General features: G+C 68.5%; 48 protein-coding genes and 2 rRNA genes (2 of these 50 cut by a window edge). 27 read left to right on the top strand and 23 right to left on the bottom strand.

Features of this window, described 5'->3' with window-relative positions; all coding sequences use genetic code 11:
* Nucleotides 1-2,173, top strand: a 23S ribosomal RNA gene (locus tag VT85_RS19350) (it extends 630 nt beyond the left edge of the window).
* Between the two features lie 227 nt (nt 2,174-2,400).
* A 5S ribosomal RNA gene (gene rrf / locus VT85_RS19345) occupies nt 2,401-2,508 on the top strand.
* Between the two features lie 144 nt (nt 2,509-2,652).
* Here the strand turns inward: rrf and VT85_RS30075 are convergent.
* A complete protein-coding gene (locus VT85_RS30075) occupies nt 2,653-3,210 on the bottom strand; it encodes a DUF429 domain-containing protein (protein ID WP_409999952.1) in 558 nt (185 codons plus the stop codon).
* A 602-nt stretch (nt 3,211-3,812) separates the two neighbouring features.
* On the opposite strand from VT85_RS30075, the gene VT85_RS19335 reads away from it, so the two are divergent.
* The 7 genes from VT85_RS19335 (at nt 3,813) to VT85_RS19305 (ending at nt 11,743) form a co-directional block, all read left to right on the top strand.
* Nucleotides 3,813-5,285, top strand: a complete 1,473-nt coding sequence (locus VT85_RS19335) for an FAD-binding oxidoreductase (RefSeq protein ID WP_068419078.1) — start codon at nt 3,813-3,815, stop codon at nt 5,283-5,285.
* A gap of 106 nt (nt 5,286-5,391) precedes the next feature.
* Nucleotides 5,392-6,315 (top strand): hypothetical protein, encoded by a 924-nt coding sequence (locus VT85_RS19330; protein ID WP_068419075.1) that lies wholly within the window; start codon nt 5,392-5,394, stop codon nt 6,313-6,315.
* Complete coding sequence (locus VT85_RS19325; RefSeq protein WP_068419074.1) at nt 6,312-7,589, top strand: FAD-binding oxidoreductase; 1,278 nt, start codon at nt 6,312-6,314, stop codon at nt 7,587-7,589. The genes VT85_RS19330 and VT85_RS19325 overlap by 4 nt, the downstream gene beginning before the upstream one ends.
* A gap of 4 nt (nt 7,590-7,593) precedes the next feature.
* A complete protein-coding gene (locus VT85_RS19320; RefSeq protein WP_082858737.1) occupies nt 7,594-8,940 on the top strand; it encodes a (Fe-S)-binding protein in 1,347 nt (448 codons plus the stop codon).
* Between the two features lies 1 nt (nt 8,941).
* Nucleotides 8,942-9,940, top strand: a complete 999-nt coding sequence (locus tag VT85_RS19315; RefSeq protein WP_068419071.1) for an NAD(P)H-dependent glycerol-3-phosphate dehydrogenase — start codon at nt 8,942-8,944, stop codon at nt 9,938-9,940.
* Nucleotides 9,937-10,506, top strand: a complete 570-nt coding sequence (locus VT85_RS19310) for a DUF1802 family protein (RefSeq protein ID WP_156512958.1) — start codon at nt 9,937-9,939, stop codon at nt 10,504-10,506. The genes VT85_RS19315 and VT85_RS19310 overlap by 4 nt, the downstream gene beginning before the upstream one ends.
* A gap of 88 nt (nt 10,507-10,594) precedes the next feature.
* Nucleotides 10,595-11,743: a rhomboid family intramembrane serine protease gene (locus VT85_RS19305; RefSeq protein ID WP_068419064.1), complete on the top strand. Its 1,149-nt coding sequence runs from the start codon at nt 10,595-10,597 to the stop codon at nt 11,741-11,743.
* Here VT85_RS19305 and VT85_RS19300 read toward each other — a convergent pair.
* Genes VT85_RS19300 through VT85_RS19290 form a run of 3 tightly spaced genes read right to left on the bottom strand, consistent with a single transcriptional unit; the run spans nt 11,724 to nt 14,104 of the window.
* Entirely contained in the window at nt 11,724-12,356 is a 633-nt protein-coding gene (locus VT85_RS19300) for a PHP-associated domain-containing protein (RefSeq protein ID WP_231871533.1), read from the bottom strand. The two genes, VT85_RS19305 and VT85_RS19300, sit on opposite strands and share 20 nt — an antisense overlap.
* 2 nt (nt 12,357-12,358) lie before the next feature.
* A complete protein-coding gene (locus tag VT85_RS19295; RefSeq protein WP_082858736.1) occupies nt 12,359-13,120 on the bottom strand; it encodes a UDP-2,3-diacylglucosamine diphosphatase in 762 nt (253 codons plus the stop codon).
* 30 nt (nt 13,121-13,150) lie between these two features.
* Complete coding sequence (locus VT85_RS19290) at nt 13,151-14,104, bottom strand: MBL fold metallo-hydrolase (protein WP_068419062.1); 954 nt, start codon at nt 14,102-14,104, stop codon at nt 13,151-13,153.
* A 189-nt stretch (nt 14,105-14,293) separates the two neighbouring features.
* Here VT85_RS19290 and VT85_RS19285 point away from each other — a divergent pair, with 189 nt between their 5' ends.
* Nucleotides 14,294-15,100 carry a DUF5131 family protein gene (locus VT85_RS19285; protein WP_068419060.1) on the top strand — a complete coding sequence of 269 codons (807 nt, stop codon included), beginning with the start codon at nt 14,294-14,296 and terminating at the stop codon, nt 15,098-15,100.
* A 169-nt stretch (nt 15,101-15,269) separates the two neighbouring features.
* Nucleotides 15,270-16,676, top strand: a complete 1,407-nt coding sequence (locus VT85_RS19280) for an arylsulfatase B (protein WP_068422326.1) — start codon at nt 15,270-15,272, stop codon at nt 16,674-16,676.
* Between the two features lie 34 nt (nt 16,677-16,710).
* On the opposite strand, the gene VT85_RS19275 is transcribed toward VT85_RS19280, so the two are convergent.
* The gene (locus VT85_RS19275; protein WP_197490886.1) at nt 16,711-18,465 is read right to left on the bottom strand and encodes a DUF4091 domain-containing protein; all 1,755 of its coding nucleotides are present in this window, start codon (nt 18,463-18,465) and stop codon (nt 16,711-16,713) included.
* A 318-nt stretch (nt 18,466-18,783) separates the two neighbouring features.
* On the opposite strand from VT85_RS19275, the gene upp reads away from it, so the two are divergent.
* The 4 genes from upp to VT85_RS19255 are packed head-to-tail and all read left to right on the top strand — an operon-like array spanning nt 18,784 to nt 23,195.
* Nucleotides 18,784-19,437, top strand: a complete 654-nt coding sequence (gene upp, locus VT85_RS19270) for a uracil phosphoribosyltransferase (protein WP_068419054.1) — start codon at nt 18,784-18,786, stop codon at nt 19,435-19,437.
* A gap of 25 nt (nt 19,438-19,462) precedes the next feature.
* On the top strand, nt 19,463-20,782 hold the full coding sequence (locus tag VT85_RS19265; protein WP_068419046.1) for a thymidine phosphorylase: 1,320 nt from the start codon (nt 19,463-19,465) through the stop codon (nt 20,780-20,782).
* 44 nt (nt 20,783-20,826) lie between these two features.
* Nucleotides 20,827-22,293: a NupC/NupG family nucleoside CNT transporter gene (locus VT85_RS19260; protein ID WP_082858734.1), complete on the top strand. Its 1,467-nt coding sequence runs from the start codon at nt 20,827-20,829 to the stop codon at nt 22,291-22,293.
* Complete coding sequence (locus VT85_RS19255; RefSeq protein WP_082858733.1) at nt 22,290-23,195, top strand: purine-nucleoside phosphorylase; 906 nt, start codon at nt 22,290-22,292, stop codon at nt 23,193-23,195. The genes VT85_RS19260 and VT85_RS19255 overlap by 4 nt, the downstream gene beginning before the upstream one ends.
* Before the next feature lie 45 nt (nt 23,196-23,240).
* Here VT85_RS19255 and VT85_RS19250 read toward each other — a convergent pair whose 3' ends face one another.
* From VT85_RS19250 to VT85_RS19235, 4 genes are all read right to left on the bottom strand, one after another.
* Nucleotides 23,241-23,825, bottom strand: coding sequence for a transcription termination/antitermination protein NusG (locus VT85_RS19250; RefSeq protein ID WP_068419042.1), 585 nt, complete (start codon nt 23,823-23,825; stop codon nt 23,241-23,243).
* A 204-nt stretch (nt 23,826-24,029) separates the two neighbouring features.
* A complete protein-coding gene (locus VT85_RS19245) occupies nt 24,030-24,728 on the bottom strand; it encodes an HAD family hydrolase (RefSeq protein ID WP_068419038.1) in 699 nt (232 codons plus the stop codon).
* A 57-nt stretch (nt 24,729-24,785) separates the two neighbouring features.
* The gene (locus VT85_RS26945; protein WP_156512957.1) at nt 24,786-26,174 is read right to left on the bottom strand and encodes a protein kinase domain-containing protein; all 1,389 of its coding nucleotides are present in this window, start codon (nt 26,172-26,174) and stop codon (nt 24,786-24,788) included.
* Between the two features lie 156 nt (nt 26,175-26,330).
* Nucleotides 26,331-26,819: an L-2-amino-thiazoline-4-carboxylic acid hydrolase gene (locus tag VT85_RS19235; RefSeq protein WP_197490885.1), complete on the bottom strand. Its 489-nt coding sequence runs from the start codon at nt 26,817-26,819 to the stop codon at nt 26,331-26,333.
* 60 nt (nt 26,820-26,879) lie between these two features.
* Between VT85_RS19235 and VT85_RS19230 the strand changes: the two genes are divergently transcribed.
* The 5 genes from VT85_RS19230 to VT85_RS19210 all read left to right on the top strand — a co-directional run bounded on the left by VT85_RS19230 (nt 26,880) and on the right by VT85_RS19210 (nt 32,347).
* On the top strand, nt 26,880-27,782 hold the full coding sequence (locus VT85_RS19230) for an alpha/beta hydrolase (RefSeq protein WP_197490884.1): 903 nt from the start codon (nt 26,880-26,882) through the stop codon (nt 27,780-27,782).
* Between the two features lie 195 nt (nt 27,783-27,977).
* Nucleotides 27,978-29,249 (top strand): M24 family metallopeptidase, encoded by a 1,272-nt coding sequence (locus VT85_RS19225; RefSeq protein ID WP_068419031.1) that lies wholly within the window; start codon nt 27,978-27,980, stop codon nt 29,247-29,249.
* Between the two features lie 196 nt (nt 29,250-29,445).
* Nucleotides 29,446-31,239, top strand: a complete 1,794-nt coding sequence (locus VT85_RS19220) for an L-fucose isomerase (RefSeq protein ID WP_068419028.1) — start codon at nt 29,446-29,448, stop codon at nt 31,237-31,239.
* Between the two features lie 107 nt (nt 31,240-31,346).
* Nucleotides 31,347-32,126, top strand: coding sequence for a site-2 protease family protein (locus VT85_RS19215; RefSeq protein WP_068419022.1), 780 nt, complete (start codon nt 31,347-31,349; stop codon nt 32,124-32,126).
* Nucleotides 32,117-32,347, top strand: a complete 231-nt coding sequence (locus tag VT85_RS19210) for a hypothetical protein (protein ID WP_068419019.1) — start codon at nt 32,117-32,119, stop codon at nt 32,345-32,347. Before VT85_RS19215 ends, VT85_RS19210 begins: the two co-directional genes overlap by 10 nt.
* On the opposite strand, the gene VT85_RS19205 is transcribed toward VT85_RS19210, so the two are convergent.
* From VT85_RS19205 to VT85_RS19195, 3 genes are all read right to left on the bottom strand, one after another.
* Nucleotides 32,344-32,958: a DUF1080 domain-containing protein gene (locus tag VT85_RS19205; RefSeq protein WP_068419018.1), complete on the bottom strand. Its 615-nt coding sequence runs from the start codon at nt 32,956-32,958 to the stop codon at nt 32,344-32,346. The two genes, VT85_RS19210 and VT85_RS19205, sit on opposite strands and share 4 nt — an antisense overlap.
* 178 nt (nt 32,959-33,136) lie before the next feature.
* On the bottom strand, nt 33,137-34,357 hold the full coding sequence (locus tag VT85_RS19200; protein ID WP_068419014.1) for a hypothetical protein: 1,221 nt from the start codon (nt 34,355-34,357) through the stop codon (nt 33,137-33,139).
* A gap of 35 nt (nt 34,358-34,392) precedes the next feature.
* The gene (locus VT85_RS19195) at nt 34,393-35,241 is read right to left on the bottom strand and encodes a TIGR00730 family Rossman fold protein (protein ID WP_068422318.1); all 849 of its coding nucleotides are present in this window, start codon (nt 35,239-35,241) and stop codon (nt 34,393-34,395) included.
* A 304-nt stretch (nt 35,242-35,545) separates the two neighbouring features.
* Here VT85_RS19195 and hemE point away from each other — a divergent pair, with 304 nt between their 5' ends.
* Both hemE and hemG read left to right on the top strand, forming a co-directional pair.
* Nucleotides 35,546-36,619 (top strand): uroporphyrinogen decarboxylase, encoded by a 1,074-nt coding sequence (hemE, locus tag VT85_RS19190; RefSeq protein WP_068419011.1) that lies wholly within the window; start codon nt 35,546-35,548, stop codon nt 36,617-36,619.
* Between the two features lie 88 nt (nt 36,620-36,707).
* A complete protein-coding gene (hemG, locus tag VT85_RS19185; RefSeq protein ID WP_082858730.1) occupies nt 36,708-38,192 on the top strand; it encodes a protoporphyrinogen oxidase in 1,485 nt (494 codons plus the stop codon).
* A gap of 26 nt (nt 38,193-38,218) precedes the next feature.
* On the opposite strand, the gene VT85_RS19180 is transcribed toward hemG, so the two are convergent.
* The 9 genes from VT85_RS19180 to VT85_RS19140 are packed head-to-tail and all read right to left on the bottom strand — an operon-like array spanning nt 38,219 to nt 50,764.
* Entirely contained in the window at nt 38,219-40,027 is a 1,809-nt protein-coding gene (locus VT85_RS19180) for an ABC transporter permease (protein WP_197490883.1), read from the bottom strand.
* 34 nt (nt 40,028-40,061) lie between these two features.
* Nucleotides 40,062-41,882, bottom strand: a complete 1,821-nt coding sequence (locus VT85_RS27810; RefSeq protein ID WP_156512956.1) for an ABC transporter permease subunit — start codon at nt 41,880-41,882, stop codon at nt 40,062-40,064.
* Between the two features lie 57 nt (nt 41,883-41,939).
* Complete coding sequence (locus VT85_RS19170; protein ID WP_197490882.1) at nt 41,940-43,610, bottom strand: ABC transporter permease; 1,671 nt, start codon at nt 43,608-43,610, stop codon at nt 41,940-41,942.
* A complete protein-coding gene (locus VT85_RS19165) occupies nt 43,607-44,431 on the bottom strand; it encodes a sugar phosphate isomerase/epimerase family protein (protein WP_068419000.1) in 825 nt (274 codons plus the stop codon). Before VT85_RS19165 ends, VT85_RS19170 begins: the two co-directional genes overlap by 4 nt.
* The gene (locus VT85_RS19160; protein ID WP_068418995.1) at nt 44,428-46,053 is read right to left on the bottom strand and encodes an ATP-binding protein; all 1,626 of its coding nucleotides are present in this window, start codon (nt 46,051-46,053) and stop codon (nt 44,428-44,430) included. The genes VT85_RS19165 and VT85_RS19160 overlap by 4 nt, the downstream gene beginning before the upstream one ends.
* Nucleotides 46,054-46,110: 57 nt before the next feature.
* Nucleotides 46,111-47,217, bottom strand: coding sequence for a Gfo/Idh/MocA family protein (locus VT85_RS19155; RefSeq protein ID WP_068418992.1), 1,107 nt, complete (start codon nt 47,215-47,217; stop codon nt 46,111-46,113).
* 42 nt (nt 47,218-47,259) lie between these two features.
* Entirely contained in the window at nt 47,260-48,168 is a 909-nt protein-coding gene (locus VT85_RS19150) for a CDP-alcohol phosphatidyltransferase family protein (protein ID WP_156512955.1), read from the bottom strand.
* Entirely contained in the window at nt 48,165-50,009 is a 1,845-nt protein-coding gene (locus VT85_RS19145) for a phospholipid carrier-dependent glycosyltransferase (RefSeq protein ID WP_068418989.1), read from the bottom strand. The genes VT85_RS19150 and VT85_RS19145 overlap by 4 nt, the downstream gene beginning before the upstream one ends.
* 38 nt (nt 50,010-50,047) lie before the next feature.
* Entirely contained in the window at nt 50,048-50,764 is a 717-nt protein-coding gene (locus VT85_RS19140; RefSeq protein WP_068418986.1) for a class I SAM-dependent methyltransferase, read from the bottom strand.
* 302 nt (nt 50,765-51,066) lie between these two features.
* Here VT85_RS19140 and VT85_RS19135 point away from each other — a divergent pair, with 302 nt between their 5' ends.
* From VT85_RS19135 to VT85_RS19120, 4 genes are all read left to right on the top strand, one after another.
* Nucleotides 51,067-51,621 carry a DUF2617 family protein gene (locus tag VT85_RS19135; protein ID WP_068418983.1) on the top strand — a complete coding sequence of 185 codons (555 nt, stop codon included), beginning with the start codon at nt 51,067-51,069 and terminating at the stop codon, nt 51,619-51,621.
* 358 nt (nt 51,622-51,979) lie between these two features.
* Nucleotides 51,980-52,267, top strand: coding sequence for a hypothetical protein (locus VT85_RS19130; protein ID WP_156512954.1), 288 nt, complete (start codon nt 51,980-51,982; stop codon nt 52,265-52,267).
* Nucleotides 52,268-52,778: 511 nt separating this feature from the next.
* Entirely contained in the window at nt 52,779-53,966 is a 1,188-nt protein-coding gene (locus VT85_RS19125) for an ADP-ribosylglycohydrolase family protein (RefSeq protein ID WP_068418976.1), read from the top strand.
* A 201-nt stretch (nt 53,967-54,167) separates the two neighbouring features.
* Nucleotides 54,168-54,692: a TPR end-of-group domain-containing protein gene (locus tag VT85_RS19120; protein ID WP_068418972.1), complete on the top strand. Its 525-nt coding sequence runs from the start codon at nt 54,168-54,170 to the stop codon at nt 54,690-54,692.
* A gap of 133 nt (nt 54,693-54,825) precedes the next feature.
* Here VT85_RS19120 and VT85_RS19115 read toward each other — a convergent pair whose 3' ends face one another.
* The gene (locus VT85_RS19115) at nt 54,826-55,143 is read right to left on the bottom strand and encodes a hypothetical protein (RefSeq protein WP_068418970.1); all 318 of its coding nucleotides are present in this window, start codon (nt 55,141-55,143) and stop codon (nt 54,826-54,828) included.
* 168 nt (nt 55,144-55,311) lie between these two features.
* Between VT85_RS19115 and VT85_RS19110 the strand changes: the two genes are divergently transcribed.
* Nucleotides 55,312-56,955, top strand: a complete 1,644-nt coding sequence (locus VT85_RS19110) for an ABC1 kinase family protein (protein ID WP_068418966.1) — start codon at nt 55,312-55,314, stop codon at nt 56,953-56,955.
* Between the two features lie 10 nt (nt 56,956-56,965).
* Here the strand turns inward: VT85_RS19110 and VT85_RS19105 are convergent, their stop codons facing one another.
* Nucleotides 56,966-57,671, bottom strand: partial view of an LptF/LptG family permease gene (locus tag VT85_RS19105; protein ID WP_068418963.1) — the 3' portion only. Its footprint extends 467 nt past the window's final position; 706 of the gene's 1,173 nt are visible here — the last part of the coding sequence; its start codon lies beyond the right edge, outside the window; it ends in the stop codon at nt 56,966-56,968.

Here is a 57,671-nt window from a genome sequence, read left to right as displayed (position 1 = left end):
AGGGCGACTCAGTCGGGCGCGATAGACGCGAAACCAGGTGAACTACCCATGGGCAGGTTGAAGCGGCCCTAACCGGCCGTGGAGGACCGAACCCACCAGTGTTGAAAAACTGGGGGAGGACCCGTGGGGAGGAGTGAAAGTCTAATCAAACCTGGAGATAGCTCGTTCTCTCCGAAATGGCTTTAGGGCCAGCCTCGGGAAGTAACGCACGGGGGTAGAGCGACGGAATCCGTTTGGGGGCCTCCCCGGCTACCCATCGGAACCCAACTCCGAATACCGTGCGTCGGACCCCGGGAGTCAGAGCGTGGGGGATAAGCTTCATGCTCGAGAGGGAAACAACCCAGACCGCCGACCAAGGCCCCTAAAGCGACGCTCAGTGGCAAAGGAAGTGGGATCGCCGTGACAGCCGGGATGTTGGCTTAGAAGCAGCCACCATTTCAAAAGTGCGTAACAGCTTACCGGTCGAGCCATCCCGCGCCGAAAATGACGGGGACTAAGCGTCGTGCCGCAGTCGCGGATTCGCAAGAATGGTAGGAGAGCGTCGACGCCAGCGTCGAAGCGGCACCGGTGAGGAGCCGTGGAGCGGCGTCGAGTGCGCATGCCGGAACGAGTAACGACAAGACGGGTGGGAAGCCCGTCCGCCGAAAGCACAAGGTTTCCTGGGGAAGGTCAATCCGCCCAGGGTCAGTCGGGTCCTAAGACGAGGCCCAAGGGCGTAGTCGATGGGCAGACGGTTAATATTCCGTCACCCGGCGGGGAGGTTGAACGAGGGAGGACGCCGGAGGATTCTCGAGTCGGGGTGGTAGACGCCCCCGTGCCGCAAGGCCGACAGCATTCGATCTGGAAGCTCGAGAGAATCCGGCCGCGAAAAGCCCCCTCGGGACGATCCGCCGGCCCGTACCGCAATCCGACACAGGTGTGCCAGGTGAGAATCCGAAGGCGTTCGGGAGAACCCTCGTGAAGGAACTCGGCAAAATGACCCCGTACCTTCGGTACAAGGGGTGCTCCCTCCGCGAGGGGGGAGCCGCAGAGAATCGGCTCTAGCGACTGTTTATCAAAAACACAGGACTCTGCCAACTCGCAAGAGGACGTATAGAGTCTGACGCCTGCTCGGTGTCGGTAGGTTGAGGAAGGCGGTCAGCGCAAGCGAAGCCGGCGACCGAAGCCCCGATAAACGGCGGCCGTAACTATGACGGTCCTAAGGTAGCGAAATTCCTTGTCGGGTAAGTTCCGACCTGCATGAATGGCGTAACGACTGGAGCGCTGTCTCCACGAGGGACCCGGTGAAACTGTAGTCGTGGTGAAGATGCCACGTACCCGCGGTTAGACGGAAAGACCCCGTGAACCTTTACTGCAGGTTGGCACTGGTCCGATGCTCGTTCTGTGTAGGATAGGTGGGAGGCTTCGACCCGGCGGCGCCAGCCGTCGGCGAGCCAACGGTGAAATACCACCCTGAATGATCGTCGGCCCTCACCGGTACGCAGCCCGTACCGGGACCGTGCTCATCGGGCAGTTTGACTGGGGCGGTCTCCTCCCAAAGAGTAACGGAGGAGCGCAATGGTGCCCTCAGCCCGGTCGGCAATCGGGCAACGCGAGCGCAAACGTAGAAGGGCGCCTGACTGCGAGACCGATGGGTCGAGCAGGGACGAAAGTCGGCGTTAGTGATCCGGCGGTGCTGGATGGAAAGGCCGTCGCTCAACAGATAAAAGGTACTCCGGGGATAACAGGCTGATCTCCCCCGAGCGTCCCTAGCGGCGGGGAGGTTTGGCACCTCGATGTCGGCTCATCGCATCCTGGGGCTGGAGAAGGTCCCAAGGGTTTGGCTGTTCGCCAATGAAAGCGGTACGCGAGCTGGGTTCAGACCGTCGTGAGACAGGTCGGTCCCTATCTGCCGTGGGCGTAGGAGACTTGAGGAGCTTCTCCCCTAGTACGAGAGGATTGGGGAGGACCGACCTCTGGTGTGCCGGCTGTCGCGCTAGCGGCACCGCCGGGTAGCCAGGTCGGGACGGGATAAGCGCTGAAAGCATCTAAGCGCGAAGCCCTCTCCGAGATGAGGTCTCCAGCGGGCATGTCCCGCACAGGCTCCTGGAAGACGACCAGGTCGATAGGCCGGAAGTGCAAGGCGGGCGACCGCCTCAGCCGACCGGTCCTAACAGCCGAGCGGCTTGACCACCCCGATCCGTCCCCTCCGCACGCGGAGCCGGGCCCGGGTCGCGGCGGCTGCAAGATCCTCCGCACGGCGAGCCTCGCCGAAGTGAAACCGGCCGACTCCCGGTCCGGACCCCGGGTCCGTGATCCTCGAGATCGGAAGCTGGAGTGGACGAACCGCTCGCCTCGTGACGTATCGACCGACCCACCGAGATCCACGCCCGGCGGGGCGAAACCCCCGCCGGCCGTTTTTCCGGCGACCATACCGTCGGGGCCACACCCGTTCCCATTCCGAACACGGCCGTTAAGCCCGACGGGCCCATGATAGTGCTCAGGCGCGAAAGTCGGTCATCGCCGGAATCCCCCAGAGACGCCCCCGCCCCCAAGGCGGGGGCGTCTTCGTTTCGAACCCCGCTGCCCCGCCTCCGAACAAGCCCGTTCCTCTGGGTCATGGGAATTCTGCGGTGCCTCTGCGGGGGGAACGTTCCCTGGGGCTTATCACCTTCAATCCGTAATCGACCGAGCGACCGCGCCAAGCGTTGACGAATGCGCGCGCCTGCGTCTTCTTCGCTTCCAGACGGCGTGAACGCCACGACCTGTAGGATTGGGGACGTATTCGAGAGTGAGGATCTGAGTGTCAGGGATGCTCATGAGACCTTCGTCGGGCTTACCGACCGTCCGGGTGAGTTTCATCCGGTGGAGTTGGGCGGTAAGGGCGCAGACGACTGCGTCGAGTCGGTGCTCCGAGGCGTTGGGGCGTCGCAAACCCGGCACGAGAGGGCGGAGCGCTCGATGGATTTCCAGTCGACCCTCCCTGGTCCGCTTGCCTCGGCATGGGAGGCCAAGAATCTTGAGCGTCGCGAACGGATAGACTTCCAGAGGATGTAGCCCCTGCTCCTTGAGCGATGCAGCGATCCGCACGCCTCGGCGGGCGAGGACCTTGATAAGCGCCGTGGCCAATGTCGGCACTCCCATCCGGGCCAACTCTCGCTCGAGTTGCCGACTTCTCGTGCCTGGATCCTGCCGACACGGGCAATCGTCGTCCAGGCAACATCGCCCCATGGGCCGGGTGAGGGGGGCATTGATCGCGATCGTCCCGCGCCGGCCCGCGAGCCCAGCCAGCCGGACGATCTCCTCATCAGTACTGACCGAGGTCAGCAGCTCGAGTCGGCAGTCGCGGAGCACCGCCACTCCAGTTTCCCGGTGCTCGACTCCGGCCAAGTCGATGCCGACGCAGGCGGGTGCCTTCCCCGTCTCCATCCCCCCGATTTTGCAGCCCGATCTCTTCGCCATGTCGGAATTGTTCGAGACCCCGACCCGGCGGGCAAGAGGCCGAACTGGAGCGAGACAGCCTCGTCGCCGGGACTCGGGCTTTGCCGTCAGGTTTGGTTCCGAAGCATGCCGCCGACGACTAATCGCTCGGCGTCGGCGATCTGGAAAGGGCCCACCTCTAGGGTAGAGGGGCTGGTAGAACTCGTTGCTCAGGCGTTGAACACGTCGGGATCTGGACTCTGATCCATCGCCTATCGTCGTGTCTCGAGTGGCGCGGCTCGTGGATCAGCTTCGTGGCGGGCCGGGCGGCGGGGGGGTAGAATGAAGCTGTTCGGCTTAGAGCCATCCGTCTGTCAGCCCTCGTCCGATTTCCTCGGCAGGAACCGCAATCCATGACCGCGACCGCCGTTCCGACGTCGGCGTCCTCGACTTCCGCCCGTCTCGTCGCCGAGTTGAAGGCGGCGATTGGGGAGGAGAACGTCCTCTTTCGTCATGACGAGCTTGTCGTCTATGAATGCGACGGCTATCTGATCGAGAAGGCCGTGCCCGACGTCGTGGTCTTCCCAGGCTGTACGGAGGATGTGGTCGCGATCGTCAAGATCTGCAATCGCCACGGCGTCCCGTTCGTGCCCCGAGGCGCCGGGACGAGCCTGGCTGGCGGGACGCTCCCTATTGGGGGCGGGGTGATGATCGGGCTCACGAAGATGAAGCGCATCCAGGAGGTCAACCTCCGGGACCGCTACGCGATCGTCGAGGCGGGCGTCGTGAACGTCTGGCTGACGCGCGCCCTCGTCGGCTCGGGGCTCCATTTCGCCCCGGATCCGTCGAGCCAGACGGCGTGCACGATCGGCGGGAACGTCGCCACCAACGCGGGGGGGCCGCATACGCTTAAATATGGCGTGACGGTGAACCATGTGCGGGGGCTCGAACTGGTGACGCCCGAGGGCGAAGTCGTCCAGATTGGCGGCGTCGTCGAGGATCAGCCGGGCTACGACCTGACCGGCCTGATCGTCGGCAGCGAAGGGACGTTCGGGATCGTCACGAAAGTGATCGTGAATCTGACGCGAGACCCCGAGGCGGGCCGGACGCTGCTCGCGGTCTTCGACACGGTGGAGGATTCCGTCGAGGCCGTGAGCGGGATCGTGGCCGCCGGGATCGTCCCAGCCGCCCTGGAGATGATCGACAACCTGATGATCCGGGCCGTGGAGGCCGCGTTCAAGTTCGGCTTTCCCGTCGACGCCGGGGCCGTCCTCATCATCGAGGTCGACGGCCTGGACGCCGCGCTCGACCACGAGGCCCAGGCCATCTCCGAGATCGTCCAGGCGCATCGCGGGAAGGTTGAGAAGTCGATCAGCTGGCTGACCCGCGAGGAGCCCGAATACAAGGCGATCTGGAAGAGCCGCAAGATGGCCTTCGGAGCCATCGGTCGCGTCAGCCCCACCTTCTGCACCCAGGACGGCGTCGTCCCCCGCACGGCGCTCCCCCATATCTTGCGGTTCATGGAGGGGGTCTCGGAGCGTCAGCAGGTGCGAATCGCCAACGTCTTCCACGCCGGCGACGGCAACCTCCACCCCATCATCCTCTTCGACGAGCGCGACCCGGACCAGGTCCGTCGGGCCCTCCAGGCCAGCGTCGAGATCCTCGACGAGTGCATCCGGCTGGGAGGGAGCGTCACCGGCGAGCACGGCATAGGCGTCGAGAAGCTCGCGATGATGCCCAAGCTCTTCAGCGAGGACGATCTCGCGGCGATGACCGCCGTGCACGACGCGCTCAACCCCGAAGACCGTTGCAGCCCCGGCAAGAAGCTGCCGATCGGGGGGCACTGCCTCGAGCGGACCAAACCCGGACGGCACGCTTCGGCCTGACGGCGACCTATCGTTCGACCTCGGACGCGGTTTATGATAAGGCTGATCGAACCAGGGGAGTCGGTCCCTTCACTCGGCGCGGCGATGGATGGGCCGCCGGAAAGGCATGGCGAACGTGGGGGAGCGGAATCGATTCTCGCGGTGGCGTCGGCTGCCTCCGGTCTTCCGCTCGGGCGAGCATAAACTCCCGGGCTACGAGGACGAGACCCAGCGGTTGACGCTCTACCTGCCGGGCAGTCTGCTTGATCTGGCTCAATTGCTCGCCGATCTCGACGGGCACTCGTCCATCCAGGATTACTGTGCGGTGGTGCTGGCCCGGTCCCTTGAAGAAGAACGCGTGCGACGGAAGGTCGCCCGGGTCGAGGCCCAACGTGGGAGCCCCTTGAAGGGGCTCGACGAGATCGCCGAGGACGCCGGATACCTCAGCGAGTGGCAGGCTCGTCGCGACGCGACACGGCCCCACGTCCCCGAGCCCCCACCGTCCGAGGTGACCGTCCCGCTCCTGTTCCTCACCCAGCCGGAGGAGGCGGCCGAGACGGACGGACGCAACGCCCCGGCCCTGGACGCGCCCGTCACGGTGCGCCTCCAGACCGGGCCTCGACCCGACCCGGTGGTCGGCGAGCCGGCCGATGCCGCGAATTACGTTCCCGAGGACCTCGACGGGCTCCCCATGGATATCGTCTGGAAACACGTCGGACCCGAAGGGGGCGATCCTCGCGGGTTCCTTCCCCTCCTGAGACGAGGCGAATCGGTCCCGGCCGCGACCGTCGCGGAGTTGTTGGAGGCCCTCAGGCGGTTGGAGAAGGAGAACCGAGGCGCGGCGGCGCTCGCCCGACGGCTCGCGTACGCGCTGCATCGCCTGGCCCTCGAATCCCAGGTGCTGTTGACCGAGGCCTGGCCCGGCGCGTTTGACGAGCCGACCGTCGAGGCCATCCGCGCGGTGCAGGAGATGGTCGAGCGAACTCTCTCAGGCGAGGTCGTCCGGGACGACGCCGGCCCGGAGAGCCAGGCTCCAGGGAGCGAATCGTGAAGCGTGAAGCAGACGCCCTCGGCTGGCCCGAAACGTCCGGAGCCGGCCCCCTCGGCGATGGTCGCTTCGCCACGGCGGTCCACCGCCCATCGACGGTCGACGAACTGTGTGACGCCGTCCGCGCGGAGGTCGAGAACTCCGGGGCGGTCTATCCTCAAGGGGGGGCGTCGGCGCTCGACTACGGTCGGCCTCCCGGTCGCCCCGGCGCGGCGGTCGACGTCTCGTCGCTGAACCGCATCGTCGACTACCCCCACGCCGATATGACCATCACCGTGCAGGCCGGCATGTCGGTCGCGGCGTTGCAGGGAATCCTGGCCGAGCAGAACCAGCGGCTGCTGATCGACGTCCCTCGGCCCGACCGCGCGACGCTCGGCGGCGCGCTTGCGACGGGCGTCTGTGGGCCTCGCCGACTTGGCCTGGGGCGGCCCCGCGACTCGATCATCGGCGTCTCGTTCGTCACCTCGAACGCCGTCGAGGTGAAGGGGGGAGGGCGGGTCGTCAAGAACGTCGCCGGTTATGACTTCCCGAAGCTGCTGACCGGCTCGATGGGGACTCTCGGAATCATCACCCAGGCCACCTTGAAGGTCCGCCCGCTCCCCGGAGCTTCGGCCTTGATCTGGCTGAGGGCCGACGGGCCCGAACGACTGGACGAGTGGCTCGTCGGGTTCGGTGCGTCGGCCTTGCGACCGGTGGCCGTCGAGTTCCTGAACCCGACCGCGGCCCGGATCATCGCCGGGGCGGCGGGCCTGGCGGGGGATTCGTGGACGCTGGTCGTCGGGATCGAGGACGACGTGAATTCCGTCGCCTGGCAGGTCGACCGATTCAGGACCGAGATCGGGCGGAGCGACTTCGACGTACTCCGCGACGAGGCGACCGCACCCCTCTGGAAAGCGCTGACCGAGTTCCAGGTCGAGACGCCCGGAGCGTTCGCCTGCTCGGCGAGCCTGCGGCCGTCCCGAGTCGCGGCGTTCCTGGCGGATTTGCCCCCGGAACGCTGGGCCTTGCAGGCTCACGCCGGCGTCGGCGTCGTCCGGATGCAGGCGATCGGGGAATGGAGCGAGGACGAAGCGGCGGCGGCGGTCGCCGCGAAGCGGGCGCAGGCGGTTGGCGACGGCGGCAACCTGATCGTGACCCGCTGCCCGACCTCGTGGAAAGCTCGGCTCCGCGTCTGGGGCGAGCCCCGCGCGGACTGGGCCCTGGGGCGGGCGGTCAAGGCGGCCCTCGATCCCCGAAACGTGATGAATCCCGGCCGGTTCGTGGGCGAGGACGAGTAGGACCATGAGAACGATCGACCAGCCCACGCACGCCCCGGCCGCCGTCGTCGAGCCCGTCGCGAATCCCGGCGTCGACCTGGCCTGGCTCGCCGAGCGGATCGACTACTCGCTGTTCCAGCAGTGCATCCACTGCGGCCTCTGCACGGCGAGTTGCCCGACCTATGTGGAGACGTCGGACGAGAACGACAGCCCGCGCGGGCGCATTTACCTGATGCGCTCGGTCACCGACGGCCGACTGGCGATGAGTCCCGAGGTCCGCCGCCACCTCGACCTTTGCCTCGACTGCCGCGCCTGCGAAACCGCCTGCCCGTCGGGCGTCCAGTACGGCAAGCTGATCGAACCGTACAAGATCGCCATGCTCCAGGACGCTCCGACCGGCGCCGGCCTCAGCCCGCTTCAAAGAGTGATCCTGCATCACCTCTTCCCGTATGCGAATCGCGTCCGGGCGGCGTTGTTGCCGGTGCGTCTGCTCCAGAAGGTCGGGCTGATGAGGCTGATCGGACGGAGCGGCCTCACGAAGCTGCTCCCGCCGACGCTCCGGAACATGGAGGCGATGGTACCCGAACTCCAGGCACCGTCGCGACTCCCCGAGGTCCTGCCGGCCATCGGCCCGAAGCGGGCGCGCGTGGGGCTGTTCCTGGGCTGCGTGACCGACGCGATGACCCCCCAGACGACGGCCGCCACCGCCCGCGTGCTCCAGCGCAACGGCTGCGAGGTCGTCGTCCCTCGCGGCCAGGCCTGCTGCGGCGCCATCCACTACCACTCCGGCGCCGAGGCCCCCGCGCTCGAACTGGCCCGACGGAACCTGGAGGCGTTCGACGTCGACGAGCTGGACGCGATCGTCATCAACGCGGCCGGCTGCGGCGCCATGTTCAAGGGGTATGAACACATCATGCCGCCTGAGGAGCACGAGCGGACGAGTCGCTTCGTGGCCAAGATCAAGGACGTGTCGGAGTTCCTGATGTCCCTGGGGCCGATCGCGCCCACGCATCCGGTGGATGCGACGGTGACCTACCACGACGCCTGCCACCTCTGCCACGCCCAGCAGATCCGCAACCAGCCCCGGCAGCTGCTGGGGATGATCCCCGGGCTGAAACTCGTCCCGCTCGCGGAGAGCGAACTCTGCTGCGGGGCGGCGGGGACCTACAACCTGACCGAGCCCGAGATGTCCGCTCGCCTGGGACGCCGCAAGATGGACAACATCGAGGCCGCCGGGGCCGCGATCGTCGCCAGCGGGAACATCGGCTGCACCCTCCAGATCGCCCGCCAGATCCGCGAGCGCGGCAGCGCCGTCGAGGTCGTCCATCCCGTCGACCTGCTCGATCGCGCGTACGGCGGCGGGGAGGTCTGACATGGATCGCGTGGCAGTCCTGGGCGGCGGTGGGATGGGGACGGCGATGGCCATGGTCCTCGCCCGTTCGGCCGGCGACGTCCGGCTCTGGGTCCGCGAGCCCGACCGCGCCGTCGCGATGGCCGAGACGAGGCGGAACGCGCGGCACCTCCCCGAAGTCTCGATCCCGGAGCCGATCCGGATCCTCGGCGATCCGCACGAGGCGCTCGATCGCGCCGAGCTGATCGTCGCGGCGATCCCGACGTCGTACCTGCGGGACGGCCTCGCGAAATTGGTTCCGGCCGTCCCGACGGGCGTGCCGGTGGTCAGCGTGGTGAAGGGGGTCGAGTTCGGCACGTTCGCCCTCCCTTCGCGGATCCTCGTCGAGACCCTCGGGCCTCGCGAGACGGCCATCCTCACCGGACCCAGCCACGCCGAGGAACTGGCGCGAGGGCTGCCGGCCTCGCTGGTCGTCGCCGGCTCGTCGTCGACGCTCTGTGAGGCCGTCCAGCACGACTTCTCCCATGAAACGTTCCGCATCTACCGGAATTCCGATGCGATCGGGGCGGAGGTCGCCGGGGCTCTCAAGAACATCCTGGGCATCGCCGCCGGGGTCTGCGACGGGCTGGAGGTCGGCGACAACGCCAAGGCCGCGCTCCTCACCCGGGGGCTGGTCGAGATCGCCCGGATGGGCGTCCGCCTGGGGGGACGAATCGAGACGTTCTACGGCCTGGCCGGCGTCGGCGACGTCGTCACCACCTGCTACAGCCCGTTCGGGAGGAACCGCGAGGTCGGCCTGCGCATCGGCCGCGGCGAGGCGTTGCAGGCCATCCTCGACGCCATGCCGAACGTCTCCGAGGGGGTGCCGACGATTCGAAGCGTCCACGCACTGGCCCTGCGGATGGGCGTCGACATGCCCATCACGCACGAGCTCCACCAGGTCCTGTTCGAGGGCAAGCCGCCGCGGGCGGCCGTCTTCGACCTGATGACGCGCACGCCGAAGGACGAATCCGAGCTATGAGCGAGCTTCCCCCGGAGTGCGACGTCGGGTTCAAGGAATGGAGCGGCGTCTGCGACGCCCTCGCCTCGGGCGAGCAGACGCTCATCCTCCGCAAGGGGGGGATCGCCGAGGACGGCGGCGGCTTCACGCCCGAACACCGGGCGTTCTGGCTCTACCCGACCCGTCTTCACGAGTCGCAGCAGGGCCTTCGGATCGAGTCGACCCCATCGGGGGCGGCGTCGCCGGACGCGGCGACGGTGCCGATCCGGTCCCTCGCGATGGTCGAGGCGATCCATCATCTCGATCGCGAGGATCGGCTCGACGCCCTGGAGCCGTTCCACGTCTGGACGGCCGAGACGGTTCATAAGCGATTCCATTACCGTCGCCCCGGCCTCTGGGTGCTGAGCGTCCGCGTCTGGACGAAGCCCGCGCCCGCCGTGGTGGTCGTGACGCCCGAGCAACTCGGCTGCAAGACCTGGGTTCCGCTCGAGCCGCCCCTGCCCACGCTCGGCCTCGCGCCCGTCCTGGACGCCGAGCGATGGGCGGCCCGCCGCGAGCATCTGCGCAAGGCGATGGAGTCGCTCTAGTCCGGCCGTCGATTCGCGTGCCTCGAGTGGTCACCCATCCCAGGAGACGCGACCGCGTCGTCTCCCTCGATCCTCCGACGAGCCCGGCATGACCCCCCGCCTCCTCCTCCGCGAACTCCGAGACTATCCGGCGACGGTGTTATTCTGCGCGAGCTGGCTCGTCGTGTTCGTCGCGATGGTCGCCCTCCAGGTTCAGGGCGACGCGGGCCTGACCTCCTGGCGGGTCCTGCTCACGGGGATAGGCGACGGCCGCCGATTCGGCGACCTGACGCTGCAAGACCTGGCGAACGGCGAATACTGGCGATTGATCACTTGTAACTTCGTGCATTACAGCGTGATCCACATCGGCCTCAATCTATTCGCCTTCTACCTGCTCGGCAGCCTGCTGGAATCGTGGTACGGGCCCTGGACGTTGATCGCGATCTATGGGACGACGGGGGTCGGCGGGAACCTGTTTTCCGCTCTGGCGCGTCGGGCGATCGGGGCGAATCCGCTGATCCATTCCGGCGGCGGGTCGGTCGTGATCATGGGGCTCATCGGCCTGTGCGCGACGGCCGGCTGGGCCTCGCGGTCGACCCGCGATCGCGAGCTGACCTGGCAGATGCTCAAGGCGCTGGCGATCACCGGGGCGCTGGGGCTCGCCTTCCCGCGCTACATCGACAACTGGGGCCACGCCGGCGGGGCGATCGCCGGGCTGCCGATTGGGCTGGCTCACTCCCGGCTGCTCGCCGGCCGGGGCCGTCCCCGGACGTGGGGGGTGGGGATGGCCTGGGGCCTGGTCCTCCTGGCGGGGGGCGTCGCGCAGGCCTTCTCCGATCGCACTGAACGGGACGCCCGCGCGGTGGTCGCCGCGCGCCGGGATCTCGACGCTCACCTGACGACTTCCCGCGTGGTCCTGGCCGCACGTCAATGGGCCTACCGCGGGGGCGACTCGCGGGGGCTCGAGGCCTTGCTCCGGTCGCAGGCGGCGATCCTGGACCGGGAGCCGACGCGTGCCGCCTACCGCAGACTCCTGCCGCTGGCGGCCGAATTCTCGCGACGCAAGCCGACGGAGCCGGAACTGCTGGCGTTCCGTCGAGAGCTCGAAGCCGTCCGCGATCCCGTGCGCGCCACGACGCAGGCTCGCCTCGAGACCTACTGGGAGCGACGCCGCAGAGGGGGCCGTCCCGCCTCGGCCCCGGCCCGCGTCCCCGTCGCTCGCGCCTCCACATCGTCGATCACACGGGCCCCGAGGTGAGCCTCGCGTCTTGATGGTGGCGAGGGCGGACGCGTCCGCTCCGGAGTGCGGCGACGAAATCGGCCAGGGAGTCGACGGGGGCGTCGAACTCGCTGAAATAGCAACCGAGCGTCTCGACGTGGTGGGCGTCGCTGGATCCGGTGCGGGCCATCGGCGAGGACGCCAGGAGGGCCTCGGCCTGGGCTCTCGTCTCGGCGGTGACGTTGTTGCTGACGAATTCGACGCCGTGGAAGGCGGGGCCGAATCGGGCGACGATGCGATCGAACGGCTGGAACCAGCGGAAGGGATGCGCGGCGACGATCGCCGCCCCCCGGCGCTCGACGACCTCGAGGAGGTCGCCGACCGCGATCCCCGGGGGGGCTTCGCTCAGGTCGGGGAGGCCGTAGACGAGGAAATGGCCCTCGCGCGCCGAGACCTCGACGCCCGAGAAGACCTTGAGCCCTCCCGCGCGGCTCGACAGCTCGGCCAACTCGTCGGGGGCCCACTGGTAATCGTGCTCGGTGATGACCACGCCGTCGAGCCCGATCTCGCGGGCGCGTTCGAGCATGTCGAGAGGGTCCATTTCGCTGTCGGGCGAGTGGCGGGACGTATGCAGGTGATGGTCGAATTTCATGATCAAGATACGGAGTTCGTCTCGCTAGGGTTCAGGTCCCGGCCCGTGCGGGCCTGGGCGTCGTCATCCGGGTCGCGTTCCTCGATGTGGAAGCTCGCCCCGGAGGGGTCGATCTTGAGGAAGCTCGATCGATTCTGCCAACCCCCGAGGACGATCATCCGGGGCCGTCCCGGTTGGTCGACCGGCCGGTGGACGTGGCCGAAGACGGCGAGGTCCACCGCGTCTTCGAGACCGTCGGCGTAGTCCCGATAGAGCGTCAGGTGACGCAGTTCGTCCGCTTCCAGTCCGCGACGGTTCTTCGATTCGAGGATCCTGTCGAGGACCCCGGCCGCGGGACCGGGGAGCATCCCGAAGCCCCGGAAGAACTCGCGAGACTCCAGGGCGGCCTTCCATTTCCGACGCGCGCCCAAAAGGTGGCCGTGGACGATATGGAGCCGCAGGCCATGGCTCTCGACCTCGACCGGCTCGGTCAGGATCGCGGCCCCCAGGCGGTCCTGATAGAAGGGGACGAGCCAGGCGTCATGGTTGCCGGGGAGGATCGAAAGGTCGCCCCCCTTCGCCCGGAATACGGCCAGCGCCTCCAGGGCGGGATCTCGGGCGAGCTCGCCGGACGACAGCCGGGAGCCCATCCAGAAGTCGCAGAGATCGCCGGCGATCAGGAGTCGGTCGCCCGATTCGAGCCGGTCGAGGAACCGAAGGAGGCGGCGCCCGCGCTCGGGGCGGTCTTCACGCAGGTGGACGTCGCTGAGGAAGTAGTCGCTCACGGACTCTCTCCGGCCGTCGAACGGCGACGGTCACGAATTCTCCAGGTACAGGCCAGGGAGGAAGCCGCACGCTTCGGACGGACGCCATCGCGACTTGCTGGGCCGCGAAGGCCGGTCGCCGGCGGCGTGCGGCTTCCAGTCGAACGCCGACCGCGCCGGGCCGAAGCTCAGGTCGGGATGCGCGGGCGCCTGCCGGGCCGCGTGGATCAGCACCTGCCGGCCGCTCTCCCGGACCGCGTCGCCGGCCTCGCGAAGCGCCAGTTCCGGACGGTTGCACTGGTCGCTGAGATGCAGGAGCACCAGGTGGCTGACGCGATCGCCGCGAGAGCGTGAGAGGACCGAGGAGACCAGGTCGGCCCCCTGGCGGTTGGAAAGGTGCCCGTGGTCTCCCAGGTTTCGCGCGATCAGGGCCGGGTGTCGGCCGGAGGTCCGCTGCAACGTCTCGTCGTGGTTGAATTCGATCCCCAGCACGTCGACGTCGACGAGGGCTTCCGCCGTGGCGTCGCACCAGGTGCCGGTGTCGGTCAGGTAGCCGACCGAGACGCCCCGACGCTTCCTTCCCGCTCCCGCCTCCATGCGGAACCCGAAGGCCGGTCCGCCGTCGTGCCAGGCCGGGATCGGCTCGATCCGGAAACCGCTGGGAGCCAGGAAAGGTCGCTCGTCATAGATCCGGACCAAGCCGAGGGCTTCCAGGGTCGTAAAACCCGCGTCCCTTCCCAGGTTCCGATGGTGCCCTTCGTGGCAATAAAGGGGGATCCCCCGCCTTGCCATCCCCCGGAACACCCCGGTGTCCACGTGGTCGCCGTGGGTGTGGGTGAGGACGACGGCCGCCAGGTGCGACCAGTCCGAGCCGACGCTCGCCAGTCGCTCGGTCAGGGAGCGGACGCCGAGGCCGGCGTCGATCAGGATCCCCGCGCCCTGCTGCCGGAACAACGCGGAGTTGCCCTTCGAGCCGCTGCCGAGGACGGCGAACTGGAAGGTCATGAGGGCTCCATCTCACTCCGTATCCGGAGAACCCGGGCAATCGATCCTGGCGGAAGACAAGTGTAATTCGACGACGGGCCCGTGGACAAGCCCGGTCTCGACGCGTCCGCTCGCTGAAACCCCGTTCCGGTACAATACAATGCCCAGGCGGCCCCAACGGCGCGGACTAGGGTGGCGGGAGACCTCGGGGTGAGCGACAAGACCAAGATCGAATGGACCGACGCCACCTGGAACCCCGTCCGGGGCTGCACCAAGATCACGCCCGGATGCGCCCATTGCTACGCCGAGACCTTCGCCGAGCGCTTCCGAGGCGTCCCCGGCCATCCGTACGAGCAGGGCTTCGACCTTCGCACGGCGCCCCATAAATTGCTCGACCCCTTGCGCTGGACGAAGCCCCGAATGGTCTTCGTCAACTCGATGAGCGACCTGTTTCACAAGGACGTCGCCGGTGATTACGTCCGACGGGTCGCCGAGGTGATGCGGGTGGCGAACTGGCACACCTATCAGGTCTTGACCAAGCGTTCCGAGAGGCTCGCCGCTAGTCTCGCCGGCGAGCTGCGCGACCTCGCCCGCGAGCCCCACGTCTGGTGGGGCGTGAGCGTCGAGAACCGTCGCCACGGGCTGCCTCGCATCGACCACCTGCGGAATGCCCCGGCCGCGTTGCGGTTCCTCTCGGTCGAACCCCTGCTGGAAGACCTGGGGGAAGTCGACCTGAGCGGGATCGACTGGATGATCGTCGGCGGCGAGAGCGGCCACGGCGCCCGGCCGATGGCGAAGGAGTGGGTCGCCGGACTTCGCGACCAGTGCGCCGTCGCGGGCGTCCAGTTCTTCTTCAAGCAGTGGGGGGGCGTCCGAAAGGGCCGCGCCGGCCGCGAACTGGACGGCCGCACCTACGACGAGGTCCCGCCGCCGAGCCCCAACCCCATGCCCGACTCTCGCGTCCGATCAGCCCTCATGCGGGAGCTGGAATCCGGATTCGACAGGGGACCCGGCTGAGCGAAACGGATCTCGCTCGGCTCGACGCGATGAGAAATCGTCGAGGGCGCGATACCTCGCGTCTCGTTTATGGTTTGATTGCCGGGGTGTTCTCGAACTCGATGGCTTTTGCTTGGCTCCTGACGGCCGGGGATCGTTGATGAAGATCATTTCGAGGATCGCGCGGGGGATGAGTCTCAGGGGCGGGTGGGCGCGAGTCGTCGCCGCGACGGCCTGTCTGGCCTGCACGACGGCTGGGGCGGAGGAGGCTCCCAGGCCGAACGTCGTGGTCATCCTGGCCGACGACCTGGGCTGGGGCGACGTCGGCTGGCACGGCTCGAAGATCAAGACGCCGAACCTCGACGAGTTGGCGGCGTCCGGGGCGCGGCTGGAGAACTTCTACGTGCAGCCGCTCTGCTCGCCGACCCGGGCGGCCTTCCTGACGGGTCGCTATCCGATGCGTCACGGCCTGCAGACGGGCGTCGTCCGGCCCTGGGCGCAGTACGGACTGCCGCTCGACGAGCGGACGCTGCCGCAGGCGCTCAAGGAGGCGGGCTACGAGACGGCCATCGCCGGCAAGTGGCACCTGGGCCATTTCCGGCCCGAATACCTGCCGACCCGGCGCGGGTTCGACCACCAGTACGGCCACTACAACGGCGCGCTCGACTACGACACCCACGTCCGCGACGGCGGGTTCGACTGGCATCGCGACGACCGGGAGAATCGCGACGAAGGCTACAGCACCCATCTCATCGGACGCGAAGCGGTCCGGGTGATCGCCGAGCACGACGTCGCCAGGCCGTTGTTCCTGTACGTCCCGTTCAACGCCGTCCATGGGCCGCATCAGGTCCCGCCTCGCTACAAGGAACCCTACGCCGACATGAAAGAGCCGCGCCGGACCTACGCCGGGATGCTCGCGGCGATGGACGAACAGGTGGGATTCATCGCCGAGGCGATCAAGAAGAAGGGGCTCGCCGAGAACACCCTGATCGTCTTCTCCAGCGACAACGGCGGACCGAGTCCGGGCCGCGTCACCAGCAACGGCCCGCTCCGGGGCGCCAAGGGGACCCTCTTCGAAGGGGGCGTCCGCGTCGCGGCATTCGCGAACTGGCCGGGGCGGATCAAGGCCGGGTCCGTGGTCGACGCCCCGCTGCATATCGTCGACCTCTACCCGACGTTCCTGAAGCTCGCCGGCGTGACGACGGATCAGCCGCTGCCGATCGACGGCCGCGACGCCTGGCCTGCGATCGCCGAGGGCGAGGCGTCGCCGCACGACGCGATCCTCCTGAACGCCACGCCTCGGAACGGGGCGATTCGCGCCGGCGACTGGAAGCTGATCGTGGCGCGTCCCGGCGGGGAGGGCGAGGACGGAGACGCCCCGGCCCGGCCGGCCGCCGACGGCGAGCCTGCTTCGGTCCTGCTCTTCAACCTGGCCGACGACCCGAACGAGAAGGTCGACCTGGCCGCGAAGCGTCCCGACAAGGTCGCCGAGCTTCGAGCCCGTTACGACGCCCTGGCGGCGCAGGCGGTTCCGCCGAAGGCGGCCCCCAAACCGCCGGGGTTCCGGTCGCCTCGTGTCTGGGGACAGGTCGACTGACCGTCGCAAGAGGCTCCTCGGGGCCGCCGGCCGGTCACGCCCGCGCGAGGATCTTCCGGCGCGCCTCCGTGAGCCAGTCGGCGGTCTTGGGGAAGTCCGAGTAGTCCGCGATCGAGGCCAGCAGGGGGTCGTCGGGACGGACCCCGGCGGATTGCAGCAGCGCGTAGTCTTGCAGGCTCTCGGCGAAGACCTCCCAGCGGATCGAATCGAGCGGCCCGTCGGACCCGGGATAGACCACGAAGGCGTCGCCGTACGGCATCCCCGGCCACGCGCCGACCGAGGCGTCCTGGAACGGGTCGCCGATCTTGCTGGTGCAGAAGACGAACCAGTAGTTGTAGCCCCAGTGCAGGAAGCCCCGAGCCTGGAGCTTGTAGAAGAGCCAGCCGGCCATGCGGATTTTGGCGAGCGGCGTGTCGAGCAGGCGTTGCAGGAAGCGGTCGCGGGGGCCGCAGCAGAAGTAGGCCCACGCCGGGCAGCCCGCCGCCGTGAAGGCGTGCGCGGTGGCGATGCTGGGAATCGGCATGTCCGAGAGCCGCTCGGTGGCGAACCGAGGATCGCTCATCGCGTCCATCACCTTCATCCACGGGGCCAGTTCGGTCAGCAGGGCTCGGGCCTTGCGGTAGTCGGCCATTTGCACGTCGCCGTCGGGTTCGTCGGCGCAATGGAAGAGGGATCGGTCGAGGACCTGCTCCTCTTCGAGCATGGACTTGAAGGCCGGGAGGAACTGGCCGAGGAACGCCCGGTAGGCGTCCGATGTCGCGGCGATCTCCGGGGCCCAGAGCATCGGTCCGAAGCCCTCGGCGTCGCGCTCGAAGATGCGTTGGGGATGTCGGGCGCTGGTGGGGGCCGGGGTGAAGAAGTGCGGCCATTCGAGGTATGTCGCGCCGACCTTCCTGGCGATGCGAACCCAGCGCCGAACGTCGCTGAAGTCGAACTCGTAGCGATCGGGGGCCGTGCGGCGGACCTTCAGGAGCTGCGCCGGGCGTTCGAGGATCTCGTGGCGGATGTTGAACAGCGGCGTGTACGCCACGTCGACGCCGTGCTCGACGAGGTTGCGGAGGTAGGCCTCGGCCAGTCGCCAGAAGTCCTCGCCGCACGGCTCGATCCGATGCCATTCCCAGATCGAGTCGGCCGATATCCAGTTGGTGACCGGGAACTCGCGGCGGGCCTGCAAGACCAGCGGACGGACGTCGACCCGGACGGGCAACTCGACGGTCCAGGGCTCCGGGCGGACGAAATCGGTGTAGCCGTACTCGTTCTCCAGCGTGAGCCGCACGCGGACCTCATGGACGCCCGGCTCCGCCCCCTCGGGCGTCCGCAAGGAGATCCAGAAGACGCCGTTCGCCTCCGGGCCGATGTGCGCAGTCGTCTCGGGAAAGAGCGGATCGGGGCAGAGGCCCGGGATGAATCCGATCCCTTCCAACTCGTCCTTGGGCGTGTACGTATCCAGGTGCTGCATCGGCACGAAGCCCACCCGGCGCACGCGAACCCCCCAATCCTGAGGAGCGACGACCTCGCACCGGACGATGGCCGAATTGGTCTTGCCGTTCTTGAAACAGGCCTGGAACGACAGCTTCTCGCCTCGGGCCGCGAGCATGTCGAGCGAGCCCGCGGTGCCGGCCGGCGAGGTCGGATAGACGCGCCGGAGCGAGGTCTCCAGCCAGAACCGTAGGCCGTCGCGTTCGATCGAGGTCCCTCGGTCGGCCGGCTGGTCGGCGGCGGCGGCCTCGCCCGCGCCGAGGGCGGCCCCGGCCAGGGCGATGCCGCGGATCACGTCTCGTCGATTCATCAGGCGAGGCTCCGAGTAGCGCAAGGGGTCAGGCCGGCGAAGGGGGAACGTCGGTCGTGGGGAGGATTCTAATCGGGGACTCGGCCGGACTCCAGCATCGCGGCCGTGCTTCGATCGGCGAGGGGGCTCATGACCCTGGCCTCGGCGCGCCGAATAGGACAGAATGTTGAGGATCGCGACTCCCCTCGTGAGCTTCGCAGCCGTCCGGCCGCGCCGGGGGTTTCCTCGTCGAAGGACGTCGCGCGGCCCGTCCCGCGCCCGATTCGTCGGGAATACCGCCCTGCGGGGCATCGATCCTCGGGAAGAGGAGGGCCACGCGTGCCGTCAGTCTATCCGTCGTCTCATCCGATCGTGCATCAGAAGCTCGCGGCCCTGCGCGACGCCCGCACCAGGCCGGCCGAGTTCCGGGTCCTCGTGCGGTCGCTGTCGCATTTGCTCGCCCAGGAGGCGACCGCCGACCTGCCGCTTCGCGAGGTCGAGGTCACGACCCCGCTCGCCACGGCGCGGGCGTTCGTCCTCGCCGACGTCGTCGGGATCTTCCCGGTGCTCAGGGCCGGGCTGGGGATGGCCGAGGGGATGCTGGACTTGCTCCCCGAGGCGGAGGTCTGGCACATCGGGCTCTTCCGCGACGAGGCGACCCTGCGCCCGACCGAGTATTACAACAAGTTTCCCAAGCGGCCCCGGCTGACGGTCGGATTCGTCGTCGACCCGATGCTCGCCACCGGCGGCTCGGCGGTCCGGGCCTGCGAGATCCTCAGGGCGGCGGGCGTGCCCCGGCTCAAGCTGATCTCGCTCATCGCCGCGCCCGAGGGGATCGCCCGGATGACCGAGGCCATGCCCGAGGTCCCGATCCACGTCGGGGCGGTCGACGAACGGCTCACGGAAATCGGTTTCATCTACCCCGGCCTCGGCGACGCCGGCGACCGCCAGTTCGCCACGATCGCGGATCACGACGAAGCGCCCCGAGCCTGATCCGACCCCCGAGAGGAGGCCCCCCATGGTCCGCGCGGTGGACGTCATCCGGAAGAAGCGGGACGGCGAGGAACTCTCGGCCGCCGAGATCGACTGGATGGTCGACGGGATCGCCCGCGGCGACGTGGCCGATTACCAGTGGTCGGCGCTGCTGATGGCGATCGTCCTGCGGGGGATGGACCGCTCGGAGACCGTCGCGCTCGCCGACGCGATGATGCGGTCGGGCCTGGTGGTCGACCTGTCCTCGATCGCCGGCGCGAAGGTGGACAAGCACAGCACCGGGGGCGTCGGCGACAAGACCTCGCTGGTCCTGGCGCCGATCGCCGCCGCGGCCGGGGTGCTCGTGCCGATGGTCTCGGGCCGCGGCCTCGGGCACGCCGGAGGGACGCTCGACAAGCTGGAGTCGATCCCCGGCTTCCGGGTCGACGCGACCTTGGACCGCTATCGCGAGATCCTCCGCGAGACCGGCCTGGTCCTGATCGGACAGACCGCCGAGATCGCCCCAGCGGACAAGTTCCTGTACGCCCTCCGGGACGCTACGTCCACCGTCGAGTCGGTCCCGCTGATCGCGGCGTCGATCATGTCGAAGAAGCTGGCCGAGGGGATCGACGGCCTGGTGCTCGACGTGAAGTTCGGCAACGGGGCGTATCTGCCGGACCTCGCGGACGCGCGGCGGCTGGCCGAGACGATGTGCGACGTCGGCCGCTCGATGGGAAAGAAGGTCGTGGCCCTGATCACGCGGATGGACCAGCCGCTGGGCCTTGCGGTCGGCAACGCCGTCGAGGTCGCGGAGAGCATCGCCTGTTTGAAGGGGGAGGGGCCCGACGACCTGACGGGCCTCTCGCTCGACCTGGCGGCCGAGATGGTCAAGCTCGCGGGCCTCGCGGGGACCATCGAGGAGGCGCGCGGGATCTGCGAGCGGACGATCCAGGACGGCTCGGCCCTGGAGCGATTCCGGAGGGTGATCGCGGTCCAGGGAGGTGACGCCCGGGTGGTCGACGATCCGGAACTTCTGCCCCAACCCCGGCGGAAGGTCGAGCTGAAGGCCGATCGCCCCGGCTGGATCTCCCGGCTCGACGCTCGGCCGATCGGCGAGGCCTCGATGCTCCTGGGGGCGGGCCGCGTCCGCGTCGACTCGGCGATCGACCCGGCCGTGGGGGTGATCCTCCACAAGAAGCTCGGCGATCGCGTCGAGCCTGGCGAACCGCTTTGCACGCTCCTGGTGGACGACGAGGCCGAATTGGATCGGGCCCGCGAGATGATCGAGGGCGCTTATCACCTGGGGGAGGCCGGCGTGGAGGTTCCCGCCTTGATCGTCGACCGGCTGATCGCCGGCGGCGAGTGAGCCTGTGGGCCGCCTGGGCGGCGAGGCGCGTCAGGGGCGAAGCGATGCGAAGGATCATCCCCGTCTGGATCGCCGCCGCCGCCGTCGTCGCGGTCCTCCTCGTCACGGGAGGGCCGGGCCGGGCCGAGGAGGCTCCCCCCGCCGAATCCGCCCCGTCCGCGAATGCAGCCCCCGGCTTCGTCGGAGAGGATCGGCCCAAAGCGGACCGAGTGCGAGTCCAGGCGGTGGAGGTTCGTAAGGGGTATCGCCTGACGCTCGGTCCCTGGAGCGTCCGATTCTCGGCGTCGCGCGACCTCGACCTGTACGATCTGGCCGACCGACTCCGGGGGCTGGTCGGCGTGGGCCTGATCCTGGCGATCGCGGTCTATCTCTCGGAGGATCGTCGGGCGATCTCCCGACGGGTCGTCTTCTGGGGGCTCTCCCTCCAGTGGATCTTCGCGATCCTCGTCCTTCGCGCTCCGATGGGGGTGCGGGTCTTGCGCGAGGCCGGGAGGCTCGTCGAGTCGGTGTTGGAATGCGCGCTGGACGGGTCGCGATTCGTCTTCGGGGCGCGGCTCGTCGACGCCGAGGGGCCGGCGGGGTTCGTCTTCGCGTTCCGCGTCCTCCCCACGGTCGTCTTCGTCGCGGCCCTGTTCGCGATCCTGTATCACCTGGGCGTCATGCAGTGGGTGGTGCGGGTCGTGGCCGTGCCGATGTCCTGGCTGATGGGGACGAGCGGGGCCGAGTCTCTGGACGTGGCGGCGTCGATGTTCCTGGGGCAGACGGAGGCGCCGCTCACAATCCGTCCCTATCTGTCGAAGCTCACGAACTCCGAGTTGATGACCGTGATGACGGCCGGCATGGCCCACGTTTCGGGCGGGGTGATGGCGGCCTATTTCGCCTATCACGTCGAGCCGCGACACGTCCTGACGGCCGTCGTGATGACGGCCCCCGGATCGATCCTCCTCGCGAAGATCCTCGTGCCGGAGACCGGCGAGCCGGAGACCCTGGGCGGGGGCCGAATCCCGGTGGAACGCGAGGACGCCAACCTCCTCGACGCCGCCGCGAGGGGTACGCGCGACGGCCTCAACCTGGCTCTCAACATCGGGGCCGTCCTCATCGCGTTCGTCGGCCTGGTCGCCCTGGTCAACCTGGGATTGAATCCGACGGGGTGGAGGCTGGAAGACCTGTTCGGCTGGGCGCTCGCGCCGGTCGCCTACCTCCTCGGGGTCCCCTGGGAGGACTGTCGGAGCATCGGCGGTTTGCTGGGGACGCGGGTGGTGCTCAACGAACTGGTCGCGTTCGAGCAGTTGGCCGCGATGCGCCGCGAGCTGATGGATCGGTCGTTCGTGATCGCCAGCTTCGCGCTCTGCGGCTTCGCCAATATCGGCTCCATCGGGATCCAGATCGGCGGCATCGGCGCGCTTGCGCCGGAACGTCGGAAGGACCTGGCGAGGCTAGGCGCCCGAGCGCTCCTCGCCGGGACCCTGGCCAACTATCTGTCCGCCTGCATCGCGGGGGTTTTGCTATGAGTCCGTCGTCTTCCAACCCCGACCTGGTCGCCCGAGCCGATGAGGCCGCCGCCGTGCTTCGCGAGGCTTCCGGGGGCCGACCCTTGCCGGTCGCGATCGTGCTCGGTTCCGGCCTCAACGCGCTTGTCGAGTTGTTCGGCGATCGGACGGTGGTCCCGTATTCTCGGATCCCGAACTTCCCGACGACCACCGTCCAGGGGCACGCCGGCAACGCGGTGATCGGTTCGATCAACGGGACCTCGGCCCTGCTGCTCCAGGGGCGGTTCCACTATTACGAAGGCTACGACCTTCGCACCATCACCTTCCCGATGCGGGTGCTCCAGCGTCTGGGGGTGCAGACGGTGATCCTGACCGCCGCGACGGGGGGCGTCCGCGTCGATCTACGCCCAGGCAATCTCGTCTGCCTGTCGGACCACATCAACCTGATCGGTTCCAATCCGCTCCGGGGGCCCGCCGACCCGAGGCTCGGGGAACGGTTCCCGGACATGTCCGAGGTCTACTCGAAGCGGCTGCGGAATACAGCCAAGGAGGAGGCGAAGCGATTGGGCGTGAACCTGGTCTCGGCCGTGTACGCCTGCCTCCCCGGCCCGAGCTACGAGACCCCGGCTGAGATTCGGATGCTGCGGACGTTGGGGGCGGACGTCGTGGGGATGTCCACCGTCCCCGAGGCGATCGTCGCCCGTCAGGCCGGGATGGACGTTCTGGGGATGGCCCTGGTGACGAACACGGCGGCCGGCGTCGGGGCCGCGCCGGTCCGCCATGAGGACGTCCTTGAGGCCGGACGCAAGGCGACGCCGGTCTTCGGCAAACTGATCCGGCGGATGGTCCTCCGCCTGGCCGGGGTCGCCTCCGAGGGGACCGGGTCGTCGAGCGGCGAATTTCCCATAGCGCGACAGGACTGATGCGGAAGCCCCCGGAGTCTCCTCGGCCGGGCTCGCCGGAGGGAGTTATGCGCCGATCTCCGCGGCGATTGGTTCGACTTGCCAGTCCTGAAGCTGGACGCTCGCGCCCTGCGAAAGAAATCGGACCATGGCGACGAAATGATCACCGTTCCCTCGCCGACTGACCTTGCCTTCCAGCCCGGCGAGAGGGCCTTCCTTGATTCGCACGAACGTCCCCGGAAGGGTCCGCGGCTCCGCGACCAGGGGCAACCCCGAGCTGAGAAGTTTATGGATCCGGACCAGATCTTGCTCAAGTCCCTCCTGGTCGAAAACCTGGAGCACGCCGGCCAGTCGATTTCCCTGGATCGCCTGCATCCGGTCCTTATCGTCGCCGTAAAGGAAGATGTAACCCGTGAACATCGGGAGCAGCGACTTCACGGCGCGTCCCCGGGGCGTGTGGTGTTCGTTGAGGATCTGGGGCAAATAGAAAGCGACCCCCGCCGCCCGCAGGTCCCGCGCGACGGCTTTCTCCTGGCGAGGCTTCGTGTGCAGGCACCACCACAGCGAATCAGGGCGACGGGGCGTCCCTGGAGCTCTCTCCCGCCACAAATCCTCGGGATAGAAATCAGCCTCGGCGGCGAGGATGGTCATGACATTTTTACCGATGTTAGGCTTTTCGATGCGGATCTAAGCGTGTGCGCCGGGCGTTTCTTATGTCCAGACTCTATTTATGCTTGTTAACGAACGGGACTCTCCGTTGTCAATGGGGACCGAATCGCGGCCCTGTCCGCTGCAGCCGGGCCGGAGGGCCGTCCCGTCCCGGCGCTTGAGGAGTGGGTCGAACGTGCATACGGTTCACGACGGCCGGCGATCTGGGGGGGCGGTCGTCAGGCGTGCGATCAGGGCCTGCACGTCGCAACGGCGGAGGTCGGCGACTACCTCGTCGGCCCCCTCGGCCCAGAGGGCCTCGGCCGAATGGCTCGACGTGACGCCGACGGCGAGCATGCCGGCGGCCTTCGCCGCGCGGATCCCCACCGGGGCGTCTTCGAAGACGACCGCCCGCGAGGTCGGGACTTCCGCGCGCGACGCGGCCAGCTGGAACACCTGAGGGTCGGGCTTGCCCCGGGACACGTCCTCGCCCGCGACGATCGACGCGAATCGGCCGTGCAGGCCGCACTCCTCCACCGTCAGTTCCAGGTTCGCCCGGACTCCGCTGGAGCCGATCGCCAGCCGGACGCCGGATCCGGTCAGCTCGTCGAGGAAGTCCCGGACGCCGTCCATCAGGACGATGCGGCCACGGGCCAGGTCGCGATAAGCGGCTTCCTTGCGATCCGAATAGGCGGCGACGTCGGCGTCGCTGAGCGACTCGCCCAGGATTTTGCGGAGGATCATGGCGTTCGTCATCCCAAACGTCTCCAGGATGAACGCGGGCGTCACGGCGAGGCCCGTCTCACGCCCCATTTTCGTCCAGGAATCCTGGTGGAATTTCAGGGTGTCGACGAGTACGCCGTCGTGGTCGAAGATCGCGAGGGGCGGTTCGGCGGGTCGGGGCACGGGGGGCTCCGGTCGGGTCGGTGGCGGGTTGCGGCGTGTGGAGGAGACGGTCGACGCTTAGACCGACTCGCAGACGGCGTCGATCTCGGCGACGATCCGGCGCATGTCGACGTCGCGTGCGGTGGGATCGGGGAGGAGCATGTTGCGGATCAGGGGGGTGAAGGGCTCGCCGGCCTCGGAGGCCATCGCGTCGGGGTCGACGTTGCGGATGCGATCCATGACCTGCAGGACGTTCCCCTCGGCGAAGGCGGGGCGGCCCGTGGCCATCTCATAGAAGACCGCTCCCAGGGAGAAAACGTCGCTGGCGAAGGTCGCGGGCTCGCCCCGGGTCTGCTCGGGAGCCAGGTAGCGAGGGGTCCCGAAAACGCCGTCGCCGGACTCGGCCAGGCCCAACTCGCCGGTCTCGTCCGCGTCGACGAGGTTGACGCGGTGGATTCGCCGGGCGAGGCCGAAATCCAGGACCTTCACCAGCCCATCGTGGCCGACCATGATGTTCTCGGGCTTCAAGTCGCCGTGGACGATGCCGGAATCGTGGGCGGCGGCCATCCCCCCGGCGATCTGCCGCGCGACGCTCAGCCGCTCGTCCATCCGCATCTCGGACTCCCGCATGCGGTGCGAGAGGGAGCGACCCTGGATGTACTCCATCGCGATGACCGGCAGGCCCGCCGTGTCGTCGACGGCGTAGATGGTGCAGATGTTGGGATGATTCAGGGCCGCCACCGAGCGAGCCTCGGCCAGGACCGTGCTCGGCGTCACCGGGCAGTCGCGCTTGAAGACCTTGAGCGCGACCGGGCGGTCGAGCTGGAGATCCCGCGCCAGATAGACCCGCGCGAAGCTCCCGACGCCGATCTCGGATTCCATGTAATAGTGCGAGAAGATGTTCCCGGGGCCGAGGATCGTGTACGGGTCGAGGTGCGAGCCGTCGGTCATCCAGTCCTCCCGGCAGAGGCCTCCGGACTGCAGCGCCGAAAGCACCCGCAGGACCTCCTGACTGCGACGGCCGATGCTCAGGCTGTGGACCACCTGATACTGGATCAGGCCCTCGGGATCCACGATGAACGTGCCCCGGACGGCCAGATTCTGGCGGGGCTCGAACACGCCGTAGGCCTCGGAGACCTTGCCGTCGAGATCGCTGGCGAGGGGGAAGTTCAAGCCGCCGAGCCCCCCCTGCGATTTCGACGTCGTCATCCAGCGGTCGTGAAGCTCGACGGAGTCGCAACTGATCCCCAGGAGGTCGCAGTTCATCGCGGCGAACTCCTCGCTCCGCTGGCTCAGGGCGCTCAACTCGGTGGGGCAGACCATCGAGAAGTCGCGGGGATAGAAGACCACGACGAGCCACCTCCCCTTATAGTCCAGCAGACGCACCCGCTCTCGGCGCGGGTCGGGGAGTCTCGTTCGGGGGAGGTCGAACAGGGGGGCCGGATTGCCGACGAATGTGATTGGCATCGGGTTGCGATCGCTGCTGGGGGCCGGACGTTTCGGCTCCGGGAACGACTTCGAGGCCTGCGGCGACTTCGCGGTCGCCACCCTCAGGACTTTTGATTCGCCTCGAACGATTCTATCATCGTGGACAAGTCGTCGGCTGAACTCGTTTTCCACCCATCAGGAATGACCGCCGGGCGGGACCCGACGAAACCGAAAATCGCAATGCGTGGCGCCTTGCATGATCGTTTGGGTCCGCTCCAGCTCGATTTCGGAGCTGAACCCTTCGGCGAGGGCGAAATCGCGCTGGCATGAGAGCGTCGCCCCAAGCTCTTCGAGGCCCAGGCGTCGATACATCTCGGCATATCGGCAGCGTAGCACGTCGAACGAGAGGCGGTCTGGCGAACGTTCGATCAGGTCGATCTGGAGGGCGTCGTTTTCCTGCCAGCGGCCGAGGATCGCCGCGAACGCCTCCAGCGAGCGTTCCCCGATCGTCCTCGCCAGGTCGTCGCCGCCTCGGCGTGCCAGTTCGACGATCACCCCTCGCAGGACGTCGAGGGTCGCCTCGCGTCCAAAGGCGTCGGAGAAGGCGCGGACAAGTGGGCCGACGATTTCGGCCTCGATCTCGCGACGCTGGAGCAGGGGGAGGCTCGGTTTGGGCTCCGCCATCAATCCGACTCCGTAGTATGGTGAGAGGAGAGAACCTTGGGGATTGGGGGGGGCGAATCCTTGCCGCGAGGAACGAGGAACATTCTGACGGTCGGCTGGCTGGTCGTGGCGATCGGCACGGCGGCAGCGTGGGGAGCGTTCCCGGCGAGGCCGTCCGGGCGGTCCCTGCCGGGCGTGTCCGTCGTCCGCGAGATCGACTACGGCTCCTCCGGCGGGACCTCCTTGAAGCTGGATCTGCTCTTGCCCGAGGCGGACCCGTCGGCTCCCCTCCGTCCGATCCTGGTGGCGATCCACGGGGGCGGGTGGACGGGGGGGGCGAGGCGCCAGTACGGCCCCCAGTTCGCATCGCTGGCGCGGTCGGGGCTGGCGGTCGCGATCGTCGATTATCGGCTCGCCCGCCCTGGCGCGCCTAGCTGGAAGGGGGCCCTGGACGACGTTGAACAGGCGGTGGAGTGGCTGATCCGCCATGCTTCCGCGTACCGCCTCGATCCATCCAGGATCGCGACCTTCGGCACCTCGTCCGGCGGACTCCTCGCCGCACGCGCGGCCCAGGAGGATTCACGGATCCTTGCGGCGGTCTGCGTCTCCTCACCGTCGTCATTGCTTGAACTCGCGGCCGGGCGGCGGCAATCGCACGAGCCGTCGCAGGTTTTTCTCGGAGCGGACCCGGCGCAGGCTCGGAGGCTCGCTCGCGAGGCCTCCCCCCTGGATCACGTCGAGCCCGGTGGTCCCGCGATGCTCTTGATTCATGGAGAGGACGACGCCTGGGTTCCGATCGATCAGGCAAGGCGTCTTCACGAAGCACTCCTCAGGTCCGGTGCGATCTCAAGACTCGTCGAGCTACCCGGGGCGCGTCATGGATTCGAGTTGAAGGTGAACTCGCCGCCGCCCCGAGACCTCGCCCCCCTGGTACTCGATTTCCTGGATGAGGTATGGCGCGGATCAGATCAGAAGAAGTCCTGATCGAAGCGATCGAGACGGGCCGGGGGAGATTTCGGATTTTAGGTTGTTCGTTCTTGCATTCGGCGAGTTGCGGTGGAACGATAGGAAACACCATTCCCGAAGTCATTAAGAATTCACGATCACTCGGATCTCTTGCCAGCCGCCCGTATCCTTCGGGGACGGTCGGGGGTTGTTTAGACCGGGGGGGATGACGCCGTGTCGACCGAGCTCTACGTCGGCGGTCCGATCGGTCTGCTGGGCGGGCATGTCTCGAACGCCGAGGCCTACGACCGGGTGCGTGAAACGGCGGCCGACCGTCCCGCCGAGGACTCCCTGCCGGATGTGCCGGATCCCGCCGGCGATCACGAGGACGCGGAACGCAAACGCCGTCGCGACGACGTCGAGGCCAAGCACCAGCGCATCCGCGAGTTTCTCGACCGCACGGACCAGGACGCCGTGATCCTGGGGAGCGCCGCGTCGGTCGCCTGGTTCACGTCCGGGGGGGACCTGGGGCAGGGGTACTGCTCCGAGAACAGCTCGATCCTGCTTTTCATCAACCGGAACTGCCGGGCGGTGATCGCGGACAACGTGCAGAGCAGCCGCGTGTTCGAGGAAGAACTGGCGGGGCTGGGCTTCCAGTTGAAGGAACGAGCCTGGTTCGACGACCCCATGCGGGTCGTGGCCGAACTCTCCCGGAACAAGCGGATCGCCAGCGATCTGAGGTCGGAGGGGGCTTCCCCCTGGCGCCGGGCGCTAGACCCCTTGCTCGACCTGCGGCGACGTTTGACGCCGCTGGAGCGGCAGCGACTTCGCGAGTTGGGGCGTACGCTGGCCCTGGCGGTCGAGGCGACCTGCCGCAACTTCGACCGGGGGGAACGCGAGGCGGACGTCGCCGGACACCTGGCCCATCGACTGATCCGCGAAGGGGTCGCGCCGGTGGACCTGCGGGTCGCCAGCGACGACCGGCTGGCCCGATATCGCCAGCCGATCTTCAAGGCCTCGCCGATCTTGAAGAAGGCGACGATCGCGGTCACCGGCCGGCGGCACGGCCTCTGCGCCTCGGTGACGCGGACGGTCTCCTTCGGGCCGCCCGAGGACGAATTCCGCGCCAGCCACACGCTCGCCGCGATGGTCGACGCGACGTGCATCTACTTCTCCCGCCCCGGCGAGCCGACAGCCGAGGTCTTTCGGCGGGCGCGGCGGATTTACGAGAAGTTCGACGCCCCCCATGAATGGACCCTGGATTATCAGGGCGCCCTGATCGGGTATTCCCCCCGAGAGGCCCTGCTCACGCCCGACGGCTCGATGACGCTGGAGCCGGACATGGCCGTCTGCTGGAGTCCCAGCGTCGGTTCGGCCCGATCGGAAGACACGATCGTGGTCGATTCCCGAGGGTTCGAGGTCGTCACGGCCGCCCAGGATTGGCCGCAGATCGAAGTCTCCGTGAAGGGCTACGGCCTGCCGCGGCCGGGGATCCTCGAACGCTGATTGGGCCGCCTCGACGCCGAGGTTCGGCTTCGCCCGGCCCCCGCGCAGCCTGCGGGGGTTTCCGGGCGTCCACCTCACCGCGCCATTCCGTCGCCGCTTCAGGGGCAGTACAACGGAGGAGATCGCGCGAGGGATCGGTCGCGGCGCGCCCGCCGCGGCTCCGCGCGCCAGTCCGAGTGCGAAGAGGAATCGGGCCATGAGTTCGAGCGTGAAGAGCCCCTGGATCGGTCGTCTCCCGAAGATCGGCATCCGTCCGGCGATCGACGGCCGTCGTCGCGGAGTGCGGGAGTCGCTGGAAGGGCAGGTCATGGCGATGGCCCGCGCCGCCGCGGAGTTCCTGTCGTCGCAGCTTCGGCACCCGACCGGCGAGCCGGTCCAGTGCGTGATCGCCGATTCCTGCATCGGCGGCGTGGCCGAGGCCGCCGCCTGCGCGGACAAGTTCGCCCGCGAGGGCGTCGGCGTGTCGCTGACCGTCACCCCCTGCTGGTGCTACGGCAGCGAGACGATGGACATGGACCCGCTGATCCCCAAGGCCGTCTGGGGCTTCAACGGCACCGAGCGTCCAGGCGCGGTCTATCTGGCGGCGGTCCTCGCGGCGCACAACCAGAAAGGGCTCCCCGCGTTCGGCATCTATGGCCGCGACGTTCAGGACGCCGGCGACACCTCGATCCCCAGGGACGTCCAGGAGAAGCTCCTCGGCTTCGCCCGCGCGGGGCTGGCCGTCGCCACCATGCGAGGCAAGTCCTACCTCTCCGTCGGCGGCGTCTCGATGGGCATCTCCGGCTCCATCGTCGATCAGCCTTTGTTCGAACAGCACTTCGGCATGCGCGTCGAGTGCGTCGACATGAGCGAGCTGACCCGTCGGATCGAGGAGGAGATCTACGACGCCGACGAGTTCGAACGCGCCCTGTCCTGGGTGAAAACCAATTGCAAGCAGGGGGACGACCGCAACCCGCCGGCTTCCCGGAAGAGCCCCGAGGCCCAGGCCGAGGACTGGAAGACCGTCGTCAAGATGACGCTGATCCTGCGCGACCTGATGATCGGAAATCCCAGGCTCGACGAGATGGGCTTCGGCGAGGAGGCGCTGGGCCGCAACGCGATCGCGGCCGGCTTCCAGGGCCAGCGCGCCTGGACGGACCACGCTCCCAACGGCGACTTCTCGGAAGCGATCTTGACCTCGTCGTTCGACTGGAACGGCGTCCGCATGCCGTACATGGTCGCCACCGAGAACGACTGCCTCAACGGTGTCGGGATGCTGCTGGGATACCTGCTGACCAACACCGCGCAGATCTTCGCGGACGTGCGGACCTACTGGAGTCCCGAGGCCGTCCACCGCGTCACGGGGACGAAGCTCGAAGGGCCGGCGGCGGGCGGGTTCATCCACCTCTCGAATTCGGGCGCCGCCACGCTGGACGGGACGGGCGAGCAGACTCGCGACGGCAAGCCGGCGATGAAGCCCTTCTGGGAGATCAGCGCCGAGGAGGCCGACCGCTGCCTCAAGGCGACCACCTGGCCGCCGGCCGTCACCGAGTACTTCCGGGGCGGCGGCTACTCGTCGTGCTTCCTCACGCGAGGCGGCATGCCGATGACCATGAATCGGCTCAGCCTGGTGAAGGGGCTCGGCCCGGTCCTCCAGATCGCCGAGGGCTACTCGGTGGAACTCCCTCCCAACGTCCACAAGACCCTCAATCAGCGGACCGACCCCACCTGGCCGACGACCTGGTTCGTGCCCAACACGACCGGCGAGGGACCCTTCGCGGACGTCTACAGCGTGATGGCGAACTGGAGCGCGAATCACGGCGCGATCAGCTACGGCCACATCGGGGCCGACCTGATCACCCTGGCCGCGATGCTGCGGATCCCCGTGGCGATGCACAACGTGCCGGCCCACAAGCTGTTCCGGCCGAGCGCCTGGAGCCTGTTCGGGGCCCTCGAACCCCAGGCGGCCGATTACCGCGCCTGCGCGAACTTCGGGCCGCTGTACGGCTGAGCCCCGTTTCCGGCGAACTTTCGGGGAGTCGGCGTCGAATGATGGGTATACCCATCGAAGAGGACGCCGAGTCCCGGCTGTTCGATAAATAAGGAAACCGGTCGCCGATGAACATGTCCTGGAAACTGGGTCGAATCGCGGGGATCGACGTATTCCTGCATTCGACCTTCTTTTTGATCCTGTTTCTCCCGGCCGCCGCGACGCACCTGCCGTTGCTGCTCGCCATGTTCGGCTGTGTGCTGCTCCATGAATTCGGCCACGCCTTGACGGCCCGGCGGTTCGGGATCGGCACGGCCGACATCACCATCTATCCGATCGGGGGCGTCGCGCGGCTGACTCGCATGCCCCGCGCTCCGGGGGCGGAGTTGCTGATCGCCCTGGCGGGGCCGGCCGTCAACATCGCCATCGCCGCGGGGCTATATCTGTCGCTCGGCGTCATGTCCTCGCTCGGGATGGGACGGTTCTTCGCCGATCTACTGGTGATGAATCTCGTGCTGGCAGGCTTCAACCTGATCCCGGCGTTCCCGATGGACGGCGGCCGGGTGCTCCGCGCGCTGCTCGGCGGCTGGCTCGGTCGAGGCCGCGCGACCGTGTTCGCGGCGAGCGTCGGCCGGGCGCTGGCGGTGGGGTTCGGCGTCTACAGCCTCCTGAACCTCGCCTTCTTCCAGGTCGCGCTGGCCGTGTTCATCTACATGGCTGCACGAGCCGAGGAGATCGGCGTGCTGGCCGATGAACGGCGACGGGCGGGGGAGACGGAGGAAGGGCTCGACTGGTCCACGCCCCCCGGGTATCGCTGGATTCAGACCGGCCGGGGCGTCTGGCGGCTGGCCCCCATCACGGTTTCCTCGCAATCCAGGGCGACCTGGAGGGACCCGCGATGGCGTTGAAGCCGGTCGTCGAACTGGGCGTGGACGAGGCTCACGCCATCCTGGCGGCCTTGCCGGGGGGAGACCTCCTCCCCCCGCTCGACGCCATCGAGAACGAGGATTGGGGCCGGGATTTTCTGCTGAGCCGCTTCGAGGCGTTCACCGAGGAGAGGCTCGCCGAACTCGGCCTGACCTGGCAAGAAGGGGCCGATGATCCAGTCGGCCCCGGGGCCGGGACTTAATCGGGGTGGATCCGAATCATTAGGTTCCTCCACTCGTAGAGCCCGGCCTTGTCATACAGCCCGAGATGCCCGGCGTCGAAATCGACGCCGTCGGCCACGGTGATCAGCACGTCGTCGAGGCTGATCTCGACCCTCGGGCCGATCGCCTTGACGGTCAGCTTCTGCCATTCGCCCGGCCCCTTCACGGCGGCCTTCAGCGCATCGGCCTTGCGTTCGAAGCGAGGCGGGGTGGTGCCGTGCCCGAAAAGCATGAGACTGCCGTCGCCGTCGGTGATGGGAGCCTGATAGCCCTTGATGGGCCAGTGGGGCTCGGCCGTGCCGGTCTCCGCGCTGGCGCGGAAGAGGACGCCCCCTTCGGACGACTCCTTGAGCATTCGGAATTCCAGGTCGAGCTGGAAATTCTTGTACAACTCGGCCGATCTCAGCCAACCGTGGCCTGGCTTGCTCGCGAGGACGCCGTCATGGACGGCGAAGCCGTCGGTCTGCTCGGCGACCCAGCCTTCCAGGGACTTCCCGTCGAAGAGGGGGATGGCTTGCGGGGGCTCGTTGAAGCCGAACATGACCCCCGTCAACAACAGGACGGTCGGGATCGCCCCCAGCAAACGTCTCATCGGTCGAAGCCTCGTGGTGCGCGGGTCGGATTACGGCGCGACCTGGTCTACGGTCGCCTGACGGCGCGGGGGTCGATGGGCGACATCCCCGCTTCCTATCATCGATTATGCTCTATCGGGGAGGCGATGGGGGAGGTTCCGGCCGGCTTTTGCGGAAACCGGCCGGGCGCGGGCGGTTTCAGCCAGGTGCGCCGGGATTGGCCTGGAGCCGGGCGGCGAGGTAATGGACGGGATGATTCGTCCGCACGGCCACCTCGGCGAGCCGATCGAGGCGACCCGCACGCTGGCAGAGTTCGGCGATCGACGGGCAGGAGAGCATCGCGTCGGGAATCTGGAGCAAGTGCGTCGAGGCGACCTCCACCGCTTCGTCCCGCCGGTCGAGCCGCAACAGGAGGTTGACCAGAACCTGCGCGGGGAGCGTCTCTTCCGGTCCCTCCTCGCCAGGGGTCTCCAGCTCGCCGAGTTTGGCCCGGAAGTGGTCGACCGCCTGGTCGACGTCACGGCCCACCAGCGCCTTGAGATAGACGTGGTGGTCTTCGAAGGTGCGTTCGAAGGGGGGGGCCGAGTCGTACTGGAGCCGGGGCGAGAGCCGACGGCCGTACTCGGTCAGGTCGACCGCCAGCCGGAGGATTTCGGGGTCGGTCGCCATGACCGACCAGCGGACGACGGTCGACAGGTGCGAGACGTCGGTGTGGTAAGCGTCGTCGCTGAACAACCAGTCGCGACCGGCGATGAGGTCGGCGAGGGAGGCGCCGTCGGGCGACTGCGGCTGCCCTCTTCGGACGACGTCGGCGCGGATGTTCTCGGCGAGGTGCTCGTGGAGATGGCGGACCAGCCGCCCGATGCATGACGCCCGCACGGCCGGGTCGGCGGGGCCCAACTGCTCCAGCGAGGTGATCGCGGAGCACGGCCCGTAATGCCGGAGGATCCATTCGAAGCCCCGGGCCGGATTCGCCCCTTGATGGAAGGCGACGTCGATCAGGCGTCCCAGCTTGTCCGGGTCCTCGGGAGTCTCGCAGGTTTCGAGCGCCTGGGAGACGGGATCGGGCTCGCCGATGGCCTGGAAGTAGGCCCAGGCCGTCGGCACGTCGCCCGCCTCCAGGAATCGCGAGCCGACGTGACGGAGGGCCTGGATGTAACGCTCCTCGAATCGTTGCCGATCCGCCTCGGGAAGCTCGGCGTAACGGCCGACCTGGATCAGCGGCAGGCCCAGCTCGAACCGGGCCTTGAGCAGGAGGGCGTCGAGCAGGAGGCGATAGTCGCCGGCGGTTTCCAGGTCCTCGACGAGTCGGTCGAGGGCCTGGGCGGGACCGCCGCTCTCAAGGCTGGCGTCGAGCCCGGGAAACCCGGCTTCGGCGACGGCGGCGGACCGCGCCTCCGGCGTCTTGGCGTCTCTCATCGTCGATGGATTCCTCGCGATTCGCGGCGATCATCTCACTCGGCGTCGGCCTTGGCCGGATCGATGGCGGTGGCCGGCGCCCCCGGCGGGTCGGCGTCGAGGCTGGCGCCGACGGATTGCTTCCAGGCGTCCCAGCAGCGCGTCTCGTAGCATTGTACGAGATGGTCCCGGATCTCATCGAGCGAATCCGTGACGAACAGCAGATTCATGTCCTCGGGCGAGATCGTCTTCTGTTCCAGCGGAGACGCCACCACCCAGTCGATCAGCCCCTTCCAGTACGACGACCCGTACAGGACGATAGGGAACCGGTTGATCTTCCGGGTTTGCACCAGCGTGAGAGCCTCGAAAAGTTCGTCCAGGGTCCCGAAACCCCCCGGGAAGATGACGAAGCCGTCCGAGAATTTGACGAACATCGTCTTGCGGACGAAGAAATAGCGGAAGTCGATCGAGAGGTCGGTATAAGGGTTCCCCGCCTGCTCGAAGGGGAGCTGGATGTTGCAGCCGATGGAGTAGCCGCCGACCTCCTGGGCCCCGCGGTTGGCCGCCTCCATGATCCCAGGGCCGCCGCCGGTGATCACGGCGAAACCGGCCTCGGAAAGTAGCCGCCCGAGTCGTCGCGCGTCCTCGTAAAGCGGGCTGGAATCCTGGATTCGGGCCGATCCAAAGACGCTCACCGCCGCCCCCACCTCCGCCAGGGCGTTGATGCCGTGGACGAACTCGCCCTGGATCCGCAGGATCCGCCAGGATTCCTCGTGCGTGAACGCGCCCAGCTCCGGCATGAGGGGGGTGGGGGCCCGGCCGTCGGCCGGCGTGGGTCGACTCAGGAGCTGCTCGTCCTCGGTCGGCTCGCGGAACGCGACGCGCCTGCGGGTACGCTTACGCAAAGTCCGAGGATGTTGCTGGTCTTCATCCGTCCGGGGGGGAGGGACCGCCGTCGAGCCGTTCTCCGAATCCGGTCCTTCGACCGGTCGGGAGTTGGCTCGGTCTCGATAATCATGGTTCATGGAACCGATCGCTTCCTCGAATCGTGGGAGACTTGAGGCCGTCGCTCGTCGATCCGGCCTGTTGGATTATAAGCAGGGCGGGCGCCGGATACGCCGAACGACGGTTTTGTATTCCGCGGCCGGCGGCTAAGATGAAGGGTCAGGCTTCCCTCGCCCCTCGGTGCCCAGCGGAACGACAAGATCCATGACGAGCGATTCCTCGACGCAAGGCCGGCGGACGCCGGACGTACTCTGGAACAGCCGATTCCTGAAGGCCTGCCGACGCGAGCCCACCGACGTCACCCCCGTCTGGCTGATGCGCCAGGCAGGCCGGTACATGTCCGAGTATCGCTCGCTGCGCTCCAAGGTGTCGTTCCTGGAACTGTGCAAGACCCCGGAGCTGGCGGCTGAGACGACGATCTTCGCCGCCGAAACCCTGGGCGTCGACGCCGCCATCTTGTTCGCCGACATCCTCCTGATCCTCGAACCGCTGGGATTCGATCTGGAGTTCTCCAAGGGGGAGGGGCCGGTCATTCACAACCCGATCGGCGAACCGGCCGACGTTGCCCGGATGGAGCCGCTGACGGACGTCTCGGCGCTCGGGTACGTCTACGAAGCCGTCCGGCTGATCCGGGCCGGGCTCCCGTCCGTCATGCCGCTGATCGGCTTCGCCGGGGCCCCGTTCACGCTGGCCTGCTACGCGATCGAAGGGGGGGGCTCCCGGCACTACGTGAAGGCCAAGACCTTCATGTACCGCCATCCCGCCGCCTGGGACGCGCTGATGACGATCCTGACCGACTCCACGGCCCGGTACCTGAACGCCCAGGTCGCCGCCGGGGCCCAGGCCGTGCAACTGTTCGACAGCTGGGTCGGCTCGATCGGGCCCGACGAGTACCGGCGGTTCGTCCAGCCTCACATGAAACGACTGTTCGCCCAGATCGAACCGGGCGTCGCCACGCTCCATTTCGGGACCGACACCGGCTCGCTCCTGGAACTCCAGCGCGACGCGGGCGGGATGGTGATCGGGCTGGACTGGCGGGTGGAGCTGGATCGGGCGTGGGACCTGCTCGGCCCCGGGGTCGGCGTGCAGGGGAACCTCGACCCGATCGCGCTGTTCGCCCCCCTCGACGAGATCGCCGGCCAGACGCGTCGGATTCTCAAGCAGGCGGCGGGGCGGCCCGGCCATATCTTCAACCTGGGACACGGCATCCTGCCGCACACCCCGGTCGACCATGTCCGGGCCCTGGTCCAGATGGTTCATGAATTCTCTGTTAAGTAAACCCTGGCGGAAATGTGGCGAATCGAGGACACTGGGGGCTCGAAAGGCCGCATTCTCGGGAGCGAGCGACGCGGGAGTGATCGACTCTATGACGGTGATGACCGAACGGACGTCGGGATCGAAATCCTCGGACCGGGTGGTGGTGATCGGCGGCGGGCTCTCCGGCCTGGCCGCGGCGAACCGCATCCAGCGGTCCGGGAGCGCCCTGCGCCGTCCGGTCGAGGTCGTCGTCCTGGAGGCGAAGGACCGGGTCGGCGGCGTGATCGCCACGGAACGTCGCGACGGCTTCACCCTTGAGCTCGGACCGGACTCGTTCATCACCAACAAGCCCTGGGCGGCCGACCTCTGCCGGAGCCTGGACCTGGAAGACCAGCTCATCGAGGCGGCCCCAGCGCTCCGACGATCATTCGTGGTCCGCAAGGGGAAGCTCGCCCCGGTGCCCGAGGGCTTCGTCCTGATGGCCCCCCATCGGCTGAGGCCCATCCTGGCCTCGCCGATCCTCTCGCTTCGGGGCAAGATCAGGCTGCTGGCCGAAGCCCTGATCCCGCGCCGGGAAAAACCGGGCGAGGAGAGCCTGGCGGCCTTCGTCCGCCGACGGCTCGGCCGAGAGGCGCTCGACCGGCTGGTCCAGCCGCTCGTCGGCGGGATGTACACCGGCGATCCCAACAACCTGAGCCTCAAGGCCACGCTCCCGCAATTCCTGGCGATGGAGCAGGAGCACGGCAGCCTCATCCGCGCCGCCTGGCGCCGCCGCAAGGACGCCGAGGCCCGCCTGGAAACCGAGTCCTCCGGGGCCCGCTTCGGGATGTTCGTCTCGCTGGCCGAGGGCATGGGAGCCCTCCCCCGGGCGCTCGCGGCGACGCTCCGCGCCGGAACCGTGAGGACGAACGCCGCGGTCCGGCGGATCACCCGCGCGACGAACGGCTCCGGCTGGCTCGTCGAGCCGCTCGACGGCCCCCCCATCGAGGCCGACGCGGTCGTGGCGACCACCGAGGCCCACGCCACGGCCCGCATGATCGACGGCGTCGATCCCTCGCTGGCGCTCCAGCTCCGGGGAATCCCTTACGCCTCCTCGATCATCGTCAACGTCGCCTATCGCCGAGACCGGATCCAGCATCCGATGAACGGCTTCGGCTTCGTCGTCCCGGCGATCGAAGAACGGCGGATCCTCGCCGGATCCTTCCTGAACGTCAAATTCCCGCGCCGCGCGCCCGAGGGGACGGCCCTGATCCGCGTCTTCGTCGGCGGGGCGGCGCAGCCGGAACTCTTCGACCTCGACGACGACGCCGTCCGCCAGATCGTCTCGGCGGAACTCGGCGAACTCATCGGCGCGACCGGCGACCCGATCTTCCTGGAAATCACCCGCCACGCCCGCTCCATGCCCCAGTACGTCCTGGGCCACCTGGAACTCGTCGAGACGATCCGCCGCAAGGCCGCGAGGCACCCCAACCTCTTCCTCACGGGCGTCGCCTACGACGGGGTCGGCATCCCCGACTGCATCCGCGCCGCCGAGGCCACCGCCGACGCCGTCGTCGCCCGCCTGGCCGAGCCCGGCTCCATCGCCGCCGCCTGACAGGCGGCGTCTCCCGATCGCAGTTCTCAGCCGAGCTCGGAGGGAGCCGGCTTGGGGGCCGGCTCGACCTCGCGTTCCCGGCCGAACCGGGGGATCAACACCCGGAAATCCGCCAACGAGCCCCGCGGTTCGCTCGAATCGGTCGCGCGCCCCACGCCCCGGCCGAACGAGCCGCAGGCCGTCTGGAACAGCGCCAGCGCCGCCATCGCCTGGATCAGGCTGCAAAGGACCATCCCACCCGCGAGCGCCATCTGATAGCTCAGGTCCGAGTTGTCTCGGGCCAGATCCAGGCCGGCGATCACGGTCCCCACGGGGGGCGAGCCCAGCATCAACATCATCCCGAACGAGTCCCCGCCGCTCATCGTCATCGCGGCGAGGATCGGCCAGCCGAAGCAGGACGCCACATACAGCCCCACGGCGATCCCCGCGGCGCGTCCCTGCCGCGGCACCTCGACGGCGATCATCAGGCCCAGGCTCGTGATGAGCGCTACGTACGTCGAGAGCAAGGTCGCGAACAGGGCGAGCTGGAGCCATCGGCCCGAATGGAAGCATTGCAGCACGCCGATCGCGACGGGCAGGGCGACGACCATCAGCGAGCGTCGACAGGTCCCCCACCATTTGCCGGCGAGGATCTCCGGCGTGGACAGGGGGGTCGACAGCAGGACGTCCAGACTCCCCCGAATCCGCTCCTCGGACAGCGACGTCGCCGCCCGGACGCTCAGGAGCAGGAGCCCTACGCCGACGATGTACACGTCGGCGAGGATGCCGAACTCGAACATCGTGCTTCCCCTCGTGATCAGCTCCACGATCGAGGCCGACGCCAGCCCCACGGCGAAGAAGGCGTAGCCCGCCCCCAGGACACGTCCCCAACGCGAGGGGCGGTTGCGGCTCCACTCGCGCCAGAGGACCGGATTCGCGTCGAGCGAGGGGGTTGGCAGGAGGCTCGGCCACCGCAGTCGCGCCCACCACGCCGGCTCCTTCGATGCGACGCCCTCCGCGCGCCGTCGGATCGTGATCGGGCGGATCCGCCAGACCGTCGCGCCGACCATCGCCAGGCTGAGCCCCAAACACCCCGCAAGGTAGATCAGCACTCGGATCAAGTGTCCCTCGATGGGCTCGTTATAGTCGGGAAACATCAAGGCGTAGGGGTTGAATACGACCAACCCGGCCATGGCTGATTCGAGGAACGCGGTCGCGGACGGGGAGACCCACTCCCGGAAGACCAGGCGCAAGAAAACCGTCGTAAGCAATGGAATCAGCGCGAGCCATGCGATCAGGATCAGGTAGGTCGTCCCGAGGACCTCGTGGGTCTTGCTGCCCCACACCGAAAGCGTGAAGGCCAGGGTGCAGACGAGGACCGCCGTCCCCAGGGTGACGACGAAGGAGGTGAGCAGCAGCCGAGGGTCGATCCCTCCCAGGAGGGAGGCGAGCATCATCACCGGCAGCACGCAGAAGACCAGCCCGACCACCGGGAGCAGACCCGATCCGAGCTTTCCCAGGACGATCTCGGCGTCGGTGAGGTCGGTGGCCATGACGTGGAGCAGCGTGCCCCGCGCCTTGTCGAGGCAGACGGCCCCGGCCGTCGCCGCCGGCGCCGCGAGCAGCACCAGCGTCAGCTCGAAGTTCGCGATCACCGCATAGAGCGCGTGCCCGAAGGAGGCCAGTTCCGAGATTGCATAGCCGTCCGTGCGACTCGCCCACGAACTCCAGGTCAGGAAGAGGCCGAACATAAGGACCGCGATGAAGCCCGAACGAGAAGCGTAAAGCTGCCATCTTCGCGAAGCGCGAAGCCACTCGTAGGCGAACACCGGCCCCGGTCCCCATTTCCACGACATGCTCGAACGTCTCCTTCCGAATGGCCCGTCGTCGTTACGTCGCTCGAGCCGGGTCCGTCGAGGCGCCCGCCAGGCTCGGCTCGCCGGTCTCGGCCTCCCGTCGACGGAATCGCGGGAGCAAGGCCCAGAACCCGTCCTCGGCGGGCTCGTCGACGACCCGTCCGGTCGCCCGGCCGAGGCAGGCGTCGAAGCTGAACCGGGCCGCCTGGAACAGTACGACCGCGAGCGTCCAGTAAGCCGCATTCCAGGCGAGCAGCCAGTAAGGGAGGACATCCATCATGCCGCTGGGCCCGATGAACCTGTCGCCCAGGACTCCGATCGTCCCGAAGACCGGGCCATAGATTGGCGAGCCCATCGCGACCATGGGGCCGGTCGTGTTGGAATCGCGGAATACCACCACCGCGAAGACGACCCATCCGACGCATGCGGCCACGTAGAGCCCGACGCTCAACGCGAGCACCCGGCCCTGGCGGGCGACCCAGACCGAGATCGCCAGTCCCGCGCTGATCACGGCCGCCCCGTAGGCCAGGATCAAGGCGAGGAGTCCGAGCAGGTGGCCCCATCGACTGCTCCCAAGGCACGCGGTGAAACCAATGACGCCCGGCAGGAGGGCCAGGAGCGGGACGAGCCGGAACGTACCCCACCACTTGCCGGCGAGGATGGCCGGCGTACTCATCGGGGTCGTGAGCAGCACGTCCAGGCTCCCCCGGACCCGCTCCTCGGACAGCGTCGTCGCGGCGCGCACGCTCAGGAGGAGCAGGCCGACGCCGACCAGGTAGATATTCGCGAAGATCGCGGCGTCGCCCATTCGTCCGACCCCCCCGGTCAGCACGCTCGCGATCGCCAGCCACGTCACCGCGACGGCGATCACGGAGTAGACGACCCAGATGGCGCGTCCCCAGCGCGAGGGACGCATCCGACTCCACTCGCGCCAGAGGACGGGATTGGCGTCGAGCGACGGCGACGGCAGGAGCGCCGGCAGGCGAACGCGACTCCCGCCGGTTCGGTGCCGGGCGGGTTGTGCGGCTTCCCCCTGCTGCCTCAGCGTCACGGGACGGATGCGAGCGATGGTCGCCCCCGCCATTAAGGCGGACAACCCCAGGCAGCCGGCGAGGTACGCACCCACCCGGGCCAGGTGGTCGGAGGCCGGCTCGTTGTAAGCCGGGGCGACCAGTCGGTAGGGGTTCGTCCAGAGGAGTAAATCGAAAGCGGACTCGATCCAGACGCTCGGCGCATGGAGGGCGAGCCGTCCCGTCAGGCCCAGAAACGGCACCCCGGCGATCCACAGGATCAGGATCAGATACGTGGCGCTCAACACCTCATGCGTCTTGCGCCCCCAGACCGACATCGCGAACGCGAGCGTGCAGGCCAGGACGGCCGTCCCCAGCATGACCGCGAACGAGCCGACGAGCGCCACCGGGTCGCTACCCCCCAGGAGTGAGGCGAGCATCATCACCGGCAGCACGCAGAAGACCAGCCCGACCACCGGGAGCAGACCCGATCCGAGCTTGCCCAGGACGATCTCGGCGTCGGTGAGGTCGGTGGCCATGACCTGGAGCAACGAGCCGCGGGACTTGTCGAGGCAGACGGCCCCGGCCGTCGCCGCCGGCGCCGCGAGCAGCACCAGCGTCAGCTCGGTGTTCGCGATCGTCTCGTAGAGAGACCGGCCGAATGCGGCGACCTCCCGGATGGAGAGCCCGTCGTCGACCCGGCGCGGTTGCGAGGCCCAGAGGATCCCGAGGCCGCAGAGGAGGACCGCGACGAAGCCCGCACGCGAGGCGTAGAGCTGCCACCGCCGCGACGTGCGGAGCCACTCGTAGACGAACACGGGGCCGAGACCGAGCCGTAACGCCATGTTCGACCGCCTCCCCACGAGACCGATGCACGGGTTCCCTCTTCGCGGACATGAATCTTACACGCGTCGCGAGGGGTGCGACACGACCTTCCGAAGCAGGAGCATCGCCACGCCCCCCGCCAGGGCGATCGCGCCGAGCGTCGTCAGGGCCACGCCCGCGAGGTGACTCTCGACGCCCGTGTGCAAGAGGCTCCAGATCAGGGCGCTGATCGTCGAGACTCCCGGCGGGGCGATCAGGTTCGTGGCGGGAAGCTCCCCGAGGCCGAGCACGAACGAGGTCGCCCAGGCGGCCGCCGTGGCCCGCCGCGAGAGCGGCAGCGCCACCCGGCGGACGATCGCGGCCGGCGGCAGGCCGTCGACCGCCGCGGCGTCCATCACCTCGTCCGGCAGCCCGCGCAACGTCGGCCAGAGGACCAGCACCGCATAGGGGAGCGTCCGCGCCGCCATCGCCAGCACGACGATCGCCGGCGCGTCGTAGATCCAGTCCACGGCGCGGTAGGCCAGGAGCAGGGCCATCCCCGCGACCGGGCCCGGCGCGGCGAGCGTCAGGGCGACGACGAGGAGCGCGACCCCCCGCCAGGCCCGCGAGGCCCGAGCCAGCCAGCACAGGCCCCACGCCAGCGCGACCGCGAACGTCGCGGCGGCCGCCGCCAGCGCGGCGCTGGTCTCCAGCGGCTCGCGGCATTCCTCGGCGGCGGAGGCCAGCGTGCCGAGGAATCCCGAAGGCGACCACGAGGGGGCCTGGCCGAGCGTGGCCCGCCCGCCGACCCTCCCGGCTCGCCATACGAGGCTGTAGAGCGGCAGCGCGATCAGGTTCCCGACCAGCAGGAGCAACAGCACGCCCACGGGAATCCGCCATCGACCGAGCCGCCAGATTCGGGAGCGCCCGAACCCGCTCGCGAGCCTCGCCGGCGCGATACGCGACAGGGCCCGGCCCACCAGCGCGATCCCCACGCCCAGGAGGAGCAGGGGGGGGACCGCGACGGCCGCCGCCCCGGCGGGCCCGCGACCGAGCGTGAACTGGACGTACGCCTCCTCGGCGTAGGTGCGGACTTGCAGCAGGTCGGTCACGGTCATGTCCCCGGCGGCGAGGACCGCGACGGCCAGCGCCGCCGCGGCGATCGCGGCCGAGCTTCGACGCAGCGTCACCTTCCACCAGACCCGCCGGGCGGGCATCTCCAGGAGCGCCGATTCCTCCAGCTCAGGCTCGACGAGTCGCAGGCCGACGCCGGAGAGGAGGACGACCCAGGGGAGGGCGGCCATCGCCGTGACGACGATCACGCCGAGCCGCCCGACGAGGAACGGCCGCACGCCGAACGCCTGCATCCGGCCGGCGTCGCCGAAGGCCCCCAGCCAGGCCGTCGCGTGGAGCGGCAGCGGCACGAACAGAGCCAACCCCAGGGCCGCGAGCAGGAACCGACGGCCCCAGACGTCCGTCCGGAACAGGAGCAACGCCAGCAGGACCCCGATCGGCAGCGCCAGCGCCTCGGTCCCCGCGACCACGATGAGGGTCTCGGCCGCCAGCCTCGCCGGACGCGCCAGGCCGCCGGTCTCGGTCGCGACGGCTTCCGTCGCCGCCGGGTCGATCGCCGACCCCGTCGCCGTCGCGTCGAGCCCCGTGGTCGGCCGCGCGGCTTCGAGGATCGTCGCCGCCGCCGGCCAGAAGACGAGGAGCGACAGCCCGGCGAGGATCAGGAAGCGGCCCAGCAGGCCGGGCCTATTCCTCACGGGCGAAGGCCGGCGTCGCGCATCAGCGCGGCGGTCGTCGCATAGGCTTCTTCCACCCATTCGACGATCCGGCCGGGATCGGGAGAGTATTCGAGCTCGATCGAGACGGTCGCGTCGTCCAGGCCCAGCTTCTTGATCGCTTTGAGGTACGGGGGAAAGTCGACGACGCCCCGGCCGGGGGGAAGGTCGCCGTGGACCTTGCCGTCGCAGTCGGAGATGTGGACGTGGGCCACCCGGCCCCGGAGGGCTTCGATCGTCGACGGGGGCTGATCCGAGAGGACGAGGTGGGAGACGTCGATGTTCGCCTTCACCGACGGGCGGTCCACGTCGTCGAGGAATCGCGACATGCTCGCGACGTCGTTGAGCAGCGCCATCGCGAACGGCTCCAGCTCGAGCGCGATCTCCAGTCCGAGGTCGGCCGCATAGTCGCCGAGCTCTTGCAACCGGCGGACGCCGGTCGACCACTGCTCGGCGGGAGGGATCACTTCTTTCTGCCAGATGTATTCGCCGATCACCAGCAGGACGTTCCGCGCTTCCAACTCGTACGCGAAGTCGAGATAGGCCCGGACCCGATCCGCGTGGAACCGCTGGACGCTCGGGTTGAAATCGATCAGGCCGACGGCCACGCACGGGAGGCTGACGATCGGCAGGCCGGCCCGCGCGCATTCGGTTCGGATCAGCCGACGTTCGCGGGCGTCCACGTCGAGCGGGTCGGCGAAGACGTCGATGCAGTCGAAGCCGATCTCCCGGGTCTTCTGGATGCCGAAGGCCGTCCCCCGGCCCGCCTGCACCCACGCCGAGTTGATCAATCCGAGTCTCATGGCTGCGGCCCCCGGGGGGTGATGGTGGCGGATCGGGTCGGCGCCGCGTCCGCCGGCGTCGGCGTCGGGGGCGAGGAGGGATGCGGGACGCGTTCCTCCACCACCGGGCGGCCCGCCCCGGCGTCTGGGTGGGACTCCGCGGCGGGGCCGCCGTACGGCGAGCGCGACGGCTCGATCGGGAGATGTACGGAGAAGCAGGAGCCGTAGCCGACCGTGGACTGCACCTCGATCCGACCGTTGTGCTCCTGGATGATCCCGTAGCTGATGGAGAGCCCCAGGCCGGTCCCCTGGCCCAGCGGCTTGGTCGTGAAGAAGGGGTCGAAGATCCGGTCGCGGACTTCCGGGGGGATCCCGCCGCCGTTGTCGTCGATATCCACGCGGACGCCCATGGCGTCGGCCTCGGTCTCGGTCCTGACGGTCACCAGGCCGTTCTCGCCGCAGGCGTCGATGGCGTTGGTGAGCAGGTTGAGGATCACCTGGTGGATCCTCGCGGCGCGGCAGCGGACGGCCGGCATCGCGCCCAGATCCATGACGATCTGCACTCCCTTTTTGCGCGCGTAGCCCTTCACCATGTTGATGGAAGATTCGATGCCGGGGTTCAGGTCGACCTCGTTCCACTCGCCCTCGTCGACGCGGGCGAACAGCCGAAGCTCCTTGACGATCCGCTCGATCCGCCTCAGCCCCTCGCGGGTCCGCTCGATCAGCCGGGGGAAGTTGTCGAGGCAGTATTCGAGGTCGATCCGCTCGAGGATCTCCGTGCGTTCCTCCGTGAGAACGGGATCCGCGGGCGCCCCCTGGTCGTCGCGACGGTAGAGCTCGATCAGCCGAAGCAGGTCTCGAATGTCGCGCTCCAGGACCGCCACGTTGTTGCTGACGAAGGCGAGCGGATTGTTGATCTCGTGGGCGACCCCGGCGACGAGCTGGCCCAGGCTGGCGAGTTTCTCGTTCTGGACGAGGAGGCTCTGCGCCTGCTTGAGCGCCTCGTGCGCCTGGTGCTCGGATCGGGCCAGCCCTTCCAGTTCCACGTTCTTCTCGCGCAGCTGCTCCTCGGCGCGGATCCGCGCCGTGACGTCCCAGAAGATCGCCTGGATGCCGATCAGCCCGCCGTCGGCCGCGTGGAGCGGCGTCTTCATGACCTGGACGTGTAGCGTCTCGCCCCGAGGGGTGACGTGCTGCTCGACGATGTCGAGCACCCGGCCGGTCTCAACCACCCAGCGGTCGTCGGCCCGGTACTTCTCGGCGAGCGGCCTGGGGAAGAAATCGTAATCGGTCTTCCCGACGACCTCGTCGCGCGGGTGGCCGAGTTCGTTGAAAAAGCGCTGGTTGGCGAAGGTGAACCGCCCTTCCAGGTCTTTCCGCAGGAAGGACTGGGGGAGGGTCTCGACGAGGGAGTGATAGACGGCCTCGGTCTCGCGGGCCGCCTTCTCCGCGAGCGTGCGCCGCAGGGACTCGCTCGCGGTCGCGGCCGTGAGCCTTCGGAGCCGGGCGCGCTGGCGGAGGGCGAACCCGGACGCGCCGAGGGTGGCCAGGGCCATCGCGATCATGAGGCCGATCAACCCGGCGCCGGCTTCGATCGGCGGGAGGGCCGCGATCAGGGATGTCGGCTGACCCAGTCGTTGCACCCGGAGCGTCCTTTCGATTCTTCAAGGGAGGCTCGCAAGGCCCCGTCGTCCCCTTTATTATGCGCTTGCCTCGTCGAACGAAACCACGCGGTGCTCCGTCGCGGCGGAGAGGACCGCCTCGCAGAGGGCGATCGTCTTCAGATTGTCGCGTCCCGAAATGTCGGGGACGCCGCCGGTCTCCAGGGCGAGGAGGAGTCCGGCCATCGTCCCGGCGAAGGCGTCCGGGAACCACGCCTGGGGCCATCGGGGGCGTCGCCACGCGCCGGCGTCGCCGATCGTGGCGTAATCCAGGGTGCTCGGGCTGCGTCGCGGCCACGACGGCCAGCCGATCGTCCCCATCGCCAGCCCCTCGGTCCCCTCGAACCTCCAGCGGACGCCCAGGTCGGCGGCGGCGCCTTCGCGCGCGGGGCCCGCCCAGACGTCGTCCCAGCACGCCCCCCGCGCCCCGTCGGCGTACTCCAGGATCACCAGGTTGACGCCGTCGGCGTGCGGGAACTTGGTGCGCGGGTCCGGGCGCGTGCTGGCCAGGACTCGCTGGGGGTCGCCCAGCCAGTAGCGGAGCGTATCCAGGTGATGGATGCTCATGATGAACGTCGAGAGCGACCGGCCGTCGCGCGCCCAGGGCATCCAGTGGGGGATCGCCCGCATCTCGATCGTCGCCAGCACCGGGTCTCCCAGGGCCTTCCGGTCCAGCAGGGACCGGAGGGCGCGGACGGAGTGGTCGTACCGCATGTTGTGGTTGACCTGGAGGACGACGCCCGCCGCCTCGCAAGACTCCACCAACTCTCGGGCCTCGGCGAGCGAAAGCGCGAGCGGCTTCTGCGCCAGGATGCCGCGGACCTTGCGGGGATGGCCGACGATCCGACGGATCACGTCGGGTTGCTCCGCGGGCGGGACGGCGACGTCCACAACCTCGATCCGAGGGTCGTCGAGCATCCGTTCAAGCGTCGAATAGACGCTCGGGACCTCGCGAAGCGCGGCGACCTCGCGCGCCGTGGCCTCGGTCCGCGAGGTGATCGCGAGGGCCGGGAACCCGGCCTCGCGATAGGCGGGTAGGTGGCAGTCGCGGACGATGAAGCCCGCGCCGACCACTCCCACGCCCCAGTCGCGGCGGGTGGGGAAAACCGGCAAGTGGTCCTTCGGGCCGAGCACGCTTTCGGTCATGTCGAGGACTCGCCACGCCTTGGTTCGACGGCGGCGCGACCCTCACGCCGCCTCGCTCTCGCGCTGCATCGATCCTGTTGATACAACGTCGGGCGCGGTCGCGTCCAGGGGGCGATGTCGGGAAGCTTCGTCGATCGGCCGGAACCAGGCGTGGAATTCGGCCTCCGTCGCGCCTCGCTCGATCGACCGCCGGATCCGCGCCGCCGCGAGCGTCGGAGCCGCCGCGGCCATGCCCCCGACGCCGATCCGCCAGCACGTCTCCCACATCACGGGAGCGATCGCGGCGAGCGCGGCTAGGCCCGACAGGCCCAGCAAGACGACGTGCGGCTCGCAAGCCTTGTAGGCCGGATAGGCGACGACGCCCAGGCCCCGCCTCGGCCAACCGGGCGCGGGCGCCGGCCGTCCCCCCGCGCCGCCGTCCACCCGATAGCTCTCGCCGGTGCTCTTGAGCCGCTGGATGAAGGCCTTGTAGCGGCAATCGTTGTGCAATCCCAGCAACGCCCATCCCAGGGCGATCAGGAACCCGGCCGCCGCCCAGCCGACCTCGCCGGTCCGCGCCGCCAGCCCGAACCCCAGGGCGAAACCCGTCGCCATGTTCAGGACATGGTGCATCAAATAATCATAATAGACCCCGTCGAGGCTCGCCGATCCTCGCCACCGCGCGACCTGGCCGTCGACGTGGTCGAGCCAGAAGGCGAGGTGGGCGAGGGCCGCGCCGGCGACGAAGCCCCACCGATCGCCGGTCCCGATCGCCGTCGCGGAAGCCAGCCCGGCCAGGACGGCCGCCGACGTCACCTGATGGGCCGAGGCTCCCGCGCGGACGGCCGCCCACGTCCCGTAGACGGCCGACGGCCTGGCCACCAGTCGGGCGAGCCAGTTGCCGATCTCGCGATGCCGCCCCTTCTGGACGACGGCCCGCAACTGCCGCAACGTGGGGCGGTCGGCGCTCATTGGACCGCGCCTCCTCCGTCCAGCTCGTAGATCGCGTAGTTGCGGACCAGGCCGTCGCCGTCGGACAGTTCCTCGTTGTAGAGCGGTCGTCGCGAGGCGAGCCAGGGGGCGAGCTTCTCGCCGAGGGTCGGGTCGAACTCGACGTCGCTCTCCCCCTTGGGAGGGCAGAACATGACGTGGGTGTAGCCCTGGCGGCGAAGCGCTTCGACGAGTTCGCCGTCGGTCTCCCCGTTCTCGCCCAGGTCGGTGCGGCGTCGATGGGCCAGTTCCATCGTGTACTCGCGAGGGATGTAGAACCCCCGATGATCCTGGCCGATCAGCCGAGCCTCCCGCGGCAGGTGCTCGCCGATCCAGCGCCCGACGCGGAACGTCGGCTCGCACCGTGCGAGGAACTGCACCGAGGTCTCCCTCCCCAGCACGGAGCCCGCGGCGCGGCCCGCTCGGGCCATCGCCAGGCAGCTCTCCAGGCCGAGCACGCCGACCAGCGCGATCGTCAGCACCCGTGCCGGGATCGTCGGCCGGTCTCGCCAGGTCGACGCCAGCCACGCGACGCCCACCGAGAGCGGCCCGACGGCGATCAGCAGGAACCGCATGCTCTGGCGCTGAGTCATGCAGAGCATCAGGAAGACGTACCCCAGCAGCACCAGCCCCAGCACCCGCCGGGGGGCGCGTTCGAGCAGCAAGGCCGGGAGGAACAGCAGGAAGATCGGCCCGAACTGGTGGGCGAAGCTGTCGAACCGGTGCGGCTCCAGGCTCAGCGGCCCGATCGCGGTCAGCAGGTTCCACAACGTCACCGGCAGGGGCCTCTTGATCGGGTCGAGGACCTCGTCGAGCCCCGAGCCGAACCAGGAGCGGAAGAACGGATGGACCGGGTTCCCCGTGTGGATGTAGGCCCGCAGATACCAGGCGCCCCCCGCCGCGATCAGTGCGGCGGCGAACCAGAACGTCAATTCGAGCGAGGCCTTCCAACTCGCCTTGCGGTCGAAGCAGGGCCGCAGCGCCAGGCCCGCCCCGAGCATCGCCGCGAGCACCAGGGCCGGGTACTTGACGCCGACCGCCAGCCCGATGAAGACCCCCGCGAGCACCGCCGCCTTGCGGCCCGGCGCGTCGTGGAGCCGCATCCAGGCCGCGATCGCCGCCGTGCCGAACGCCGCCAGCGCGACGTCGTTGAGCGGCGCCGCCATGCCGTTCGTGACCGCTGGGACGAGCAACGCCCCGGCTCCCGCCCACCACGCCCGATTCCCCAGCGACGGCCTCGCGAGCGCCGTGATGTTCGCGGCCATCGCCAGGCCCAGCATCCACTGGATCCCCCGGCAGGCGATCGGCCCTCGAAACGCCAGGGCGATCATGTAGAGCATCTCGGTCGTCAGCGGATAGACGGTCTCATGGAGGTCGGGATCGAAGACGGCCGATCCTTCCATCAGGAAGACCTTGGGCACCTGGAGGTGGTAGCAGAGCGCGTCGCCGTCCGTCACCGGGGCGAGCGCCGAGATCGCCGTCGCCGCCACCGTGGCGACCAGGAACACCCGCATCAGGCGATCGACGCCGGTCGCGCCGCCGCCGCCAAACGGGACCTTCGCCAACGCGCCGGCCAGGCGGACGCCCGCCAGCAGGCCGATCTCCGCGACGATCCCCAGCAGGATCGCCAGCGCCAGGACGTTGAGCCCTTGGAACTGGCCGAGCAGCAGGACCGCCAGGGCCACGATTCCCGCGCCCAGCGGGAAAGCCAGGCCGAAGCGATCCACCGGATGCTCCGGCGAGAGGTCGAGTTTCTGGAGGATTCGCGCCCCGAGTCCGGTCGCGAGGAGCGTTAGCAGCAGGGCGAAGCCGAGGTCGAGCATGGCGGGTCCACCGGGGGAGGGAGACAGAGGCGACCGCGTCAGCCGTCCAGGCGGACCACGCAGAACTGGGACGTCTCGGCGTCGGCGTCCATCGGGATCGGCCCGACTTCGGCGACGCGAAGCCCCTCGGCTCGATACCAGGCGGCCGTGTCGTAACCGTACCGGTTGTAGCTCAGGTTCGTCTCCTCGTTGTGCGCCGCGAATCGGCGCGCCACGCGGATCACCTCGCGACGGATCCGGTCGGCTGTCTCCGGCGGGTTGTGCAGGATCACCGCCGAGGTCACCACCATGTCGAACGAGCCGTCGGCGAACGGCAGGCGGTCGCCTCGCCCCTGGAACAGCTCCACCTGATCCATGCCGCTCAGGAACTCGCGGGCGGCTTCCAACTGGGTCGGGCTGAAGTCGATACCGGAGAGCGGCGCGTCGAGCCGCTGACGGAGAGCCGTCAGGAGCTTGCCGTACCCGCAGCCGATCTCCAGGATGGACGTCGGCCGATAGGCTGCGATCCGGCCGGCGATCCACTCCGCCCGGAGCGTCCTCGCGACCTGGCCTTCCTGCTCCCGGAAATAGTCGGGGCCGCCCCGCAGGGTCCAGTATTCGCGAGGATCCGCGTAGAGGAGGCGGCGTTTCCACGAAGGCCACCGCCCCAGCGTGCGGCGGAGGACCTTGTGCCACGCGTAGCGGCCCCCTCGCGAACGGACGGCGCGCCAGGCGCGGAGCGGGAGGGGCGGCTCGGCGGTGATCGTCGTTCCCATGATCCTTGACCATCCTGGTCCATGGCGATGAGGTCCGGCGGGCGGTCGACCCCCCCGGCGTTTCGCGAGGCAGTGTACGAGCGGTCGAAAAGAGGGTCAAGCCAAGGCGGGGACGAATCCGATCGCGCACGCGCGGGCCGTCGGTTGAAGAGCACCGAGGCGACGGCGGCCGAATTTGCCGGGGAGTGCGAGGTCACCTATACTGTCCCTCAGTAGCCCCGCCCGGTCATCGGACCTTTGCGGAGTCGTCATCGATGACGCCGGGGCGATCCGGGATCGCCCGTGACGGAGGACGTGGTTCCATGGGAGTGAGATCCGGCGGCGCACGGGTGGCCGACAGGACGTTCCAGGTGTTCCAGGGGGCGCTGCATCCCGAGTGGTTCTCCATCCGCGCGCACGATCGCATCGCGGCGGGTCCTTGGGAAGTGGACGTCCGCATCGTCGAAGGGGGCCACGTCGTCGTCTTCGGCTCCTCCGTCGTGCGGCTCACGGAGGTCCTCGGCGGCCCGGAGACGACGCTCCCGATCCAGGGGCTGCTCCTCAACGCGTCCGTCCGCCGCGAGCAGACGACCGAACTCCGGCTCGGAGGCCGCGCGGTCTATCAGGCCTGTCTGGAAGTGGAGCGGGTCGATCCGGAGGTCTTCCGCCACCTTTGTGAGGAGGTGATCCTGGACCCTCGCCGCGGCCGTCTGTTCCACGCGTTCCCGGTCACCAACCGCATGGCCCCCAGGCCGATCAGCACGATCCAGGTCGAGAACATCGCGCGAGGACTCTCGATCCAGACCTTCCATTCCTTCCCCGACGACCTGGCCATCCTCCGCTCCCAATCTCTGATCGAGACGTTCCCGCACGTCTGATGGGGCTTGGGCCGGCACCATCGGCGCGTCGGTTGACAAAGTAGGCTCTGGAAGGCAGAATAAAGCATCAATCAAACGAGGCATCCATGGTTCGAATCGTGCGACGGCCCGAGAACTCTGGATCCTCCTGATATGCCGATGTGCCATTCTTGCTTGTTCAGCAGCCTGGACCTACGATGGGAGCCGCACCACCCGCGTCGAAGTCGGGGTGAAGGACGTCTGACGCAGGACGCCCTTTGGGGAGCGTCATTCGATCAGGAGCCGAACACCCGGCTTCGCGCCCGATCTACTGCGAGTTCTGTTACGCATCGCCAAGGCCCAATCGGGGTCGACCTGGGTCGCCCCGGGGAGGTTCACGATGGAACGGATGGAACACATTCGCGGCGCGTTGATCGACGGCGAGGACGTCGTCCTGGAGGGGATCGACGGCTATCTCGCGTGCCACGATCACAAGGGGGGCCGCAAGACGCTCTACGGCTATTTCGAGATGCCGACCGAGCGTCTGCAATCGCTGAGCCATGACCGTTGCTACCGCCTGGTGCTCACCGACGGCCGCAAGGCCAACGTCTATACCGAGGTGGTCCCCAGCAACGTTCCGGGGAACTCGATCGCCGAGTTCCACGTCAGTGGAGTCTTGAAGAAGTAAGGCGGTGGGGCGCGGCCGGAGATCAACTCGCACCGGATCGCGACGATCGCTCCGGTTGCGCCCGAGCCTTCCGCGGGGGGTCTGGAATCGCCGAGCAGTTGTATGCTCCGGGAGGGGCGCCGATCCGATAACTGGGGTTGCGGACTCCGCCGCCGCGGACGTCGTCGGAGGGAGCCCCCCACCGCCTCTGAGAGGTACGGGACTTGCGACAGAAGAGGGGTGGGGCTCTCCAGCGCACCGGCCGGTCGATTCTCTCTAGGCCTCCCGCGCGCCTCTCGGTAAGAACCGCCGCATTCGCCAGGAATTATCGGCGGCGCCCGGATCGAGCCTAAGTGATGCGGGGGGCACGCGCCGGCACTGCCACGGCGTCGTCGCAGCGGAGGCCCGGGGGGTCTTCGGGGCGAGAAAACGGTTGGCTAGGTCGGTCCAGGTGGTTATCTTGCGTTCGTCCCGACGCGGGACGTCGCCGAGCCCACGGAAAGCGGGTCGGCACCCGAGGAGCATTGCCACGATGCCGGAAACGTCTCGAATCGACCGTGCCCGCGGATGCCTTCTGGGCCTGGCCGTCGGCGACGCCCTCGGGGCGCCGCTCGAAGGGCTCACGGCCCAGCAGATCAAGACGCATTATGGTCGGGTCCAGAATTACGTCGACGGCGTCCAGGCCTGGAAGCGGAAGCCGTATCGCTGGCGGATGCGGGGCCTCTACTCGGACGACACCCAGCAGTCGCTGGCCCTCGCGGACGTGCTCCTGGACCGTGGACGGGCCGACCAGGAGCGTCTCGCGGAGATCTACCTGGCGATGGCCGACGCCAAGGGTCCGTTCCTGGGCGTCCACCGGGGGATCGGCCGCAGCTTCCGCCAGGTCCTCCTCGACCTCCAGCAAGGGGGCTCGCCCCGTTGGAGCGGGCAGACCAAGGCGGGGATCGGCGCCGCCATGCGGATCGCCCCGGTCGGGATGTATTTCGGAGAAGACCTCGACGGCCTCTTCAGGTCGGTCATGGAAGCCAGCCTGACCACCCACCGCGACGTCCGCAGCCTCAGCGGCGCCCTGGCCGTGGCCCATGGCGTCCGCCGGATGATGGCCGGAGAGGCGCGCGATCCCAGCCTCCTGCTCTGGCTGGCGTCGGACGTCGCCCGCGACGAGGCCCGCATGACGACCGACGGCTACGCCGAGGTGGTCATCTCCCTGAATCAGCACGCACGGGCGATGTCGAAGGCCCTGGCCCACGCCGAGACCCTGCTGGAGACGTCTCGCGAGCGGGCCCTGCCGGCCCTGGCCGAAGAGGCCAACCGTCACGGCGCCGAGCCCGACTGCAAGCGGCCCACGATGGGCTTCCCCCCGGCCTGCATCCCCACCTGTCTCTACGTCCTCCTCACCACCGACTCCTTCGAGGAAGCGATCATCGAGATCGTCAACCTGGGCGGCGACGCCGACACCACGGGCGCCATCCTGGGGGCCATCGCCGGCGCCCACTACGGCGTCGACGCCATCCCCAGGCACTGGCTCGAAGGCCTCCAGAATCGCGAGGGGATCGAGAATCGGGCCCTGGCCCTCGCCCGGCGATCGACCGACGGCCTCGCCATCCCCGACCTCATCGCCACCGAGCTCGACCTGAATGAGAAGGAGGGGGCCCACCTGGCCCGCTACGCCTCTCTGGCCCGGCAGGGAGGCGATCGCGGGGCCAACCAGGTGATCTGAACCGAGGCCGCGCCCGGTCCGGCCGGGCCGCCGCCCCGAAGCCGGGTCGTGGTGCAGCGGACGCTCGTCCCCATTTTTTTCCCCGGTCGAGAGGTGTAGGATACACTGAGAGGCGGGGCCTGGGCGCACCCCACCGCGCCGAAGCGGTCCCTCGCGGCGGACTCCCGCGCAGGGGCGCCTCCCGCCCGGAGCGTCGAAACGATGAGTACCAGCACCCCATCCCAGATCCGCCGGCAACTCGACGAGGCCGAAGGCTATCTCATGCTGGAGATGCCGACCTACGCGCTGCGAGTGCTGGAGAGTCGGTCGGAATGGCCCCTGATGACGTTCGAGGCGAACTTCCTCAAGGGGGAGGCGTTGCGCTGCCTGAACCGGCACCGCGAAGCGCTGGCGTGCCTGGAGACGGCCGCGTCGCTACGCCCCGAGGATGTGGCGGTCGCCCTGGCCCAGGGCTGGTGCTACAAGCGGACGAACCGTTTGGCAGAGGCCGTGGACGCCCTGGAACGAGCCTCGCGGCAAGAGCCGGAAAACTCGCTCATCCACTACAACCTGGCCTGCTACTGGAGCCTGGCCGCCAATACCGCGAAGGCGTTGGAAGCGCTGGCGACCGCGCTTCGCCTGAAGCCGGAGATGCGGCGCATGATCGCCGCAGAAGCCGATTTCGACTTCCTCCGGGGCGATTCCGCGTTCGAGCGCCTCTTGCAGGACGTAACCCCGTCCAAGTGAGCGGGGCGCGAAAGGCGGGCGGAGACGGAGACGGGGGCGGAGCGAGTACGGCGCGACCCTTCAGGGGACGTTCGGACGCAGGTCTCCCGCCCATCGAGACTTCGGCGGGACGACCGCGACCGGCCGCGGCGGCTCAGACCTCGTCGAGAACCCGCTGGGTGATTTCCTTCTCGCAGTACTTGCACCACTTCCAGCGCTTGGCGCCGACGGTCTCGTCGAGGTGCTTGTGCGCCACGCGGACGCTGCGAAACCAGATCTTGGTCTGCTCTTCGTTGATCTTCTCAAGCCGGGGGCATCGGGCGAAGTGGAGCAGGTTGGACGCGGCCGAGCCCTTTCCTTTGACGACCGGGATTGTACCGTGGAAGATGAACCCGATCGCCTCCACGCGCGCTTCGGCGAAGTCGTCGACGGATTCGATGACCTGAATTCCGGCCTGTTCTTGGATCGGCATGCGAAAGATCCCCAAAGAGGACTAGGTCGACGTCAGCGTTTCGACCAATAAGCGAGAGTTTAATCAATTTGTGAGAAAACCGCAAGGCGGACGGTTCGCGGGGCGCCCGAGACGCGTTCCGTCCTTCTCGCCGTCGGCGGACGGCCCCTTCGGACTTCGGGTGACCCTTTGATTCGAGAGACGGTCGGACATCTCCGGGACCTCCCCCGGTATCGGCAGATCCTCACCACGCTGATCCGCTACGGCTATCAGGACGTCGTCGCGGCGCTCCGCCTGGAGAGCATCGTCAAGCCGTTGGAGCGGGTCGCCCTGGGCGAGGAGGTGGCGCTCCATGACCGTCCTCGACGGCTCCGGCTCATCTGCGAGGATCTCGGCCCCACGTTCGTGAAGCTCGGCCAGCTCCTGAGCACCCGGCCCGACCTCCTGCCGGAGAACTACACCACCGAGCTTTCCGCGCTCCGCGACGACGTCCGCCCGTTCCCGTTCGCCCAGGCGGAGGCGATCCTCGTCGAGGAATACGGCAGGCCGCTCGACGCCTGCCTCGCCTCCATCGACCCCACGCCGATCGCCTCGGCGTCGATCTCGCAGGTCCATCGGGCGGTCCTCCACGACGGCCGGGTCGTCGCTTTGAAGATCCGACGGCCCGATCTCCACAAGGTCGTCGCGGCCGATCTCGACATCCTCAAGAATCTGGCCCAGCTCGCCGAACGCCACCTGCCGAACCTGGCGGTGTACCGGCCGATGTCGCTCGTTCGGGAGTTCGAGCGGACGATCAAGCGCGAGCTCGATTTCAGCGTCGAGCTGCGCACGCTCCGCCGCTGCCAGACCCAGTTCGCCGCCGACCGCACCGCCCACGTCCCGTTCGCCGTCGATGAGCTTTCCACCCCTCGCGTGCTGGCGATGGAGTTCATCGCGGGCGTCCGCGTCGACGACGTCGAGGGCCTCCGCGCGATGGGGCTCGACCCGGCGCAGGTCGCCGTGACGGGCGCCAGGATCCTCATCAAGCAGATCTTCCAGTTCGGGTTCTTCCACGCCGATCCGCACCCGGGCAACCTCCGCGTGCTCCCCGGCGGGGTGGTCGCCCCGCTCGACTACGGCATGTTCGGCCAGCTCGACCTGCGGACTCGCGAGCGGATCGCCGATCTCCTGATCGGCCTGCTCGGGCAGGACGTCGATCGGGTCCTGAAGGCGCTGGAGGACCTGGACGTGCGCGGCGAGGAGGTCGATCCCAAGGAGCTCCGCCGCGACGTCGGGGAGCTGGTCCAGACCTATTGCGACCTGACGCTCGCGTCGATCGACCTGGGGGTGCTGCTGGGCGAGTTGGTCGGGATGATCCGCCGCCATCACCTCCAGATCCCCCCCGACCTCGTCTTGCTGATCCGTTCCCTCGTGACGATCGAGAGCACCGGACGGGCCCTCGACCCCAAGTTCGACATCGCCCGCCAGCTGGAGCCGATCCTCCGCAAGCTCGCGGTCCGTCGTTACAGCCCAAGGCGGCTGTTCGATCAGGCGGCCGGGACCGCCGAGGACCTCCAGCGGATCGCCACCCTGCTGCCCGACCTGCTCAGCCATTCGCTGGAGTCGATCAAGCGGGGTGAGCTGAACGTGAAGTTCGACCTCCAGGGCTTCGAGCGGCTGGTGAGGCAGCTCACCCGGGCCAGCAACACCCTGGCGGTCGGCATCGTGATCTCGGGGCTCCTCGTCGCCTCGTCGTTGATCTACCGCGGCGGAGCGACCTCGCTGGCCCAGGTCGGCTACGGCCTCGGCCTGGCCCTGAGCCTCTGGTTGGTCTGGAACATGTCGCGGAGTTGAAGGCCGCGACTCAGGTCCGGATCTGCCCCCAGCGATGCGTCGCCACCACGCCGAAGACGAACAGGGGGAGCCAGGCGGAGAGAGCCGGGGAGATCACGGCCTCGCCGCCGAGGTACTGGCAGAAGATCCCGCACCCGTAGAAGAGGGCCGCGTTGCCCAGGGCGAATCCCAGGTTGATGAACATGTTTCGGCCGTAGCCGCCGAGCACCAGCGGCAGGCTCATGAACATGAGCGTCAGCGCGAGGAACGGCCGCATGGCGCGGGAGTGGATCGCCATCTCGATGTAGTTGCGGTCGGTCCGGTCGGTCGACGGGTCGACGAGCCCGCGCACGAGGTCGAGCATCGAGCCGTACTGATACCAGCTCGTCTTCCGCGTCATCGCCTCGAACGAGAGGGTGGTCCGGACGAAGACGACGTCGCCTTCGAGCTTCGACGCGTCGCCGACCGGCGGCGGGAAGCCGTTCAGGTCCTGAACCATCACGACCGGGGAATCGGGGTTCTTGAGATCCTCCTCGGGGACCGGCGGCGAGATCTTCGTGGCGCGGATCAGCCAGCCGCCGCGAAGGGGGGCCGTGGGGTGCTCCGGCGGGATGTACGTCGCCTGGAGGCCCTCGATCTCGCGGATCGACCCGAACACCTGGACGGGCACCGTCACATTGAACCGCTTCAGGATGGTCTTCGCCGCGCGGTCGGCTTCCCGACCCGAGAGCATCAGC

The organism is Planctomyces sp. SH-PL62 (assembly GCF_001610895.1).
Lineage (GTDB): Bacteria > Planctomycetota > Planctomycetia > Isosphaerales > Isosphaeraceae > Paludisphaera.
This window is presented reverse-complemented; position numbering and strand designations above follow the sequence as displayed.

Bases quoted from the DNA above. Each gene is read 5' to 3' on its own strand.
- VT85_RS30075 (WP_409999952.1), bottom strand. From the start codon at position 3,210: ATGGGGCGATGTTGCCTGGACGACGATTGCCCGTGTCGGCAGGATCCA.
- VT85_RS19335 (WP_068419078.1), top strand. From the start codon at position 3,813: ATGACCGCGACCGCCGTTCCGACGTCGGCGTCCTCGACTTCCGCCCGT.
- VT85_RS19330 (WP_068419075.1), top strand. From the start codon at position 5,392: ATGGCGAACGTGGGGGAGCGGAATCGATTCTCGCGGTGGCGTCGGCTG.
- VT85_RS19320 (WP_082858737.1), top strand. From the start codon at position 7,594: ATGAGAACGATCGACCAGCCCACGCACGCCCCGGCCGCCGTCGTCGAG.
- VT85_RS19315 (WP_068419071.1), top strand. From the start codon at position 8,942: ATGGATCGCGTGGCAGTCCTGGGCGGCGGTGGGATGGGGACGGCGATG.
- VT85_RS19310 (WP_156512958.1), top strand. From the start codon at position 9,937: ATGAGCGAGCTTCCCCCGGAGTGCGACGTCGGGTTCAAGGAATGGAGC.
- VT85_RS19305 (WP_068419064.1), top strand. From the start codon at position 10,595: ATGACCCCCCGCCTCCTCCTCCGCGAACTCCGAGACTATCCGGCGACG.
- VT85_RS19300 (WP_231871533.1), bottom strand. From the start codon at position 12,356: ATGAAATTCGACCATCACCTGCATACGTCCCGCCACTCGCCCGACAGC.
- VT85_RS19290 (WP_068419062.1), bottom strand. From the start codon at position 14,104: ATGACCTTCCAGTTCGCCGTCCTCGGCAGCGGCTCGAAGGGCAACTCC.
- VT85_RS19280 (WP_068422326.1), top strand. From the start codon at position 15,270: ATGAGTCTCAGGGGCGGGTGGGCGCGAGTCGTCGCCGCGACGGCCTGT.
- VT85_RS19275 (WP_197490886.1), bottom strand. From the start codon at position 18,465: ATGAATCGACGAGACGTGATCCGCGGCATCGCCCTGGCCGGGGCCGCC.
- VT85_RS19265 (WP_068419046.1), top strand. From the start codon at position 19,463: ATGGTCCGCGCGGTGGACGTCATCCGGAAGAAGCGGGACGGCGAGGAA.
- VT85_RS19260 (WP_082858734.1), top strand. From the start codon at position 20,827: ATGCGAAGGATCATCCCCGTCTGGATCGCCGCCGCCGCCGTCGTCGCG.
- VT85_RS19255 (WP_082858733.1), top strand. From the start codon at position 22,290: ATGAGTCCGTCGTCTTCCAACCCCGACCTGGTCGCCCGAGCCGATGAG.
- VT85_RS19250 (WP_068419042.1), bottom strand. From the start codon at position 23,825: ATGACCATCCTCGCCGCCGAGGCTGATTTCTATCCCGAGGATTTGTGG.
- VT85_RS26945 (WP_156512957.1), bottom strand. From the start codon at position 26,174: ATGCCAATCACATTCGTCGGCAATCCGGCCCCCCTGTTCGACCTCCCC.
- VT85_RS19235 (WP_197490885.1), bottom strand. From the start codon at position 26,819: ATGGCGGAGCCCAAACCGAGCCTCCCCCTGCTCCAGCGTCGCGAGATC.
- VT85_RS19220 (WP_068419028.1), top strand. From the start codon at position 29,446: ATGAGTTCGAGCGTGAAGAGCCCCTGGATCGGTCGTCTCCCGAAGATC.
- VT85_RS19215 (WP_068419022.1), top strand. From the start codon at position 31,347: ATGAACATGTCCTGGAAACTGGGTCGAATCGCGGGGATCGACGTATTC.
- VT85_RS19210 (WP_068419019.1), top strand. From the start codon at position 32,117: ATGGCGTTGAAGCCGGTCGTCGAACTGGGCGTGGACGAGGCTCACGCC.
- VT85_RS19205 (WP_068419018.1), bottom strand. From the start codon at position 32,958: ATGAGACGTTTGCTGGGGGCGATCCCGACCGTCCTGTTGTTGACGGGG.
- VT85_RS19200 (WP_068419014.1), bottom strand. From the start codon at position 34,357: ATGAGAGACGCCAAGACGCCGGAGGCGCGGTCCGCCGCCGTCGCCGAA.
- hemE (WP_068419011.1), top strand. From the start codon at position 35,546: ATGACGAGCGATTCCTCGACGCAAGGCCGGCGGACGCCGGACGTACTC.
- hemG (WP_082858730.1), top strand. From the start codon at position 36,708: ATGACGGTGATGACCGAACGGACGTCGGGATCGAAATCCTCGGACCGG.
- VT85_RS19180 (WP_197490883.1), bottom strand. From the start codon at position 40,027: ATGTCGTGGAAATGGGGACCGGGGCCGGTGTTCGCCTACGAGTGGCTT.
- VT85_RS27810 (WP_156512956.1), bottom strand. From the start codon at position 41,882: ATGGCGTTACGGCTCGGTCTCGGCCCCGTGTTCGTCTACGAGTGGCTC.
- VT85_RS19165 (WP_068419000.1), bottom strand. From the start codon at position 44,431: ATGAGACTCGGATTGATCAACTCGGCGTGGGTGCAGGCGGGCCGGGGG.
- VT85_RS19155 (WP_068418992.1), bottom strand. From the start codon at position 47,217: ATGACCGAAAGCGTGCTCGGCCCGAAGGACCACTTGCCGGTTTTCCCC.
- VT85_RS19150 (WP_156512955.1), bottom strand. From the start codon at position 48,168: ATGAGCGCCGACCGCCCCACGTTGCGGCAGTTGCGGGCCGTCGTCCAG.
- VT85_RS19145 (WP_068418989.1), bottom strand. From the start codon at position 50,009: ATGCTCGACCTCGGCTTCGCCCTGCTGCTAACGCTCCTCGCGACCGGA.
- VT85_RS19140 (WP_068418986.1), bottom strand. From the start codon at position 50,764: ATGGGAACGACGATCACCGCCGAGCCGCCCCTCCCGCTCCGCGCCTGG.
- VT85_RS19135 (WP_068418983.1), top strand. From the start codon at position 51,067: ATGGGAGTGAGATCCGGCGGCGCACGGGTGGCCGACAGGACGTTCCAG.
- VT85_RS19130 (WP_156512954.1), top strand. From the start codon at position 51,980: ATGGAACGGATGGAACACATTCGCGGCGCGTTGATCGACGGCGAGGAC.
- VT85_RS19125 (WP_068418976.1), top strand. From the start codon at position 52,779: ATGCCGGAAACGTCTCGAATCGACCGTGCCCGCGGATGCCTTCTGGGC.
- VT85_RS19120 (WP_068418972.1), top strand. From the start codon at position 54,168: ATGAGTACCAGCACCCCATCCCAGATCCGCCGGCAACTCGACGAGGCC.
- VT85_RS19115 (WP_068418970.1), bottom strand. From the start codon at position 55,143: ATGCCGATCCAAGAACAGGCCGGAATTCAGGTCATCGAATCCGTCGAC.